Origin of the sequence: Salimicrobium humidisoli, from assembly GCF_002295105.1 — a bacterium.
GTDB lineage: Bacteria > Bacillota > Bacilli > Bacillales > Halobacillaceae > Salimicrobium > Salimicrobium humidisoli.
Genome location: NZ_NSGH01000009.1, coordinates 55,673 through 110,124 on the forward strand (window position 1 = coordinate 55,673; position 54,452 = coordinate 110,124).

General features: G+C 49.1%; 54 protein-coding genes, 2 tRNA genes, 1 rRNA gene, 1 other RNA gene and 1 other annotated feature (1 of these 59 cut by a window edge). Of the genes, 42 read left to right on the forward strand and 16 right to left on the reverse strand.

The window, feature by feature from the left end:
* Together CKW00_RS07160 and noc are read right to left on the reverse strand one after the other, a co-directional pair.
* Window positions 1-5 carry the 5' end (the start) of a ParA family protein gene (locus CKW00_RS07160; protein ID WP_095821996.1) on the reverse strand. It extends 769 nt beyond the left edge of the window, so 5 of the gene's 774 nt are visible here — the first part of the coding sequence; it begins with the start codon at window positions 3-5; its stop codon lies beyond the left edge, outside the window.
* Window positions 6-91: 86 nt separating this feature from the next.
* Window positions 92-973: a nucleoid occlusion protein gene (gene noc, locus CKW00_RS07165; RefSeq protein WP_095821997.1), complete on the reverse strand. Its 882-nt coding sequence runs from the start codon at window positions 971-973 to the stop codon at window positions 92-94.
* 190 nt (window positions 974-1,163) lie between these two features.
* On the opposite strand from noc, the gene CKW00_RS07170 reads away from it, so the two are divergent.
* The gene (locus CKW00_RS07170; RefSeq protein ID WP_095821998.1) at window positions 1,164-2,213 is read left to right on the forward strand and encodes a dipeptidase; all 1,050 of its coding nucleotides are present in this window, start codon (window positions 1,164-1,166) and stop codon (window positions 2,211-2,213) included.
* 48 nt (window positions 2,214-2,261) lie between these two features.
* On the opposite strand, the gene ddlA is transcribed toward CKW00_RS07170, so the two are convergent.
* Window positions 2,262-3,362 carry a D-alanine--D-alanine ligase gene (gene ddlA, locus CKW00_RS07175; protein ID WP_095821999.1) on the reverse strand — a complete coding sequence of 367 codons (1,101 nt, stop codon included), beginning with the start codon at window positions 3,360-3,362 and terminating at the stop codon, window positions 2,262-2,264.
* A gap of 190 nt (window positions 3,363-3,552) precedes the next feature.
* Here ddlA and aroD point away from each other — a divergent pair, with 190 nt between their 5' ends.
* Entirely contained in the window at window positions 3,553-4,287 is a 735-nt protein-coding gene (gene aroD, locus CKW00_RS07180) for a type I 3-dehydroquinate dehydratase (RefSeq protein WP_095822000.1), read from the forward strand.
* Window positions 4,288-4,304: 17 nt separating this feature from the next.
* Window positions 4,305-4,814, forward strand: coding sequence for a shikimate kinase (locus tag CKW00_RS07185; RefSeq protein WP_095822001.1), 510 nt, complete (start codon window positions 4,305-4,307; stop codon window positions 4,812-4,814).
* Between the two features lie 40 nt (window positions 4,815-4,854).
* Here the strand turns inward: CKW00_RS07185 and CKW00_RS07190 are convergent, their stop codons facing one another.
* Complete coding sequence (locus CKW00_RS07190; protein WP_095822002.1) at window positions 4,855-5,388, reverse strand: GNAT family N-acetyltransferase; 534 nt, start codon at window positions 5,386-5,388, stop codon at window positions 4,855-4,857.
* A gap of 163 nt (window positions 5,389-5,551) precedes the next feature.
* Between CKW00_RS07190 and CKW00_RS07195 the strand changes: the two genes are divergently transcribed.
* From CKW00_RS07195 to CKW00_RS07205, 3 genes are all read left to right on the forward strand, one after another.
* Entirely contained in the window at window positions 5,552-6,421 is an 870-nt protein-coding gene (locus CKW00_RS07195; protein WP_095822003.1) for an SDR family oxidoreductase, read from the forward strand.
* A 367-nt stretch (window positions 6,422-6,788) separates the two neighbouring features.
* Window positions 6,789-7,610, forward strand: coding sequence for an endonuclease VIII (gene nei / locus CKW00_RS07200; RefSeq protein ID WP_095822004.1), 822 nt, complete (start codon window positions 6,789-6,791; stop codon window positions 7,608-7,610).
* Window positions 7,611-7,700: 90 nt separating this feature from the next.
* Window positions 7,701-8,834, forward strand: a complete 1,134-nt coding sequence (locus CKW00_RS07205) for a zinc-dependent alcohol dehydrogenase (protein ID WP_095822005.1) — start codon at window positions 7,701-7,703, stop codon at window positions 8,832-8,834.
* Window positions 8,835-8,882: 48 nt separating this feature from the next.
* On the opposite strand, the gene rsmG is transcribed toward CKW00_RS07205, so the two are convergent.
* The 7 genes from rsmG to rpmH form a co-directional block, all read right to left on the reverse strand.
* Entirely contained in the window at window positions 8,883-9,599 is a 717-nt protein-coding gene (gene rsmG / locus CKW00_RS07210; protein WP_095822006.1) for a 16S rRNA (guanine(527)-N(7))-methyltransferase RsmG, read from the reverse strand.
* A gap of 15 nt (window positions 9,600-9,614) precedes the next feature.
* Window positions 9,615-11,501 carry a tRNA uridine-5-carboxymethylaminomethyl(34) synthesis enzyme MnmG gene (gene mnmG, locus CKW00_RS07215; protein WP_095822007.1) on the reverse strand — a complete coding sequence of 629 codons (1,887 nt, stop codon included), beginning with the start codon at window positions 11,499-11,501 and terminating at the stop codon, window positions 9,615-9,617.
* Between the two features lie 22 nt (window positions 11,502-11,523).
* Entirely contained in the window at window positions 11,524-12,900 is a 1,377-nt protein-coding gene (gene mnmE / locus CKW00_RS07220; protein WP_095822008.1) for a tRNA uridine-5-carboxymethylaminomethyl(34) synthesis GTPase MnmE, read from the reverse strand.
* Between the two features lie 385 nt (window positions 12,901-13,285).
* Window positions 13,286-13,903: an RNA-binding cell elongation regulator Jag/EloR gene (jag, locus tag CKW00_RS07225; RefSeq protein ID WP_095822009.1), complete on the reverse strand. Its 618-nt coding sequence runs from the start codon at window positions 13,901-13,903 to the stop codon at window positions 13,286-13,288.
* Window positions 13,900-14,667 carry a membrane protein insertase YidC gene (yidC, locus tag CKW00_RS07230; RefSeq protein WP_076572396.1) on the reverse strand — a complete coding sequence of 256 codons (768 nt, stop codon included), beginning with the start codon at window positions 14,665-14,667 and terminating at the stop codon, window positions 13,900-13,902. Before yidC ends, jag begins: the two co-directional genes overlap by 4 nt.
* A gap of 77 nt (window positions 14,668-14,744) precedes the next feature.
* The gene (gene rnpA, locus CKW00_RS07235; RefSeq protein ID WP_095822010.1) at window positions 14,745-15,092 is read right to left on the reverse strand and encodes a ribonuclease P protein component; all 348 of its coding nucleotides are present in this window, start codon (window positions 15,090-15,092) and stop codon (window positions 14,745-14,747) included.
* 128 nt (window positions 15,093-15,220) lie between these two features.
* Complete coding sequence (gene rpmH, locus CKW00_RS07240; protein WP_008590292.1) at window positions 15,221-15,355, reverse strand: 50S ribosomal protein L34; 135 nt, start codon at window positions 15,353-15,355, stop codon at window positions 15,221-15,223.
* Window positions 15,356-15,967: 612 nt separating this feature from the next.
* On the opposite strand from rpmH, the gene dnaA reads away from it, so the two are divergent.
* From dnaA to CKW00_RS07310, 14 genes are all read left to right on the forward strand, one after another.
* Window positions 15,968-17,311 carry a chromosomal replication initiator protein DnaA gene (gene dnaA, locus CKW00_RS07245; protein WP_095822011.1) on the forward strand — a complete coding sequence of 448 codons (1,344 nt, stop codon included), beginning with the start codon at window positions 15,968-15,970 and terminating at the stop codon, window positions 17,309-17,311.
* A gap of 175 nt (window positions 17,312-17,486) precedes the next feature.
* The gene (dnaN, locus tag CKW00_RS07250) at window positions 17,487-18,626 is read left to right on the forward strand and encodes a DNA polymerase III subunit beta (protein ID WP_095822012.1); all 1,140 of its coding nucleotides are present in this window, start codon (window positions 17,487-17,489) and stop codon (window positions 18,624-18,626) included.
* A 213-nt stretch (window positions 18,627-18,839) separates the two neighbouring features.
* The gene (yaaA, locus tag CKW00_RS07255) at window positions 18,840-19,061 is read left to right on the forward strand and encodes a S4 domain-containing protein YaaA (RefSeq protein ID WP_095822013.1); all 222 of its coding nucleotides are present in this window, start codon (window positions 18,840-18,842) and stop codon (window positions 19,059-19,061) included.
* A 16-nt stretch (window positions 19,062-19,077) separates the two neighbouring features.
* On the forward strand, window positions 19,078-20,190 hold the full coding sequence (gene recF / locus CKW00_RS07260) for a DNA replication/repair protein RecF (protein ID WP_095822014.1): 1,113 nt from the start codon (window positions 19,078-19,080) through the stop codon (window positions 20,188-20,190).
* A gap of 9 nt (window positions 20,191-20,199) precedes the next feature.
* The gene (gene remB, locus CKW00_RS07265; protein WP_095822015.1) at window positions 20,200-20,496 is read left to right on the forward strand and encodes an extracellular matrix regulator RemB; all 297 of its coding nucleotides are present in this window, start codon (window positions 20,200-20,202) and stop codon (window positions 20,494-20,496) included.
* A 30-nt stretch (window positions 20,497-20,526) separates the two neighbouring features.
* Window positions 20,527-22,458, forward strand: coding sequence for a DNA topoisomerase (ATP-hydrolyzing) subunit B (gene gyrB, locus CKW00_RS07270; RefSeq protein WP_095822043.1), 1,932 nt, complete (start codon window positions 20,527-20,529; stop codon window positions 22,456-22,458).
* Window positions 22,459-22,502: 44 nt separating this feature from the next.
* Window positions 22,503-24,998: a DNA gyrase subunit A gene (gene gyrA, locus CKW00_RS07275; protein WP_095822016.1), complete on the forward strand. Its 2,496-nt coding sequence runs from the start codon at window positions 22,503-22,505 to the stop codon at window positions 24,996-24,998.
* A 136-nt stretch (window positions 24,999-25,134) separates the two neighbouring features.
* Window positions 25,135-26,208, forward strand: coding sequence for an HD-GYP domain-containing protein (locus CKW00_RS07280; protein ID WP_158221293.1), 1,074 nt, complete (start codon window positions 25,135-25,137; stop codon window positions 26,206-26,208).
* A 101-nt stretch (window positions 26,209-26,309) separates the two neighbouring features.
* A complete protein-coding gene (gene guaB, locus CKW00_RS07285) occupies window positions 26,310-27,779 on the forward strand; it encodes an IMP dehydrogenase (RefSeq protein ID WP_008590274.1) in 1,470 nt (489 codons plus the stop codon).
* Between the two features lie 186 nt (window positions 27,780-27,965).
* Window positions 27,966-29,267 carry a serine hydrolase gene (locus CKW00_RS07290; protein WP_095822018.1) on the forward strand — a complete coding sequence of 434 codons (1,302 nt, stop codon included), beginning with the start codon at window positions 27,966-27,968 and terminating at the stop codon, window positions 29,265-29,267.
* 116 nt (window positions 29,268-29,383) lie between these two features.
* On the forward strand, window positions 29,384-30,262 hold the full coding sequence (gene pdxS / locus CKW00_RS07295) for a pyridoxal 5'-phosphate synthase lyase subunit PdxS (RefSeq protein WP_008590269.1): 879 nt from the start codon (window positions 29,384-29,386) through the stop codon (window positions 30,260-30,262).
* A gap of 18 nt (window positions 30,263-30,280) precedes the next feature.
* Complete coding sequence (pdxT, locus tag CKW00_RS07300) at window positions 30,281-30,871, forward strand: pyridoxal 5'-phosphate synthase glutaminase subunit PdxT (RefSeq protein ID WP_095822019.1); 591 nt, start codon at window positions 30,281-30,283, stop codon at window positions 30,869-30,871.
* A 35-nt stretch (window positions 30,872-30,906) separates the two neighbouring features.
* Window positions 30,907-31,115: a binding site (T-box leader), on the forward strand.
* Window positions 31,116-31,179: 64 nt separating this feature from the next.
* Entirely contained in the window at window positions 31,180-32,454 is a 1,275-nt protein-coding gene (gene serS / locus CKW00_RS07305; RefSeq protein ID WP_095822020.1) for a serine--tRNA ligase, read from the forward strand.
* Window positions 32,455-32,601: 147 nt separating this feature from the next.
* Window positions 32,602-32,694, forward strand: a tRNA-Ser gene (locus CKW00_RS07310).
* 171 nt (window positions 32,695-32,865) lie between these two features.
* Here the strand turns inward: CKW00_RS07310 and CKW00_RS07320 are convergent.
* Entirely contained in the window at window positions 32,866-33,678 is an 813-nt protein-coding gene (locus CKW00_RS07320; RefSeq protein ID WP_095822022.1) for an alpha/beta fold hydrolase, read from the reverse strand.
* Between the two features lie 92 nt (window positions 33,679-33,770).
* Here CKW00_RS07320 and CKW00_RS07325 point away from each other — a divergent pair, with 92 nt between their 5' ends.
* The 5 genes from CKW00_RS07325 (at window position 33,771) to CKW00_RS07345 (ending at window position 37,979) form a co-directional block, all read left to right on the forward strand.
* Window positions 33,771-34,214, forward strand: a complete 444-nt coding sequence (locus CKW00_RS07325; protein WP_095822023.1) for a MarR family winged helix-turn-helix transcriptional regulator — start codon at window positions 33,771-33,773, stop codon at window positions 34,212-34,214.
* A 140-nt stretch (window positions 34,215-34,354) separates the two neighbouring features.
* A complete protein-coding gene (locus tag CKW00_RS07330; protein ID WP_095822024.1) occupies window positions 34,355-35,308 on the forward strand; it encodes an ABC transporter permease in 954 nt (317 codons plus the stop codon).
* Entirely contained in the window at window positions 35,298-36,248 is a 951-nt protein-coding gene (locus CKW00_RS07335; RefSeq protein ID WP_095822025.1) for an iron chelate uptake ABC transporter family permease subunit, read from the forward strand. Before CKW00_RS07330 ends, CKW00_RS07335 begins: the two co-directional genes overlap by 11 nt.
* On the forward strand, window positions 36,242-37,000 hold the full coding sequence (locus CKW00_RS07340) for an iron ABC transporter ATP-binding protein (protein WP_095822026.1): 759 nt from the start codon (window positions 36,242-36,244) through the stop codon (window positions 36,998-37,000). Before CKW00_RS07335 ends, CKW00_RS07340 begins: the two co-directional genes overlap by 7 nt.
* Window positions 37,001-37,031: 31 nt before the next feature.
* Window positions 37,032-37,979 (forward strand): siderophore ABC transporter substrate-binding protein, encoded by a 948-nt coding sequence (locus CKW00_RS07345; RefSeq protein WP_095822027.1) that lies wholly within the window; start codon window positions 37,032-37,034, stop codon window positions 37,977-37,979.
* Between the two features lie 44 nt (window positions 37,980-38,023).
* Here CKW00_RS07345 and CKW00_RS07350 read toward each other — a convergent pair whose 3' ends face one another.
* Together CKW00_RS07350 and CKW00_RS07355 are read right to left on the reverse strand one after the other, a co-directional pair.
* On the reverse strand, window positions 38,024-38,716 hold the full coding sequence (locus tag CKW00_RS07350; protein WP_095822028.1) for a deoxynucleoside kinase: 693 nt from the start codon (window positions 38,714-38,716) through the stop codon (window positions 38,024-38,026).
* Window positions 38,713-39,354, reverse strand: a complete 642-nt coding sequence (locus CKW00_RS07355; RefSeq protein WP_095822029.1) for a deoxynucleoside kinase — start codon at window positions 39,352-39,354, stop codon at window positions 38,713-38,715. Before CKW00_RS07355 ends, CKW00_RS07350 begins: the two co-directional genes overlap by 4 nt.
* Before the next feature lie 133 nt (window positions 39,355-39,487).
* Here CKW00_RS07355 and CKW00_RS07360 point away from each other — a divergent pair.
* Window positions 39,488-39,560, forward strand: a tRNA-Arg gene (locus CKW00_RS07360).
* 183 nt (window positions 39,561-39,743) lie between these two features.
* Here CKW00_RS07360 and CKW00_RS07365 read toward each other — a convergent pair.
* Window positions 39,744-40,481: a DUF3862 domain-containing protein gene (locus CKW00_RS07365; protein ID WP_095822030.1), complete on the reverse strand. Its 738-nt coding sequence runs from the start codon at window positions 40,479-40,481 to the stop codon at window positions 39,744-39,746.
* A gap of 299 nt (window positions 40,482-40,780) precedes the next feature.
* Between CKW00_RS07365 and CKW00_RS07370 the strand changes: the two genes are divergently transcribed.
* From CKW00_RS07370 to CKW00_RS07390, 5 genes are all read left to right on the forward strand, one after another.
* Window positions 40,781-41,425, forward strand: a complete 645-nt coding sequence (locus CKW00_RS07370) for an alpha/beta hydrolase (RefSeq protein ID WP_095822031.1) — start codon at window positions 40,781-40,783, stop codon at window positions 41,423-41,425.
* Window positions 41,426-41,651: 226 nt separating this feature from the next.
* A complete protein-coding gene (locus CKW00_RS07375) occupies window positions 41,652-42,908 on the forward strand; it encodes a DNA polymerase IV (RefSeq protein WP_095822032.1) in 1,257 nt (418 codons plus the stop codon).
* A gap of 58 nt (window positions 42,909-42,966) precedes the next feature.
* Complete coding sequence (locus tag CKW00_RS07380; protein WP_095822033.1) at window positions 42,967-43,614, forward strand: M50 family metallopeptidase; 648 nt, start codon at window positions 42,967-42,969, stop codon at window positions 43,612-43,614.
* 91 nt (window positions 43,615-43,705) lie between these two features.
* The gene (locus CKW00_RS07385; RefSeq protein WP_008590233.1) at window positions 43,706-43,957 is read left to right on the forward strand and encodes a hypothetical protein; all 252 of its coding nucleotides are present in this window, start codon (window positions 43,706-43,708) and stop codon (window positions 43,955-43,957) included.
* Between the two features lie 125 nt (window positions 43,958-44,082).
* A complete protein-coding gene (locus CKW00_RS07390) occupies window positions 44,083-44,991 on the forward strand; it encodes a DMT family transporter (protein WP_095822034.1) in 909 nt (302 codons plus the stop codon).
* Here CKW00_RS07390 and CKW00_RS07395 read toward each other — a convergent pair.
* Window positions 44,976-45,170, reverse strand: coding sequence for a hypothetical protein (locus tag CKW00_RS07395; RefSeq protein WP_095822035.1), 195 nt, complete (start codon window positions 45,168-45,170; stop codon window positions 44,976-44,978). The genes CKW00_RS07390 and CKW00_RS07395 overlap by 16 nt on opposite strands.
* 215 nt (window positions 45,171-45,385) lie before the next feature.
* Here CKW00_RS07395 and acsA point away from each other — a divergent pair, with 215 nt between their 5' ends.
* The 11 genes from acsA to CKW00_RS07450 all read left to right on the forward strand — a co-directional run.
* On the forward strand, window positions 45,386-47,095 hold the full coding sequence (gene acsA / locus CKW00_RS07400) for an acetate--CoA ligase (protein WP_095822036.1): 1,710 nt from the start codon (window positions 45,386-45,388) through the stop codon (window positions 47,093-47,095).
* A gap of 313 nt (window positions 47,096-47,408) precedes the next feature.
* A complete protein-coding gene (locus CKW00_RS07405; RefSeq protein ID WP_095822044.1) occupies window positions 47,409-48,719 on the forward strand; it encodes a lysine N(6)-hydroxylase/L-ornithine N(5)-oxygenase family protein in 1,311 nt (436 codons plus the stop codon).
* Between the two features lie 61 nt (window positions 48,720-48,780).
* Window positions 48,781-49,296, forward strand: coding sequence for a type 1 glutamine amidotransferase domain-containing protein (locus CKW00_RS07410; protein ID WP_008590222.1), 516 nt, complete (start codon window positions 48,781-48,783; stop codon window positions 49,294-49,296).
* A 132-nt stretch (window positions 49,297-49,428) separates the two neighbouring features.
* Window positions 49,429-50,187 (forward strand): DUF3891 family protein, encoded by a 759-nt coding sequence (locus tag CKW00_RS07415; RefSeq protein ID WP_095822037.1) that lies wholly within the window; start codon window positions 49,429-49,431, stop codon window positions 50,185-50,187.
* Between the two features lie 12 nt (window positions 50,188-50,199).
* Window positions 50,200-50,667 (forward strand): tRNA adenosine(34) deaminase TadA, encoded by a 468-nt coding sequence (tadA, locus tag CKW00_RS07420; protein WP_095822038.1) that lies wholly within the window; start codon window positions 50,200-50,202, stop codon window positions 50,665-50,667.
* 44 nt (window positions 50,668-50,711) lie between these two features.
* Window positions 50,712-50,977: signal recognition particle sRNA large type (gene ffs, locus CKW00_RS07425), an RNA gene on the forward strand.
* A 159-nt stretch (window positions 50,978-51,136) separates the two neighbouring features.
* A complete protein-coding gene (dnaX, locus tag CKW00_RS07430) occupies window positions 51,137-52,828 on the forward strand; it encodes a DNA polymerase III subunit gamma/tau (protein WP_095822039.1) in 1,692 nt (563 codons plus the stop codon).
* 18 nt (window positions 52,829-52,846) lie between these two features.
* Window positions 52,847-53,167, forward strand: a complete 321-nt coding sequence (locus tag CKW00_RS07435; protein WP_008590213.1) for a YbaB/EbfC family nucleoid-associated protein — start codon at window positions 52,847-52,849, stop codon at window positions 53,165-53,167.
* Window positions 53,167-53,763 (forward strand): recombination mediator RecR, encoded by a 597-nt coding sequence (gene recR, locus CKW00_RS07440; protein ID WP_008590211.1) that lies wholly within the window; start codon window positions 53,167-53,169, stop codon window positions 53,761-53,763. Before CKW00_RS07435 ends, recR begins: the two co-directional genes overlap by 1 nt.
* A gap of 16 nt (window positions 53,764-53,779) precedes the next feature.
* Window positions 53,780-53,989, forward strand: a complete 210-nt coding sequence (locus tag CKW00_RS07445; protein ID WP_008590209.1) for a YaaL family protein — start codon at window positions 53,780-53,782, stop codon at window positions 53,987-53,989.
* Between the two features lie 360 nt (window positions 53,990-54,349).
* Window positions 54,350-54,452, forward strand: a 16S ribosomal RNA gene (locus CKW00_RS07450); the annotation flags it as partial.

Here is a 54,452-nt window from a genome sequence, read left to right on the forward strand (position 1 = left end):
CCCATTCCTTCAACACCTGCCATTTTCTAAAGAATACCACCGCTTTTTTGAAAACTACAGCTTTCGACGGGAAAGCATAGCTTGCGGAAAGTTATTGCTTATTTTTAGGAATTTTGATCGTCACCTGATAATAATCGTCATAATCCTCTTCGTCGGTTTCTACATCGAGACCTGTATCCTTCACCATATCCAGAGACTGGCGGATCGTATTCATGGCGATTCTCATATCTTTACTTACACCTTTGATTTTCGGTTTCTTTTTCTTCGGTGCAGGTTTTTTCTTTTCTTTCGGATCTTTCATTTCTGCAATCCGTTCTTCCGTCTGCTTCACATTCAGTCCTTCATCGATGATTTCCTGAAGCAGTTTTTCCATCTTGTCCGTATCCTTTAAAGCAATGAGAGCCCGGGCATGGCGCTCCGTAATATTTTTATCCAGTACGGCCTGCTGTACAGACTCCGGAAGTTTCAGCAGTCGAAGCTTGTTGGCGATGGCAGACTGACTCTTTCCGAGGCGCTGCGCCAGTGCTTCCTGAGTCAATTCGTGCATGTCGAGGAGCTTCCGGTAAGCCGTCGCCTCTTCGATGACCGAGAGTTCTTCCCTTTGCAGGTTCTCAATCAGAGCTACAGAAGCCGTCTGTGTATTCGTCATTTCGCGGATGATCGCAGGAATCGTTTCCCACCCCAAAGACTGGGAAGCGCGCCATCTCCGTTCCCCGGCAATCAGTTCATATTCTCCGTCTTCGGTCTCCCGTACAACGATGGGCTGTATCATTCCATGCGTATGTAACGTCTGAGCCAGTTCGGCTATTTTTTCCGCACTAAAAACCGTCCGGGGCTGAAAGCGGTTCGGATGGATTTTGGCAATCGGAATCTGAAGAACTTCATCGGGATTATATGATTCTTTCTCCTGCTCCCGGTTTTCGGGCTCCGGCTTATCACCTAAACCGAACAAGCGGCTGAAAGGATGTAACAAAATCAGACACCACCTTTTTACGATCGCACATACGATGTTTCACGTGAATCATTAGGTACGTGAACATTTTCAAGTATAATGAAACTGCGTATGTTTTAGAGTCTTCATTTATTTTATCATAATTCACCCGTGAAAAGTATGAATTAAACGGATTCTTTAACGGGAATGAATCTCAGAAGGAGGAGTTTTTATGAAAAAAAATATACCGATTTTTGACGGACACAACGACACGCTGCTGCATCTGCAGGATGGTCTCACCTCTTTTTTCCATGCTCTGGAGCATACACATATCGACTATGAACGCGCTGAAAAATCAGGGTTCGCGGGAGGATTTTTTGCGATGTACACTCCGAGTCCGGAAAGGGAAGAGAACCGGGAGGAGTTCATGAACGAAAACGGCTACAAATTCCCGCTCCCCGAGAAAATCACTCAGGCGGAAGCCCTGACTTTCACGCACAAGCTCGCTTCCCAGCTCTTTCGTACGGAATATGAGAATCCCGATGCATTCCGGGTCGTCCGGAACGTAAAAGAACTGAAAGATTCCATCGATCAGGGAAAAATGGCCGGAATTTTTCACATAGAGGGAGCGGAAGCGATCGATTTATCCTTCGACTCCCTCTATGTCCTGTACGAAGCAGGTCTTCGTTCCATCGGACCGGTGTGGAGCAGGAAAAACGACTTCGGGGAAGGAGTCCCTTTCTGTTATCCGTCTTCCCCCGATACGGGTGACGGTCTCACGGAGAAAGGGTTTGAACTGCTGCATCACTGTAATCATCTCGGGATTATGGTAGATACGAGTCATCTGACGGAAAAAGGTTTCTGGAATGTCGCCCATGCGACGGTGGCACCTGTCGTAGCCACGCATTCGAACGTCCACTCCCTCTGTCCGAATGCCCGGAACCTGACGGACGAACAGATCAGGAAAATCGCTGATTCCGGCGGTGTGATCGGTATCAATTTCGCCGTAAACATGCTGCGGGCGGACGGTAAGTTCGACACGGACGTATCGATGGAGGAGATTATCGGTCATTTCCGATATATCGCCGATTTCGTCGGCGTGGACCACGTGGCGTTCGGTTCGGACTTCGACGGTACTACAATCCCGGATGTGCTTCAGGATGTAACCGGGAGCAGAAAAGTGCTGGAAGCTCTGGAAGAGGACGGGTTCACTGAAGAAGAACTGGAGAAGATCGCCTGGAAAAACTGGGTGCGCGTCCTTGAAGAGACGTGGAAAGACTGAGTGAACAAAGGAAAAGCCCGGGCCATCACAAGCTGCCCGGGCTTTCCGCTATTCCACCGTATTTTTCAACTGATTGTCGCGTTCGTATCTTTGGATTCCGAGCTGCAGAAGCTCATCGATCAGCTTCGGATAAGGAATACCGCTTATATCCCAGAGTTTCGGATACATACTTATTTTCGTGAAGCCGGGGATCGTATTTATTTCATTGATGACGAGTTTCCCTTCTTCAGTAAGGAAGAAATCGACGCGGGCCATTCCTTCACACTCCAAAATTTCGAAAGCACGAACGGCAGCGGTACGGATTCTTTCTTTTTCGTTGTCCGTCAGTTGTGCCGGAAGCTGCAGGCCGGCTCCGCTTTCATCGATATATTTCGACTCATAGGAATAAAAGTCTCCGGCCGGGATAATTTCTCCGATCTGGGAGGCTTTCGGCTGTTCGTTACCGAGGATGGCACATTCAAGCTCTCTGCCGTCCACATTTTCTTCAATCAAAACTTTTTTATCGTACAGAAAGGCTTCCGACAAAGCTTTTTCAAACTCTTCTTCTGTTTTCACCTTACTTACTCCGACCGAGGAGCCCTGACTGGCAGGCTTAATGAAGAACGGCGTACCGAGAGTACGGGCGGCCTTGTTGAAAGTAACGTCTTCTCTGTGCTGTTTCCGGAGCGTCAGGGATTTTGCGACCTCAAGTCCCCCTTCGCGCAGCAGACGTTTGGCCACATCTTTGTCCATACATACGGCCGAGCCGAGAATGTCCGGACCGACATACGGGAGATTGGCGATTCTGAGCATTCCCTGGATGCTTCCGTCCTCCCCTAGTGTCCCGTGCAAAATCGGAAATACGACGTCCAGCTGCTCCAGCGCCTCCGATTTCGACACCTGAAGAACCTGACCTTCTTCCCGGCCCGGCACAAGCGCCACCGCTTCATCCGAATGGTGAAGGCGGATATTGGCAGGGTCGTCTTCATTTTCCAGATAATTGTTTACGTCATTCACGTGCCAGTTCCCCTGCTTATCGATACCGATCAGCGTTACGTCATACTTCTCTTTGTCGATGGCGTCCACGACGTTTTTCGCAGACTGCAGGGAGACTTCATGCTCGGCAGACTTTCCGCCGAATACGATTCCTACTCTTTGTTTATCACTCATACTTTAATCACTCCATCTGTTCGTTCATTCTGTACCAATTATACACATTTCTGCCGTTCTGTGACGAAAGTTTTCTTAAATTAACGTGTGCAGCAGCCGGCAGAATTTTAAATTTCTCCCCTTTTCCCTGTCGTTCCCCTCCCCTTTCAAGTAAAATAAAACACACATTACCAACGGGGAGGGTTTTTACATGCTGAAACAGAATGATGTGAATATCTGTACTCCCGTCACAGGACAGACGATGGAAGAAGTGACGGAAGAAGTGCGTGCCATTGTACCGAAGAATCCGGATCTTTTCGAATGGAGAGCCGATTACTTCCGGAATCTTGCAGATACGGAACACGTTCTCGAAACTCTTGAAACGATCGGAGAAGTGAAGAAGGATATCCCGCTTCTGTTCACCATCCGTGACCAGAAAGAAGGAGGAGACCAGACCGATATCGATCAGTCGCACAAAGTGGAACTGCTCGAACGTGTAGCTGCCAACTCCCACGTCTCTCTTCTCGATTTTGAACTCAGACAGCCCGGGGAGGATGTTGAACGTGTAAAAGAAGCGGCGTCTTCGAACAACAAGCAGCTTATTCTATCCTTCCACGATTTCGATTCCACCCCCTCCTCCGAAGAAATGCACGACATTCTTCGGGAGGCAGAGAAGAAAGGTGCAGATTACGCGAAACTGGCCGTCACTCCGGAGAATAAACAGGATGTTCTCCGTCTTCTTACCGTGACGGAAGGAGCAAAACGTTCCCTCGGCATACCGGTCATTACGATGGCGATGGGCGGACTCGGCACCGTGACCCGGATGTTTGCGTGGTATTTCGGTTCCGTCATCACGTACGCTGTAGGAGAACACGCCTCGGCGCCGGGCCAGATACCGATAGAAGAACTGGACAAAACGATTGCTCAGCTGCGCAAATATCAGTAGGCAGGGAGAGTTTCACTATGGAAAAAAGCATTGCCATCATCGGATTCATGGGAGTCGGTAAGACGACGGTCGGTTCCCTTCTCAGTGAAAAATTGAACCGCACGTTCATTGACGTCGATAAAGAAATCGAGCGGTATCACGATATGAAAATCCGCGACATATTCACGGCGTACGGGGAAAAAATGTTCCGCGATGAAGAAAAGAAATTCATCTCTTACTATGCAAAACAGCCCGGTACTATACTCTCTCTCGGAGGGGGCGCTTTTCTGCAGGAAGAGATCAAAGACGTGTGTATGGCACAATGTCACGTAGTATTTCTCGATATTTCCTGGGAAATATGGAAAAGCAGGATAGACGAACTGATGGAAGACCGTCCTGTCCTCCGTAATAAAACGACAGAAGAAATCCGTCAGCTGTTCGAGGAAAGAAAATCCGTGTATCGCGACCACCACGAACGGTTTCTTACGGACGGTTATACCGAAGAACAGGTCGCCGATGTCATTATCGAGCGATTATCCCTGACATGAAAAAAGCCGGTACGAGTTCAGAACTCGTACCGGCTTTTCCCTATTTATCGGAGCGGTCCGCCCAGATCATGCCGTACATGTAGGTATCCCTGAACTCTCCGTCATGGAGAACCTCATGACGTAACGCACCTTCATATCGGAGCCCGACTTTCTTCATTACCTGCTGGGAAGGGATATTATCCGCCATGGCCCTCCCCCACATACGTTCAAGTTCAAGCTCATCGAATCCGAAGTCCGCAATACGGCGGGCCGCTTCCGAAGCGTACCCTTTTCCCCAGAATGGCTGTCCCACCCAATAGGCGAGCTCGCCGTTTTTATGTTTCCGGTTCACCCTGAGCGTCATCGTACCTGTAAGCTCTCCGCTTTTCTTTTCGATTATTGCAAGAGGGTACGCCGTGCCTTCTTCTATCGCTTCTTCATGCGTGGCAATCCACGTTTCGGCGTGCTCCACCGTATATGGATGCGGCACGAAGGTCCTCCGGGCGATTTCCTCATCATTCGCCAGTTCAGCTGCCGGCTCTGCATCCGTCGCTCGGTATGGACGCAGAGTCAGTCGTGCGGATTCCAGTTGCATATCCTTCCCCCCTCTTATAAAAGTTACCGTTCATCTTATCGCACACGGACAAATTATGAAAGGGGAGTTTGATTTTTTTTACAGGTGGAATGGTGGAATAGAGAAAGCGTAACTGCGGACTATCACTATAAATCATTAACTTATATAGAAGGAGGATCTTAACATGGAACGTTTTGATCGACAGACAGAAGGACAGCCGAAGCAGGGACAATCGCATCAGCCCGGCGTGGAAGGGAAAATGGACCCGAAACCGCTCCACGCGGATGAAGATTACCGCAGCGGTGACAAACTGAAAGGTAAAGTCGCTCTTATTACAGGAGCCGACAGCGGCATCGGCCGCTCCGTAGCTATCGGTTATGCCAAAGAAGGTGCCGACGTAGCCATCTCTTATCTGGAAGAACACCAGGACGCCGAAGATACTGCAAAACTTATCGAAGCGGAAGGTCAAAAAGCACTTCTTCTTCCGGGAGACATCGGTGATGAAACGCACTGTAAAAATATCGTCGAAAAAACCGTCAGCGAGTTCGGAAAACTGGATGTGCTCGTAAACAATGCGGCGGAGCAGCATCCGACGGACGACCTGCTTAATATTTCGGCAGAACAGCTGGAGCAGACGTTCCGGACGAATATCTTCTCCATGTTCCATCTGACGAAAGCGGCCATCCCTCACCTGGAGAGAGGAAGCTCTATTATCAATACGGCTTCCATCAACCCGTATACAGGGAACCCTCAGCTCGTGGACTATACTTCTTCGAAAGGTGCCGTCGTAGCGTTCACCCGTTCCATGGCACAGCAGCTCGTGAGTAAAGGGATACGCGTAAACGGAGTAGCCCCGGGACCAATCTGGACACCGTTGATCCCTGCCACATTTGATGAGGATAAAGTGGAACAGTTCGGTACGAATACACCGATGGGACGTCCGGGTCAGCCGGTGGAACACGTCGGCAGCTATGTCCTGCTCGCATCCGACGATTCGACATACATGACCGGCCAGTTCATCCACATCAACGGCGGCCTCTTCATGTCCAGCTAAAAGTGGAAAAACTAAAAGTGGAGCTGACCGTTCAGAAACGAAGGCGCAGGCAGACGGACGGTCAAAAAGTGATTTTTCTTTTTGCCGGGCCGGGCTGCCTGGGTCCCAAGTTTCTGGTCAGCGAAACTGGATAAACTAAAAGTGGAGCCAGACGGGAGAAGCGGGGACATAAGCAGAATCACCCGGGGTCGGTGGTTTTTCCGAACCAGGTGAGACTGCTTATGGACGGAGCTTCTGGCTGGCGCAACTGGATAAAACTAAATGTGGAGCTGACCGTTTAGAAACAGAGGCGTAAGCAGGAAGAATTTTTGATCCGACTGCTTGCGTCCTTTTTGTTAAAAGATTTTTCGTTGAGAGGAGATCCGTGATGCCGGAAGGACCAGAAATACGGAAAGCCGCTGACGCGGTGGAGAAAGCCCTGAAAGACAGGGAAGTCCTCGATATCTCTTTCGCTTTTGAAACGCTTGAAGGATATGAGGATATTTTGACCGGGGCGACCGTAACCGGTGTAGATACGAAAGGAAAAGCGATGCTTACCCGCTTTGACAATGGGTACACCATCTATTCCCACAACCAGCTGTACGGGAAATGGATGATCAGGAATGCCTACAACTACCCGAAGACGAATCGTCAGCTCCGACTGGCGATTCATAACGAAAAAAAGTCCGCTCTTTTATACAGCGCTTCGGACATCGAAGTGTTGAGAGACGAAGAAGTACCTGATCATCCTTTCATAAGGAAAGTCGGACCGGACATTTTATCTGAGACTGTGACTAAGGAACAACTTAGAGAACGGTACACGAGCAGACGTTTCTTCAGAAGGAGATGGACCACCCTGCTTCTGGATCAGTCTTTCGTAGCCGGTATCGGAAACTACTTACGGAGTGAGATTCTTTTTCTCGCAGGTATCCACCCTTCCCTGAGACCCACGGACTCCACGCCACAGCAGATCGAAAAAGCGGCAGAGGCTACGATCACCCTTATGGAACAATCCTACCGCTACAAAGGGATAACCGTCGATCCAGATATTGCAGAACGGATGAAAGCGGAAGGAAAAGCACGGAACCAGTATCGGCACTGGGTATTCCGTCGTTCGTTTCAGCCGTGTCACATATGCCGGACGAAAATAGAAAAAATAGAAGCCGGCAACCGCCGACTGTACTACTGCCCTACGTGTCAGGCACTTTAATATTGAAAAGTTTCCCTCTTTCTTCATGTTTAACTTTGGAAGTTCAGGGATATATTGTCTCCAATACCAGAAAAGGAGTGAGATAACAACATGAGAGCAGTAACGTTCCAGGGTAAAGAAAACATGCAGGTAAAAGATGTAGCAGCTCCTTCCATACAAGAACCGAGTGATATGATCGTAAAAATAACAGCCAGCGGGGTATGCGGCTCCGACTTACACCTGTACAAAGGCGGAATTAAGCCTGAACAGGACTACGTCGTCGGTCACGAGCCGATGGGTATCGTAGAAGAAGTCGGCCCTGAAGTGAAAAACCTGAAAAAAGGCGATAGAGTCGTTATCCCGTTCAACATCGGGTGCGGAGAATGTTTCTTCTGTAAGAACCAGATGGAAAGCCAGTGTGACGAATCCAACCCGCACGGCGAACCGGGTGGCCTTTTCGGATTTACGGAAATGTTCGGGAATTTCCCCGGCGGCCAGGCGGAGTACCTTCGCGTTCCGTATGCTGATTTCACTTCCTTTAAAGTTCCGGAGAACAGCGAACTGGAAGATGAAAGCGTCCTCTTCCTCTCCGATGTAATGCCGACAGCTTACTGGAGTGTGGAAAACAGCGGAGTGAAAAAAGGAGATACCGTCATCATTCTCGGAAGCGGACCGATCGGCCTCATGGCTCAGAAGTTCGCCCGTTTGAAAGGGGCTTCACGCGTCATCGCCGTCGATCAGGTCGATCATCGACTCAGCCATGCCGAGAAGACGAATAATGTGGAAACGTACAATTTCTCCAACAACCCGGACATCGGTTCCCTCCTCCACGAAGACACCAAAGGCGGAGCTGACGTCGTCATCGACTGTGTCGGTATGGACGGAACGGTACCGAAAGGGGAAAAATTCGGCTCCGATGAAGATAATCAGTTCGGTACGATCCACCCGATTATCACAGCTTCCCAGGCTGTACGGAAATTCGGAGTCGTCCAGCTTACCGGCGTATACGGCACAGACGCCAACGCCTTCCCGCTTGGAGATTTCTTCAGCCGGAACGTTTCCCTGACAATGGGTCAGGCGCCTGTCATCCACCTGATGCCGAAGCTTTATGACATGGTCGAGAACAATGAACTGGACCCGACCGATATCATCACCCACAGCCTTCCTCTTGAAGATGCGGCCAAAGGGTATGACATTTTCGATAAAAAAGAAGACGGCAACATCAAAGTCGTTCTGAAACCATAACGAAAAAACCCCTCTTCCATCAGGAAGGGGGATTTTTTCGTCTGTTTTTCAGGAAAGCGGAACTTTGTTCGGAGTTCCCGCTTTTCTCGGATATTTGCCGGGGGTTTTCCGGCGTTTTTCAATGCGTATAATGCTTCTCTCCGCTCCGTCTTCCGGCAGCGTGAAGCTGTGCACATCCTTCGTCTCTCCGCCGAGGATAGAAATGGCGGATCCGGCTGTGTCCATCTCTTCCTGGGCGTTCGGCCCTTTCATGGCGATGAGGAACCCGCCTTTTTTTACAAGCGGCAGGCACAGTTCACTCAGCACAGACATCCGGGCGACAGCACGTCCGAGGACGAGATCATACTTTTCCCGGAATTTCCCGTTCTTGCCGAAATTCTCGGCGCGGTCGTGATAGAAAGCCACATCGTTCAGCTCAAGCTCCGTAGCTAAATGGTTCAGAAAGCCGATCCTCTTTTTCAGAGAATCGACGATCGTAACCTTCAGTTCCGGAAACACGATTTTCAGCGGAAGACTCGGAAAACCTGCCCCCGCCCCGACATCACAGATGCGGAGCGGGCCGGAGAAGTCATGATAAAAGGCGGCAGTCAGAGAATCATAGAAATGTTTCTCATACACTTCCCCTTTCTCCGTAATAGCGGTCAGGTTCATTTTTTCATTCCACTCGACAAGCATTTCCCAATATTTTTCGAACTGATCGAGCTGTTTCTCCGTAAGCTCGATCCCCTGTTCTTTCAATTTGTTTTGAAAAGTAGAAATATCCATATCCTACGTCCTTCCTCAGCCGGAAACCCGGGCTACATTTCCCTGCTCGATATACACAAGCAGAATCGATATATCGGCCGGATTCACGCCGGAAACCCTCGAGGCCTGACCGACAGAGAGCGGCTGTACGGCTTTGAGCCGGTCCGCCGCTTCGGAAGCGAGCCCCTGAATAGCATCGTAGTCGATGTAGTCCGGTATTTTTTTGGATTCCATATTTCTCATCTTCTCGATCTGCTCCAGTGATTTTTTGATATATCCGGAGTATTTGATCTGAATTTCAACCTGTTCTTTTTCATCCGCTGTCAGAGCGATATCGGATGGAGTGAGACGTTCGATATAGCTGTAGTCGATCTCGGGACGACGCAGAAGGTCGCTCGCCCGTACCGCTTCTTTCAGAGGCGTCGTACCCGATTCCTTCACGATGTCCTGCACGTCTTCCGTAGCCTTGACGATTTCATTTTCAAGACGTTTCTTCTCTTCTTCGATCTTCCGGCGTTTCTCTGTGAAACGGTTATAGCGCTCCTCCGGAATGAGGCCGAGCTCGTATCCTTTTTCCGTAAGGCGGAGGTCCGCGTTATCGTGACGAAGCATGAGACGGAACTCGGCACGGGATGTGAGAAGACGGTACGGTTCTCTTGTACCTTTCGTGACCAGATCGTCGATCATAACTCCGATATATCCTTCGGAGCGATCGAGAATCAACGGTTCCAGATCAAGCGTTTTGGCTGCAGCGTTGATTCCTGCCATCAGTCCCTGACCGGCCGCTTCTTCATACCCGGAAGTCCCGTTGATCTGACCGGCTGTAAATAGTCCGTCGATCTGTTTCGTTTCGAGGGTCGGCCACAGCTGTGTCGGCACGACGGAATCGTACTCGATCGCATAGCCGGCCCGCATAATTTCTGCATTTTCGAGTCCCGGTACTGTTTCCATCATCTGCTTCTGCACGTATTCCGGAAGAGAAGTGGACAGCCCCTGGACGTACACCTCTTCCGTGTCCCGGCCTTCCGGTTCCAGGAAGATCTGGTGACGTGGCTTGTCGTTGAAGCGCACTACTTTATCTTCAATGGATGGGCAGTAACGAGGTCCTGTACCTTTGATCATTCCGGAATACATCGGGGACAGACCAAGGTTTTCGTTAATGACTTCGTGCGTCGTTTCGTTCGTATACGTCAGCCAGCACGGAATCTGGTCGGTAATGAATTCGGTCGTTTCATAGGAGAACGAGCGCGGTTCCGTTTCCCCGGGCTGAATCTCCGTTTTCGAATAATCGATCGTATGGCTGTTTACGCGCATCGGCGTCCCGGTCTTGAACCGTACCATTTCGATACCCAGTTCTTCGAGCTGCTCGGAAAGCGTGACGGTCGGACGCTGGTTGTTCGGTCCACTTTCGTATGACAAATCACCGATGATGACGCGTCCCCGCATAAATGTACCGGTCGTCACGATGACGCTCGGAGCGTAGTATGCCGCTTTCGTTTCCGTTACGACTCCTTTTACCTGATCGTCCTCCACAAGAATCTTCTCTACCATCCCCTGACGGAGGGTGAGGTTCTCCTGATTTTCAAGCAGACGTTTCATCTCTTTCAGATAAAGAGGTTTATCCGCCTGGGCACGCAAGGCGCGTACGGCCGGGCCTTTTCTTGTGTTCAGAAGGCGCATCTGGATATGGGTCTTATCAATGACCCGGCCCATCAGACCTCCGAGAGCATCCACTTCACGTACAACTATTCCTTTGGCGGGACCGCCGATCGAAGGGTTACACGGCATGAACGCGATCATATCCAGATTCAGACTGAGCATGAGCGTCTTCGCTCCGCGCCGCGCGGAAGCTGCGGCCGCTTCGACTCCGGCATGACCAGCTCCTATAACAATAACGTCGTAATGACCTGCATCATAAGTCATTCGAGATCTCTCCTTTAAAATTTTATTTCCCTAAGCAGAACTGCGAGAATAATTCATCAATAAGACTTTCTCCGACAGTGTCACCGACAATTTCACCAAGCAGTTCCCACGTTCTCGTCACATCGATCTGAACGACGTCGATCGGCACTCCCATTTCCATACCTTCGCGCGCATCCTCCAGCGCCTGTTTGGACTGCTTCAACAGCTGAACGTGCCGCACGTTCGATACGTACGTCATATCCCCGCTGTCGATTTCCCCTTCAAAGAATGTGGAGGAGATCGCGTTCTCAAGCTGATCGATCCCCTCTTCCTGAATGAGGGAAGTGGAAATGACCGGGTTGTCCCCGGCTAATTCTTTCACACGTTCTATATCTATTTTCTGATCAAGATCCGTCTTATTCAGCAACACAATCATGTTCATATCGCGAGCCGCTTCAAAAAGCTTCACGTCTTCTTCCGTAAGCTCGTCTCCATAGTTTAACACAAGAAGAATGAGATCCGCTTCCGTCAGCACCTGACGCGAGCGCTCCACTCCGATCCGTTCGACGATGTCCTCGGTTTCCCGGATGCCGGCCGTATCCACGAGCCTGAGCGGCACTCCTCTCACGTTTACGTATTCTTCGATCACATCCCGCGTCGTCCCCGGCACTTCGGTGACGATCGCTTTGTTTTCATGGACGAGCGTGTTCATCAGTGATGACTTCCCGACGTTCGGACGGCCGATGATAGCCGTAGCCAGGCCTTCGCGCAGAATTTTCCCCTGCTTCGCCGTCTGCAGAAGATTTTCGATCTCATCGCGGACTTCCGCCGTTTTCTCCTGCATGATGTCGTTCGTCATTTCCTCGACGTCATCGTACTCCGGATAGTCGATATTCACTTCCACCTGGGCGAGTGTTTCCAGCAATTTCTGACGAAGATTCTGGATCAGTACGGACAGCCGGCCGTCCATCTGCTTCAGCGCTACATTCATCGCTCTGTCCGTTTTGGCGCGGATAAGGTCCATGACCGCTTCTGCCTGTGACAAATCGATTCGTCCGTTCAGAAAAGCACGTTTCGTGAATTCCCCGGGCTCGGCAAGTCGCGCCCCCTGGGCCAGGACGATCTCAAGGACCCGGTTCACGGACACGAGTCCGCCGTGACAGTTGATTTCCACGATATCTTCCCGGGTGAAGGTTTTCGGTGCACGCATGACCGACGCCATCACTTCTTCCGCTATTTCACCCGTCTCCGGGTCCAGTAATTTTCCATAGTGCATCGTATGAGAATCGACAGTCGTCAAATCTTTCCCCTGGAACAGTTCGTTTGCTCTGGAAACTGCATCGTCCCCGCTCAGGCGGACAATCGCAATCGCTCCTTCTCCTGTCGGGGTAGAAATAGCCGCAATCGTATCGGTATCCATACATCGCACCTCCTTCTTTATTGAAATATCCACATGTGGATAAGTTTATCGTTAATAACTAACAGTTAAGATTAGCATGGTTTGGGGATAAATATCAAGTTCCTGCTTCACAGCTGAAGAAGAATCTTCCGGGGCTGCAGGAGGAAACGGATTATCGTGACCTTCAGGGAAGTTTCCGGTCTTTCAACGTCACGATTCCCGCTTCATCGTTACCTTCAGGCTGTACTATGGTGTACAGACGTCACGTTTCCTGCGTAATCGTTACCTTCGGCCGGACTTCCAGGCTCCGAAAGTCACGAAAAAGCCGGACGGCATAAAAAAATCTCCTTTTCCGCATACAAAAACCCGCCAGGGACGCCTGGCGGGGAAAAGGGTTGCAGTTATTCTATTGCACAGGGCGGATAACGACGGAACGGTTCGGATCTTTCCCGGCCGAATCCGTCTCCACCCGTCTGTTTCTCTGGAGTGCCGCATGAATGATTTTCCGTTCGTAGGAAGGCATAGGTTCGAGCTTTACCTGCTGCTGTCTCACGAGTGCCTGTTCTGCCTTACGTTCGGCCAGCTGTTCCAGCGTCTCGCGGCGACGTTCCCGGTAACCTTCTGCATCAAGCATGACACTCATGACCTGTTCAGCAGAATTGTTCACCGCCACCTGAGTCAGGTACTGCAGGGCATTCAGTGTCTGCCCGCGCTTTCCGATCAGTCTGGCTATGTCTTCCCCGGAAATATCGGCATAGATATCCCGGTTCTTTCTTTTCGTATCGACGCTCACAGTAAGTCCCATTTGAGCTGCTACGTTCTGAATGTAGGCGGCTGTTTCTTCTTCCAGATCTTTTTTCTTCGTCACTTTGACTATGGACGGTTTTGCTCCGAATCCAAGAAAACCTTTTCTGCCTTCATCCAGTATTTCCACATCAACCCGGTCCTCTGTTGTCCGAAGTTCGGCCAGGGCAGAGTCGACCGCTTCTTTCACTGATGAGCCTGTAGCAGTCATTTGCTTCACTGATTTGCGCCTCCTGTCGATTTGTTCATCATCGGTTTACGTATGAATATCGTCTGTAAAATCATGAACACGTTACCCACGATCCAGTAGAGAGCAAGGGCGGACGGGAAGAAGAATGCGAATGTACCGATCATCAGCGGCATGATGTAAAGCATCATCTGCATCTGAGGGTTCGCTCCTGCTGCACCCGACATGCCTGCCATCATCAGCTTCTGCTGAAGGAACGTAGTGGCAGCTGTCAATATAGCGAGAAACGGATCCGGAGAACCGAGTTCGAGCCACATGAAGTTATGCGTCTGTATTTCGGGTGTTCTCATAATCGCGTGATAGAAACCGATCAGTATCGGCATCTGAACGATGATCGGCAGACACCCGGCCAGCGGGTTGACACCGTTCTGCTGGAAAAGATTCATCGTTTCCTGCTGCAGCTTCTGCTGCGTCTGAGCATCTTTCGAACTGTATTTCTGTCTTAATTCCTGCAGTTGAGGCTGAATATCCTGCATCGATTTCGAACTTTTCAGCTGTTTAACGTTCAACGGCAACAAGACCAGACGAATGATGATCGTCACCGTAATGATTGCCAATCCATAACTTCCGCTTAAGAAATCAGCGAAAAACAACAACGTCTGTGATAACGGCCAGACTACGAATTCATTCCAGAATCCGGTACTATCCGCAGAAACATCCTGATTGATCTGCGTACACCCGGAAAGGAATAGCAGTACTCCCGCCATTGCGAGCAATATGCTCAGCTTTTTACGCAACGTTCCTTCCTCCTTACTGAAACTTCATATTTCCTTTTTCATACTAGCACTTATTAAGGAATCATTCCATGAACATTTTATTTCAATTTCTTTTTCAGAACACCGGAACGCCTGCAGACGTGCTGAAGACTTTGCTTCAGTTCGTGGTACTCCATCGTGTTCACCGGTTTTCTGGCGATCACAACGTAGTCATATTCCTGATGAAGGTCCTCCTCCATCTCCTGAAAAGCCTGACGCAGGTACCTCTTCACTTTATTTCTCATTACAGCATTGCCTATCCGCTTACTCACGGATAGTCCAATCCGGAAATGAGGCTGATCTTTTTTTAAATAATATAGAACCAGCTGCCTGTTGGCAAAAGATTTCCCTTTTTTGAAGACCGTCTGAAATTCTTTGTTTTTTTTGATTCTGTATGCTTTCTGCACAGTTCTCACAACCTCTTATCTGCATTAAAAAAGTTCTGTCCCAAGGGCCGGAGAACACCAGGTGGCGATCATCACTCCGACACGAATGGCAGAACCTAGAAAAAAAACCACTGATTGCTTCAGTGGTCTTATGCGGATAACGTTTTTCTTCCTTTACGACGACGACGAGCAAGAACTTTTCTGCCGTTCTTCGTGCTCATACGTGTACGGAATCCGTGTACTTTTTTGCGCTTACGATTATTTGGTTGAAATGTACGTTTCATTATATACACACCTCCTGATGGGATTTACATGTTGTTTCTCATGTCATAGGCAGTCCTAATCATTATAATCATATTTAAAAAATGATGTCAATTACTAATTTAAGCAGAGATCTTTTTTCGGGGGTGTCTTACAACAGCATCTGTACTACAACAACCGGAAAATCCGCTGTCCACCTCCAGTGTGCACAACATTTTCATCTCCCGTTTCTATCCACAGCACTAATCTACAGGTTAACCACAAAATATGGTGGTGTGGATATGTTTTTTCCTCAAGCTGTAGAAATTGTGGATAAGTTCCTGTGATTCATTGCAAGACTGCGATTTATTTGATATTATATTTGTGTTTAACAGTGAAATTAATTCCTGCCCGATTTTACATTATCCACAGCTTGTGGGTAATATGTGGATAGTTTTTCACAGGGGTGTAGACATACTTATGCACAAAGGTGTGGATAATGGGTAAAAAGCGACTGAGTCCTTTATTCATACCCTATCGTACATCCACAACAGTTTAAAAGACATTTTTTATGTTAAAGCGAAAAATTATAGCTTTTTGTTATGTAAAACGAACAAAAAGCTTTTCTTTATTGCAACAGGAAAGGGGTGAAAGGGTTGGAAAATATCCATGAGTTATGGAATGCCACTCTGGAGCAGATGAAAGAGAAAATCAGCAAACCGAGCTTTGAGACCTGGCTGAAAGCGACGAAAGCTCACTCTCTCGACGAAGATACGCTCACCATCATAGCTCCGAATGAATTCGCGAGAGACTGGCTCGAGAACCAGTATCAGAAATTAATTAAAGAAACGCTGATCGAAGTGACGGGATCGGAACTGAAAACGAAATTCATCATCCCGGAAACGAAAGAGGAGTCTCTCGAAGACGTAAAACTCTCCTCCAAACCTCCGGATCTTAAAGACGGGGAAGAATCTCCGACGAGCATGCTGAATTCCAAATATACGTTCGATACGTTCGTCATCGGAAGCGGGAACCGGTTCGCTCACGCAGCATCTCTGGCCGTTGCAGAAGCTCCGGCAAGGGCTTATAACCCTCTTTTCATCTACGGGGGCGTCGGGCTCGGCAAGACTCACCTGATGCATGCGATCGGTCATTACGTCCTGGACCACAACCCGAATGCGAAAGTCGTATATATTACGTCCGAAAAATTCACGAATGAATTCATCAACTCGATCCGTGATAACAAAGCTGTGAACTTCCGAAACAAATATCGGAGCGTGGACGTTCTTCTTATAGATGACATCCAGTTCCTTGCAGGGAAAGAACAGACCCAGGAAGAGTTCTTCCATACATTCAATACTCTTCATGAAGAAAGCAAACAGATCGTCATTTCAAGCGACCGTCCCCCGAAAGAGATACCGACGCTCGAAGACAGGCTCCGCTCCCGCTTTGAGTGGGGGCTCATTACGGATATCACACCGCCGGATCTCGAGACGAGAATTGCGATCCTCAGGAAAAAAGCTAAAGCGGAAGGGCTCGAAATCCCGAATGAGGTCATGCTTTATATCGCCAACCAGATCGATACCAACATCCGTGAACTCGAAGGAGCACTGATCAGAGTGGTAGCCTACTCCTCCCTGATCAATCGGGATATCAACGCTTCCCTGGCGGCTGAAGCACTGAAGGACATTATTCCGAACAAGAAGCCGAAAGTCATTACGATCGGTGATATACAGGAAGTCGTCGCTGAGAAATTCAACATCCGCATGGAAGATTTTCCGGCGAAAAAACGGACGAAATCCGTAGCGTTTCCCCGTCAGATTGCCATGTATTTATCGAGGGAGCTCACTGACGCCTCCCTTCCTAAAATCGGCGAAGAATTCGGGGGACGCGATCATACGACAGTGATCCATGCCCATGAAAAGATTACGAATATGCTGAGCAATGACCAGCAGCTTCACAGGGAACTCGATGAGATTACAGAACAGTTGAAAACGTAGAGCCTGGGTATAGTGTGAATAACAGGTACACGTTCGCACACAGGTTATACACATGTGGATAATTATGTGTGTCATGAGGTAATTACAGTTATCCACAAATCCACACGCCCTATTACTATTACTACTATTTTTTTAATAATAATAATTAATATATTCACTTTAGGAGGACTCATGAATGAAATTCGCTATTCAGCGTGATCAACTGATGGAAAGTGTCCAGGATGTAATGAAAGCAATATCTTCCCGTACGGCAATTCCGATTCTTACAGGAATGAAACTGGAAGCTACGACAGAAGGAGTGAAACTTACGGGGAGTGACTCCGACATCTCCATCGAATCTTTCATACCGGCGGAGGAAGACGGAACGGTCTATATCGAAAACATTGAACCGGGAAGCATCGTTCTACAGGCAAAGTACTTTCCCGATATCGTACGCAAAGTTCCGGATAATACCGTGGAAATAGAAAGCGATCATACGAAAAACGTAACGATCCGTTCCGGCAGTGCGGAATTTCACCTGAATGGCCAGGACGCCGAAGAATATCCGTCTCTTCCGCAACTGCGTACGGAAAACAGTTTCGATATGCCTACGGATCTTCTGAAAAGACTGATCAAACAGACCGGGTTCGCCGTTTCCACTTCCGAAACCCGCCCGATTCTGACAGGAGTGCACGTGAGTACGGAAGAAGAGAATCTTCAGTTCGTAGCAACTGACAGCCACCGTCTCGCTTCAAGAAAAATCAGTCTGGAAACGGACGAAACGTTGAACCTTCCTTCCGTCGTCATTCCCGGGAAAAGTCTCAGTGAGCTGAACAAAATTCTCGACGATACGGGAGACTCGGTACAGATCAGCATTACGGATAATCAGATTCTCTTCCGGACAAAACATTTATACTTCCTGTCCCGTCTCCTCGAAGGTAACTATCCGGAGACATCACGCCTCATTCCGAACGAAAGCAAAACGACGGTACTTATCGATTCCAAAGAACTGCTTCAGTCCGTGGATCGTGCTTCTTTACTGGCTAAAGAGAACAGGAACAACGTCGTACGTCTGCTTACGAAAGAAAACAACCAGATCGAAATCCACGGAAATTCTCCGGAAGTCGGTAACGTAACGGAAGAAGTGACGGCTGACACAATCGACGGCGAAGAACTGAAAATATCATTCAGCGCCAAATACATGATGGATGCCCTGAGAGCGATCGATGCAACTCAGGTGAAAATATCTTTTACGGGAGCTATGCGGCCGTTCCTGATCACTCCTGTAGATGACGATTCCATACTTCAGCTCATCCTGCCGGTCCGTACGTATTAATTCCGTGTAACGTGAGAAAGAGTTATCCACTGTGGATAACTCTTTTTTTAGGTTTTGATCTGAAAGGGACTGCAACCGGTTGTGACGGGTTTCTTCACCCATCCGGAAACTTTTCCGTCCTCCCCGATAAAGTAAGGCCCTTTCCTTTTCATAACCCCTTATCTTTAGTAAAATAGATAAATAGATACTACTTAGAGAATAAAGGTGACGGAGATGAGCGAAAAAATTGAAATAACGACCGAACAGATCCAGCTTGGGCAGTTCCTCAAATTGGCGAACGTTGCAGAATCGGGCGGAATGGTGAAAATGCTTCTTTCCGAATTCGAAGTACTGGTAAACGGCGAACCCGAATCCAGACGGGGCCGGAAGCTCCGGATCGGTGACGTCGTTGAAATCGAGGAGTTCGGAGCATACGAAGTCGCCTCCGAACAGTAGATGGAGAAGCGATCTGATGCATATTAAAGACATAGCCCTGACTACTTACAGAAATTACGACAGACTTGCTCTCGAGTTCGACGACACGATCAACGTCATCATCGGAGAAAATGCTCAGGGGAAGACGAATCTGATGGAATCGATTTATTTACTCGCTTTCACGAAATCACATCGTACTCCGAGGGATAAAGAACTCATACAGTGGGACGCGGAGTATGCTAAAATAAAAGGTACGATTATAAAACGGAACAGCCGTTTTCCGATGGAAATCGTCCTCTCCAAAAAGGGGAAGAAAGCGAAACTGAATCATATCGAGCAGAGGCGGCTCAGTGATTACATCGGCGCCCTTAATGTCGTCATGTTCGCACCTGAGGATCTGAACCTCGTAAAGGGGAATCCGCAGGTGCGCCGCCGTTTCATAGACATGGAAATCGGACAGATCCAGCCGAGATATATTTATCACCTGGGTCAGTATCAGAAAGTTCTGAGACAGCGGAACCATCTTCTGAAAGATATGCAGCGCCGTCGCAATGAAGATGCGACCATGCTTCACGTACTTACCGAACAGCTTATCGAGCATGCGGCGATTATCGTGGAGCGGCGCTTCCAGTTTCTGAATCTTTTGAGAGAATGGGCAGCTCCGATCCACCGGGGCATCAGCCGGGAGCTGGAGAAGCTTGAGATTTTCTACAGACCGAGTCTTGATGTGTCGGAGGATATGGATCTTGACGCTATCAAAGAAAGTTATATAGCAAAATTCCACGGGATCGAAACGAAAGAGATTGAAAGAGGGACGACTCTCGCCGGACCTCACCGGGACGATCTCGTCTTTTATGTGAACGGCAGAGACGTCCAGACTTACGGCTCCCAGGGACAGCAGCGGACGACCGCCCTTTCCCTGAAACTGGCCGAAATAGAACTGATCAATAAAGAAACCGGAGAGTACCCGGTTCTGCTGCTTGATGATGTCCTCAGTGAACTGGATGACTACCGGCAGTCTCATCTGCTCCATACGATTCGTGGAAAAGTCCAGACGTTCGTCTCGACGACGAGTATCGACGGTATCGAACACGAAGCACTGCAGGAAGCGGAACTTTTTTATATCGAAGAAGGAATAAGAAAGAAATGAGGTGTCCTATTGTTCATTCATATAGGTGAAGGCAACATAGTGAAATCCGAAGAGGTCGTAGCCATCATCGACTGCGAACTGCTCCGTTCTTCCACCATTACCGAAGAGATGGTCTTCAACAGAAGAAAAGAAAAGCAGGTGGTGGAGACGGACGAATATGAACCGAAATCGATGGTTATTACGGAAGAGGTGCTCTATTTCAGTCCCCTTTCTGTAGCCACCCTGAAAAAGCGTGGAAAAATGCAGAACACCCTGGATAAACTGGATGACTATTCGGAAGAGATGGAAGAAGCGCTTGATAAATAATCAAAAGAAACAAGGACTGTGGGTGAAACTATGAGTGAAGAGATTCAAAGAGGTAAAGAACAGGCGTATGATGAGAATCAGATTCAGGTGCTCGAAGGTCTGGAAGCGGTACGTAAGCGTCCGGGTATGTATATAGGCTCGACGAACGAAAAGGGTCTCCATCACCTGGTGTGGGAAATAGTCGACAACAGTATTGATGAAGCGATGGCCGGCCACTGTGACCATATCCAGGTGGTTATCGAAGAAGATAACAGCATTACGGTTATGGATAACGGGCGCGGAATCCCCGTCGGTATCCAGGAAAAGACCGGACGTCCGGCTGTTGAGGTGATCATGACCGTTCTTCACGCCGGCGGTAAGTTCGGCGGCGGCGGTTACAAAGTCTCGGGCGGCCTGCACGGCGTCGGAGCTTCTGTAGTGAACGCTCTCTCCGATTATCTCGAAGTACACGTCTACCGGGACGGTAAACTGTATCATCAGGATTTCAGACACGGCGTCCCGCAAAAAGACGTCGAACAGGTCGGTACGACGGATAAGACCGGAACACAGATCCATTTCAAACCGGACCCTGAGATTTTCAAAGAGGGTCAGGAATATGATTTCGAAACGCTCACGACGCGTCTCAGAGAACTTGCATTTCTGAACCGCGGTCTGACTATTACGGTGGAAGACAAGCGTGAAGAGCACGGCAACGAGAAGAAGGAGTTTTACTACGAAGGCGGTATCATTTCGTACGTGGAACACTTGAACGGCAGCCGGGAAGTTCTTCATGAACCGATTTATGCCGAAGCGGAGCAGGATGGAATTTCCATCGAACTGGCGCTTCAGTACAACGACGGCTTCGCCAGTAATATTTATTCCTACGCCAACAATATTCACACCTACGAAGGCGGAACGCACGAATCCGGATTCAAGACGGGGCTGACCCGGGTCATCAACGACTATGCCCGGAAAAACAGCATGTTCCGGGAAAACGACCCGAACCTGACCGGGGATGACGTAAGAGAAGGACTGACCGTCATCATCTCGATCAAACATCCCAATCCTCAGTTCGAAGGTCAGACGAAGACGAAGCTTGGAAACAGTGAAGCCCGTACGGTTACGGATGCGCTGTTTTCCGAACACTTCAGTAAATTCCTGCTGGAAAACCCGAACGTCGCTAAAATCATCGTCGAAAAAGGTCTGATGGCTTCACGGGCAAGAATGGCAGCCAAGAAGGCGAGAGAGCTGACGAGAAGGAAGAGCGCTCTTGAGATCTCCAACCTTCCCGGGAAACTTTCCGACTGTGCTTCGAAAGATCCTTCCGAGTCTGAACTTTACATCGTGGAGGGGGACTCGGCCGGAGGATCGGCCAAACAGGGACGGGACCGTCACTTTCAGGCTATCCTTCCTCTGCGCGGTAAAATTCTGAACGTCGAGAAAGCACGTCTCGATAAAATCCTCTCCAACAACGAAGTGCGTACCATGATTACGGCACTCGGAAGCGGAGTGGGCGAAGAGTTCGATGTATCGAAGGCCCGCTACCACAAAGTCGTCATCATGACGGACGCAGACGTGGACGGGGCGCATATACGGACCCTTCTCCTTACGTTCTTTTACCGGTACATGAGACCGCTGCTTGAACACGGGTACGTCTATATCGCCCAGCCGCCGCTCTATCAGATCAAACAGAACAAAAAAGTGTACTACACGTTCTCCGACCAGGAACTGGAGGAGAAACTTGCTGAAATACCGGCTACTCCGAAACCGGTGATCCAGCGTTATAAAGGTCTCGGTGAAATGAATCCGGAGCAGCTGTGGGAGACTACGATGAACCCCGAAGGCCGTACGATGCTCCAGGTCACTCTCGAGGATGCCATCGGAGCGGATGAGACATTCAGCATGCTGATGGGGGATGCGGTCGAACCGAGAAGGAATTTTATACAGGAAAATGCTCATTACGTCCAGAATCTGGACGTATAAGACGAAGGAAAGATAAGAGTTCGTTTCTCTAGGAGGTTTACAAAATGGTGGATCAGCCAGACAGTTCGCGCGTACATGAAATAAATATAAGTAACGAGATGCGGACCTCATTTTTGGATTATGCCATGAGTGTCATCGTGGCGCGTGCCCTCCCGGACGTACGGGACGGTATGAAACCGGTACACAGACGTATTCTTTATGCCATGAACGATCTCGGCATTACGGCAGACAAAGCGTATAAGAAATCCGCCCGTATCGTCGGGGATGTCATCGGTAAGTATCACCCGCACGGGGATTCGGCCGTTTATGAAGCGATGGTACGTATGGCTCAGGATTTCAGCTTCCGTTATGAGCTCGTGGACGGACACGGAAACTTCGGATCCGTCGACGGGGATTCTGCAGCCGCCATGCGTTACACTGAGGCACGTATGTCCAAGATTTCCATGGAAATGCTGCGCGATATACAGAAAGATACGATCGATTACCAGGAAAACTATGATGGTACGGAGAAAGAACCGGCCGTGCTGCCCGCCCGTTTTCCGAACTTCCTCGTAAATGGCGGTGCAGGTATTGCCGTAGGTATGGCCACAAACGTCCCTCCGCACCATCTCGGGGAAGTCATCGACGGGGTTCTGGCGCTGAGCCGGGACCGGGATATCACAATCCAGGAACTGATGGAAAACTATATTTTCGGTCCGGACTTTCCGACATCAGGTCAAATTCTCGGACTGAGCGGGATACGTAAAGCCTACGAAACAGGGAAAGGCTCTATTTTGATACGTTCGAAGGTGGAGATTGAAGAAAAACCGAACGGCAAGAGCCAGATTATCGTTACCGAGCTCCCTTATCAGGTGAACAAAGCCCGGCTCGTTGAAAAGATTGCCGAGCTTGCCCGTGATAAGAAGATAGACGGTATTACGGACTTGCGCGACGAATCGGACCGGGACGGCATGCGGATCGTCATCGAACTCAGGAAAGACGTGAATGCCAACGTCCTGCTGAATAACCTTTACAAAATGACGGCTCTCCAGACGTCCTTCGGCATCAATATGCTGGCGCTGGTCGACGGAAGGCCTCAGGTGCTTAACCTGAAACAGGCACTGGAGCATTATCTGGAACACCAGAAAGTGGTCATCCGCAGACGGACGGCTTATGAGCTGAAGAAAGCTGAAGCGAGGGCCCACATTCTGGAAGGTCTTAAAGTGGCGCTCGATCACCTGGATGAAGTCATTACGCTTATAAGACAGTCGCAGACGACAGAGATTGCCCGTGAAGAACTGATGAGCCGTTTCGGGCTTTCCGAGAAGCAGGCCCAGGCTATTCTCGATATGCGTCTGCAGCGTTTGACAGGGCTTGAACGCGAGAAGATCGATTCCGAATACGATGATCTCGTGAAGAAAATCGAGGAATTAAAAGCGATTCTGGCTGACGAAGAACGCGTACTCGAAATCATCAGAGAAGAGCTCCTTGAACTGAAAGAGCGCTTCAGTGACGAACGCCGCACCGAAATTATTATGGGCGGCATGGAAATGATTGAAGATGAAGATCTTATTCCGGAAGAGACGCTTGTCGTCACTCTTACCAATCAGGGATACGTGAAGCGCCTCCCGGCCGACACGTACCGGGCTCAGCGCCGTGGCGGCCGTGGCGTTCAGGGGATGGGTACGAATGACGAGGACTTCGTGGAACATCTGCTTTCGACCTCCACCCACAGTACAGTACTCTTTTTCTCCAATAAAGGGAAAGTGTACAAGCTTAAAGGGTATGAGATTCCCGAATTCAGCAGAACGGCGAAAGGCCTTCCAATCATCAACCTTCTCAATATCGAAAATGATGAGTGGATCAACGACGTCATTGCCGTGGATGAATTCGAGGAAGACTGGTACTTCGTCTTTACTACGAGGCACGGAGTCACGAAACGGACCAGCCTTTCGAAATTTGCCAATATACGAAAAGGCGGTCTGATCGCCCTCAGCCTTCGTGAAAATGATGAACTTATTTCCGTACGTATGACGGACGGAGAGAAAGACATCATGATCGCCACCCAAAACGGGTACCTCATCCGGTTCCCTGAAACTCAGATACGCTCCATGGGCCGTACAGCAGCCGGAGTCAAAGGTATTTCCCTGCGTAATGACGACCGGGTCGTATCGATGGAACTTGTGGAAGATGACCGTGAAATCCTTACCGTTACGGATAAAGGGTTCGGGAAACGGACACCTGCTTCCGAATACCGGATAACGAACCGGGGTGGAAAAGGGATCCTTACCTGTAACCTCACCGAGCGGAACGGAAAAGTCGTTTCCACGAAAGCGGTCACGGGAGAAGAGGACCTCATGATTATGACAGCCAGCGGCGTTCTTATCCGTATGGCGGCTGGCAGTGTGTCGCGCACCGGGCGTAATACGCAGGGCGTGCGGCTCATTCGTCTGCAGGAAGGCGAAGAGGTGTCGACCGTAGCCCGTCTTGAAGCGATGAAAGAAGAGACAGAGGAAGAGACAGAAGGCCTCTCCGAAGATCCGACGGAGAGCCTGGAATAATACTTTCATCCCCCACCGTTATAAACGGACGGGGGTTTTTCTTTTGCAAACTGAAATAGCAGGAAAAGAAGTCGATAGTATAAGTAAAGGACCTTTCTGCAAAGTGGGCCGAATGTGGAGGAAGGCAGGGAAAAAGATGCAGGTAAACGTAAATGAACTGATGCCGGGATGTATTTTGATCAAAGAAGTGGAGGGGAAAACTTCGCGTCCGCTCATACCGGAGAATACGGTGCTTCATCCGGTACATATCAACGTTCTTCGTGCTTTCCGTATCCGGGAAGTCGAGATTTCTTCCAGGCTGTCGAGCGGGGAGACGTTCGAGGAAGCATCCGAACATTACGAACCGGAAGATGTGGAAGCGACGGTGAATGAGGAGTTCAGGGAAGAATACTTGAGCGCGGTCCATCATCACAGACGTATGTTCACAAAATGGAAGAACCGCTCGGGCATCGATCTTCCAGAAATAAGGGAGTGGTTCCTCCCTCTGCTGTTCAAAGCATCCGAAGCCCGTCAGGAAATTCTGAGACTTCACCACTATTCCAGTGAAAACGACTATATGCACCACCACAGTGTAGCGATGGGACTGATTGCAGGTTACCTCGGGCAGAGACTCGGTCTTGAGAAGGGGGAATGGATCCAGGTGGCTCTCGGCGGTCTGTTGAGTGATGCCGGTATGGCGCTTATTTCCCCGGAAATACTGAAGAAAAGCGGCTCTCTGAGCGCCGGGGAAATGGCTGAAGTCCGCCAGCACCCGGTGCATTCCTACCGGATGGTCGAGGATCTGACCGTTTTGAGCAAGAAAGTGAAATACGCGGTGCTCCAGCATCACGAGCGTCTGGACGGGACAGGGTATCCTCTTGCGGTCTCACAGAAAAAAATCCACTTCTACAGTCAGATTATTGCTGTAAGTGACGTTTACCATGCGATGACGTCGGAGCGCCCCTATCGTAAAAAACAGTCTCCTTTCAAAGTGATCGAAGAAATTCAGAAAGAACAGTTCGGCAAATACGATATGAGAGTGATCAAAATGCTCGTCGAAGATCTGGCGAGTATATCCGTGGGGACGACGGTGAAACTTTCCAACGAAGAACTTGCGACCATAGTGTTCGTCGACCCTTCGACCCCGGCTCACCCCATGGTGCGACTGCAGCGCAGCCAGGTGTTGCTGTCTTTAAAAGATGAAGGACTGCACGTGGAGGAAGTTTATTGACGTCTTTATAACTTTTCAGGTTGAAAAACGACGGCGGATGTCTTATTGTAAATAACAATATATAAGATAGCTTCCTTCGGGAGGGAAAAGGAGAGAGAGACGTGCGCACAGATAAATTTCAAAAAGAATCACTCACATTCGATGATGTATTGCTGATGCCGAGAAAGTCGGAAGTATTGCCGAGGGACGTATCCTTAAGCGTTGACCTGACTTCCAGGCTGAAGCTGAACATTCCTGTAGTAAGTGCCGGCATGGACACGGTGACCGAAGCTTCGATGGCTATCGCGATGGCCCGCCAGGGGGGCCTCGGAGTCGTTCACAAAAATATGTCCATTGAAGAACAGGCGGAACAGGTGGATATGGTCAAACGCTCGGAGCGCGGGGTCATCACCAACCCTTTCTTCCTTACTCCGGAAAATCAGGTGTACGATGCCGAACATCTGATGGGCAAATATAGAATATCGGGCGTCCCTATCGTGGACAACGACACTTCAAGAAAACTGGTCGGCATCATTACGAACCGGGATATGCGTTTTGTGGAAGACTACTCCCTGCGGATTTCCGAAGTGATGACCAGCGAAGATCTGATTACGGCTCCGGTAGGAACTACAATCGAAGAAGCGGGGCACATACTGCAGAAACATAAGATAGAAAAGCTCCCTCTTGTCGATGAAAACAACACGCTTAAAGGTCTGATCACTATTAAAGATATAGAAAAAGTGATTGAATTCCCGAATGCGGCAAAAGACGACCAGGGCCGCCTTCTTACCGCCGCCGCCGTCGGCGTAACGGCTGATGCGATGACGCGTATCGGAAAACTGGTGGAAGCAGGCGTGGACGCTCTCGTCGTCGACACCGCTCACGGACACTCGGAAGGCGTGATGGAACAGGTGAGAAGAATCCGTGCAGCTTATCCATCTGTCGATATCATCGCCGGTAACGTGGCTACAAAAGAAGCTACCCGCGATCTGATCGAAGCGGGCGTGGACGTCGTAAAAGTGGGTATCGGCCCCGGTTCCATCTGTACAACGCGGGTCGTCTCCGGTGTCGGGGTCCCTCAGATAACCGCTATCTACGACTGTGCTGAAGAAGCGGAGAAACACGGCGTGTCCATCATCGCCGACGGAGGGATCAAGTACTCCGGGGAAATCGTGAAAGCTCTTGCTGCCGGCGGTTCCGCCGTTATGCTCGGCAGTCTGCTGGCCGGGGTGAAAGAAAGCCCGGGCGATACGGAAATTTTCCAGGGCCGTCAGTTTAAAGTATATCGCGGTATGGGCTCGGTCGGAGCAATGGAAGCAGGATCGAAAGACCGCTATTTCCAGAGCGGAAGCGAAGCGAAGAAGCTCGTACCCGAAGGCATCGAAGGCCGTATTCCTTTTAAAGGCCCACTTGCCGACACTGTCCATCAGCTTCTCGGCGGTCTTCGTTCCGGTATGGGATACTGCGGCACGAAGACGATCCAGGAACTGCGAAACGATGCGTACTTCACGAGAATTACGGGTGCGGGTCTGCGCGAAAGCCACCCTCACGACGTTCAGATTACAAAAGAAGCACCGAACTACTCGGTGTAACTGCCGACACAGGCTATCACAGGAGAGACTCTTTGATTTTCAGAGAGTCTCTCTTTATTTATATGTAATTTTAATAATTTTTCATATTGTTACAGTCAGAGGGTACACCCGCGTCTATTTTTTTACAGGGGGGTGTGGTAAAATTGTAGAGCGTAAATTTATATACAGCGGAGGTCGAAAATAGTAATGCAAAGATGGAAAACAGCACTTATATTAACGTTACTCGTTATAGCATCAACCCTTCTTGCTCCCGCGGACATTATGGCACGGGAAGTGGAGACGGAAGCGGAATCAGCGATCCTTGTGGATGCTGATACGGGAGATATACTTTTTCAGAAAGAAGCAGAACAGGCTCTGCCGCCGGCAAGTATGACGAAAATGATGACGGAGTATCTTGTGATGGAGGCGATTGAGGACGGAAGTATCAGCTGGGACACCACCACCGAGATCTCCGACTACCCTTACAGTATTTCGGCAGATCCCTCCTTTTCCGGAGTGGGGATGACCCAGAACAAGGACTACACCGTCCGTTCGCTTTATGAAGCGATGGCGATCAACTCCGATAACGCAGCCTCCATTGCTCTCGCAGAACTTATTGCAGGTTCCGAAGGAGAGTTCGTCAAGATGATGAACGAAAAGGCGGAAGAGCTGGGGATGGAAGACTATAAATTCGTCAACAGCACCGGCCTCGCCAACAGTGACCTGGGTGACCACGTGCCGGAGGGGACGGGGGCCGATGAGAATAATCTCATGTCGGCGAAAGCGACCGCTACCCTTGCGTATCATCTCGTCAACGATTATCCGCAGGCACTCGAGATCTCCGGCACGCGTACGGCCGAGTTCGACGGTCAGACGATTCAGAACTGGAACTGGATGATTCCCGACATGCCTGGGTATCTTTCCGATTTCGGCTATGAAGGGGTCGACGGCCTGAAAACGGGCTATACGGAGAAAGCCGGCAACACCTTTACCGGTACAGCTAAACAGGAAGACCAGCGGCTTATTTCCGTCGTTATGAAAACGGACAGCCGGGAAGCCCGTTTCCGGGAAACAGCCAAGTTATTCGATTACGGTTTCGATCAGTTCGAGACGAAGGAACTGTTTGCAGCCGGTCATCAGAAGAAAGGCGAAAGTTCTGTTCCGGTATCAAAAGGAAAAGAGGATAATGTTTCCGTCGAAACGGGCGAAGCGCTCTCTGCGATGGTGAAACAGGGAGAGGAGGACTCCTATTCACTTGAATACTCCCTGAAGGAAGATGAACTTACGGCACCTGTCGAGTCCGGTCAGAAAGTCGGGGAAGCGAAACTGGTGTACGAAGGGGAAGGGAAGAAAGCCAACCTTATCGAAGGAGGCGCTCCCTCCGTGCCGCTTGTGACTACGACCGGAGTGGAGAAGTCGAACTGGTTCATGCTCACTCTCGGAAATGTCGGGAACTTCTTCGGTAACATGTTCACAGGAGCCGTCGATACGGTCAAAAGCTGGTTTTGATTAATTTTCTGATAACGATGGTTGATAATGGTAGGATTGACGGGAAAAATGCGTTAAAATAGTAAAGAAAATTGCAGTAATCGATTGATATAGATAAAGAACAGGGAGGAATCAACATGGCTCGAACAGGAACGAATGTTGTAAAAAGAGGTATGGCGGAAATGCAGAAAGGCGGCGTCATCATGGACGTTGTGAACGCGGAACAGGCGAAAATAGCCGAGGAGGCCGGAGCTGTTGCCGTTATGGCACTTGAACGCGTACCGTCCGACATCAGAGCGGCCGGAGGGGTTGCGAGAATGGCGGACCCTACGATCGTTGAAGAAGTGATGAACGCCGTTTCGATTCCTGTAATGGCAAAAGCGAGAATCGGTCACATCGCCGAGGCGCGTGTCCTCGAATCGATGGGTGTCGATTATATCGATGAAAGTGAAGTACTTACTCCTGCGGATGAAGTATTCCACATTAAAAAAGACGGCTATACGGTTCCATTCGTATGCGGCTGCCGTAATATCGGAGAAGCGACCCGCCGTATTGCGGAAGGTGCTTCCATGCTTCGTACGAAAGGGGAGCCGGGTACCGGGAACATCGTGGAAGCGGTCCGTCATATGCGTGAAGTGCAGAGCCAGATCCGCCGCCTTCAGTCGATGGACGAAGACGAAGTGATGGTTTATGCAAAAGAGAACGGTGCACCTTACGATCTTCTGCTTGAGATCCGGGAAGAAGGCCGTCTTCCGGTCGTAAACTTCGCAGCAGGCGGTATCGCCACCCCTGCAGACGCAGCTCTTATGATGCAGCTTGGTGCGGACGGCGTATTCGTCGGATCCGGTATTTTCAAATCCGACCGTCCTAAAGAGTTCGCCCGGGCCATCGTGGAAGCGACGACTCATTACGACGACTACAAGCTGATTGCGGAGATTTCCAAAGGTCTCGGTACTGCGATGAAAGGCGAAGAGATGAACGAAACGACCGACCGCATGCAGGAGCGCAGTGAATAAGTAAAGGAGAAATGCCTCATGACTACTATCGGTGTACTTGCTCTGCAGGGAGCCTTCCGGGAGCATATCCGCTCCGTGGAGGCTTCCGGAGCGACAGCGGTAATCATAAAACGTAAAGAACAGCTTGAGACGATCGATGGTCTCATCATCCCGGGCGGGGAGAGTACGACGATGCGCCGCCTCATCGATCAATACGGATTTCTTGAGCCGATCCGCGCTTTTGCAAATGCGGGAAAGCCTGTATTCGGCACCTGTGCCGGTCTGATTTTACTTGCCGGGGAAATTGACGGTTCCCATGACGCTCATCTCGGTCTTATGGACATGAGTGTCCGCCGAAACGCTTTCGGAAGACAGCGGGACAGCTTCGAAACCGATCTTGATATCAAAGGCGTGGCGGACGGTTACAATGCCGTCTTCATACGGGCGCCCTACATTGAACGGGTCGGGGAGAATACGGAAGTTCTGGCCACTTATGACGATCACATCGTCGTAGCGCAGGAAGGCCACCTTCTCGCCTGTTCTTTCCATCCGGAGCTTACGAAAGACCACCGTCTTACTGCTCATTTCGTGAGTATGGTGGAAAATTCTAAGCGCACGCTTGCATCCTGAGCGGGAATGAGCTAATCTGTATAATAAGTAAATAGAAAAACGCTATGAACGGAATAAGTATCATCAGCTTTTCTTCAAAGAGAGTCAGTGCCCGGTGAAAACTGACAGAAAACTGATGAGAATCCATCCCGGAGCGTCTGGTGATGAGCCAGGACGGATCCTCCCCGTTACGGAGGTCGAGCCGGAAGAGCAGCTGCTCTTCAACCGGGGTGGTATCGCGGGAAGTCAGACTCTCGTCCCTTTTTTACAAAGGGATGGGAGTCTTTTTTAATGACTGATGTTATATATTAAACAGAGGAGGATGACGTATGCTCGATTTAAAATATGTAAGACAGAATTTCGGGGAAGTGAAAGAGAAATTGCGGGAGCGGGGGGAAGACCTCTCGGAACTCGATTCCTTTGAGGAACTGGATACGAGACGAAGAGAACTGATCAGGGAAAGTGAAGAGCTGAAAGCGAAGCGGAACGAGGTGTCCAAAGAAATTTCCCAGCTGAAAAAAGAAAAGCAGGATGCCGATGACAAAATAAAAGAAATGCAGGAAGTCGGGGAACGCATCAAAACACTCGACGGAGAGCTTAAGGAAACAGAAGAGAGGCTGCAGACGATCCTTCTGTCCATCCCGAACATTCCGCACGAAAGTACGCCGGTCGGAAGTGATGAGGATGATAACGTTCTGACCCGTTCCTGGGGAGATATTACATCTTTCGGTTTCGAACCGAAAGCACACTGGGACCTGGCAGGAAACCTTGGTATTTTGGATTTCGAACGCGCCGCCAAAGTGACGGGGAGCCGCTTCGTTTTCTATAAAGGGGCAGGAGCAAGACTGGAGCGGGCCCTGCTGAACTTCATGATGGATCATCACGCGGATACGCACGGGTATGAGGAAATGCTTCCTCCTCAAATCGTAAACCGTGATTCGATGACGGGTACAGGTCAGCTTCCGAAATTCGAAGAAGACGCGTTTAAACTGGAGGGCTGGGACTACTTCCTGATCCCTACCGCCGAAGTCCCGGTTACGAACTATCATCGTGACGAGATTCTGCCGGTCGACGACCTTCCGAAAAAACTGGTCGCCTTCAGTACGAATTTCCGTTCCGAAGCCGGTTCTGCCGGACGGGACACCCGCGGGCTTGTCCGTCAGCATCAGTTCAACAAAGTGGAACTCGTACAGCTGTCGAAACCGGAAGAATCCTATGAGCGGCTGGAGGAACTGACCGGACATGCGGAAAAGATTCTGCAGATGCTTGAACTGCCGTACCGGGTAATGAGCATGTGTACGGGAGACCTAGGGTTCACGGCTGCGAAAAAGTACGATATCGAAGTCTGGATTCCGAGCTATGAAACGTACCGGGAAATCAGTTCCTGTTCGAACTTTGAAGCATTTCAGGCCCGCCGTGCCGGCATACGTTTCCGCCGGGAGAAGAACGGCAAACCTGAATTTGTGCATACGCTGAATGGTTCGGGGCTCGCTATCGGTCGTACGGTGGCAGCGATTCTCGAAAATTATCAGCAGGAAGACGGCACAGTCGTCGTTCCGGAAGTTCTTCGTCCGTATATGGGCGGCAAAGAAATCATCAAGTAACAGGTTGTGCATACGGCCGCCTTTTCCTTTCTGCAGCACGGGCTCGTGTTCAGGGGAGAAGGCGGTTTTTCATTTTCGGCGGGGAATTGCCGAAATTTTATTGACGCCTGCCTGGAGGCGTGGTATATTACTAATTGTCGGTCACACGGAGGAGTACCCAAGTCCGGCTGAAGGGAGCGGTCTTGAAAACCGCCAGGGGCTTTACGGCCCGCGGGGGTTCGAATCCCTCCTCCTCCGCCATATTTTAAAACAAACGCGCATATATATTCGGAGAAGTCCGGAAGTAATCGTTACTGTATACAGTAACGATTTTTTTGACAGGAATTTTCCGGTTTTTCCCGAATACGTATGTATAAACGAAAGACAGGCCCTTCTCGCAGTACCGGGCCTGTCTTCTCCGTAACGTATCAATCAGCTGCTTTTCCACAGTCTCTGTTCGATGTAGTCCATGATCAAAGCGGTCACTTCCTGAGGGTGACTGAGGTGAGGAGCATGCCCCTTGGCATCCAGCACGACGGATTCGCTGTAAGGAAGATGTTCCCTTAAATATTCACCGGCTGCAGGCGGGACGAGGGAGTCCTCTTTTGACTGAAGAAGCAGGGAAGGCACGGTGTTTTCCTTCAGTTCCTCCCGCATGTCCAGCGTGAACGCCACTTCGGCAAAAGAACGGGTGATCTCCGGAGACTGATCAGCCAGCATCTCCTCCAGTTCTTCTTTCATTTTCGGTGCGTCCATCTCCTCAAGAAAAAGCTCAGCCATGTATCTCGCCCATTTCCGGTAATCGCTCTCCATCAGCTGGAGAAGCTTCTCCAGCTCTTCTTCTTCCAGCCCCCCCTGATATCCGTCTTCATTAAGAAAACGGGGAGAAGCGCCGAGCATGATATTCGAGCGCAGGAGTTCGGGGCGTTCAAGCGCGATCTTCAGGCCGACCATGCCGCTGAAAGAGTGACCGACGAAAATCGCATCCGTGAGTGCCATCTCTTCCATAATGCCGATGACATCTTTTGCATAGCCGTCGATGGAACTGTAGCGTTCTTCGGAGTAGGAGCCTGCACTGGAGTTCCCGGACCCTGCGTAATCAAACAGAATAACCTGATATGTGTCGAAAAAACCGGGGATGACGTATTCCCATATATGCTGGTCACACCCGAACCCGTGGGCAAAAATGATCGGGGTCGTACCGTTTCCGTATATCTGAACATTGTTGCGTTTTCTCATTTTCATGTTCCTATCATCCTTTGCTGTAAGAGAAATACTGTCTTTATTGTCATTCTATCACAACGGACGACTATTACTTAACGGAGGGAGTGCGGATCATGAATCGGAAATATGTAATGGACGAATCGCCGGGATATCAGCTTTTTCAGGCCTCCCGGGTAATGAACGCAAAACTGAATGAGAATTTCAAAAAAATCGGGCACACGTTGACGTATGAACAGTGGCAGATAATGAGCCGTCTGTACGGGAAAGAAGGACAGACGCAGCGGATGATTGCCGTCTCCATTGAAAGAGACGAAGCCGGAACATCGAGACTGCTTGGAAGGATGGAGAAGGCCGGGTACATTTACCGTTACGTAAACCCGGAAGATAAGCGGAGGAATTACATTTATCCGACGGAATGGGCGAGACAGGAAGAAGAGAAGCTGAATCGGACGGCCCTGGATACGATTGACGAAGCCTGTGCAGGAATGACAGAGGAAGAAAAGCGCAGCGGACAGCTTTTCCTTGAAAAAATTCGAAATAATCTCGGAAGCAGTTGACACCCTCATTGAGAATTGATATCATTTACTTGTCATTGAGAATGATTATCATTTTTACAACTGCTTCTTTTTTTGTACTTATATTTGTCTAGACAAGGATTTTTTTGTAAATAGAAGCGGGTCAGTTAGGAAGAATGGATATGAAATGGTGGATTACGGGTTTTCTTTTAATATTTTTCTCGATTCTTTCCCTTTTTATCGGGGTGTCTGATTTATCGATCACTGATCTTTTTTCCTTAAGCGCCGAACAGCAGGAAGTCCTGTTCGTCAGCCGGATTCCGAGGCTTATCAGTCTTCTTATCGCCGGGATGAGCATGAGTATCGCCGGGCTGATTATGCAGCAGCTCAGCCAGAACAAGTTCGTCTCCCCGACGACAGCCGGTACGATGGACTCGGCAAGACTGGGGATTCTCGTCGGTATGCTGTTGTTCCCTTCGGCATCGATGATGGAGAAAATGCTGCTGGCTTTCCTTTTCGCTTTGGCCGGTACGTTCGTTTTCATGAAAATCCTCGATAAGATCAGATACAGAGACGCGGTCTTCATCCCTCTGGTCGGACTGATGTTCGGGAATATCATCGGTTCCGTCACGACGTTTCTCGCCTATCGTTTTGACCTCGTCCAAAGCATAGGGACGTGGCTTCACGGGGATTTTTCCATGCTGATCGAGGGCCGCTATGAACTTCTTTACTTAAGCCTTCCGGTAGTGATTCTCGCTTACATATTTGCACATCACTTCACTATCGCCGGAATGGGGGAAGACTTCGCTTCCAACCTGGGACTCAGCTATCAGAAGGTTCTGTATCTCGGACTCGGGCTCGTAGCTCTGATTACGGCCTCCGTCGTACTGACAGCCGGGATGCTGCCGTTTCTCGGGCTCATCGTTCCGAATATCGTGACGATTTATCAGGGAGATCATTTAAGAAGCAGTATATGGCAGACAGCGGTGCTCGGTGCTCTGTTCGTACTCGTCTGCGACATTCTCGGGCGGGTCATCATCTATCCTTATGAAATATCCATCGGCCTCACGGTCGGCGTTCTCGGCAGCGGCATCTTCCTTTATCTACTGTTAAGGAGACGGGCATATGGGCTATAACAAAAAAATGATCATATTACTGTCTCTGTCGGTTGCGAGCGTTCTTCTGTTCGTTTTCTGGGATGTCGGAGGAGAGTGGGATTACGTCCTCCCGAGACGCCTCGAAAAAGTGGCCGCAATTACGATGACCGGAGCGGCCATTGCAACGTCCACGGTCATCTTTCAGACCATTACGAATAACCGTATTCTCACGCCGAGCCTGATCGGATTCGATTCTCTTTACGTGCTCCTGCAGACGGCGATCGTTTTCCTGTTCGGGGGCGGGACGCTCGTGATGATGAACAGTCATTTTCACTTTCTGCTGTCTGTCGGTCTTATGGTAGTATTCGCCCTTCTTCTGTTTCTGTTCATCTTCAAAAAAGAAGGGAAAAACATTTACTTCCTGCTGCTCATCGGTATTATTCTCGGAACATTTTTCAGCAGTATTTCGGAGTTCCTCCAGGTACTGATCGATCCGAATGAATTCCTTGTCGTGCAGGATAAGATGTTCGCAAGCTTCAACAATGCCAACACGGAACTGCTGCTTGTGGGAGGGGTTCTGCTTCTCGCGGCTACATTGTACTTGTTCAGGTATGTGAAGTATCTGGATGTGATCTCTCTCGGACAGGAGGAGGCGGTGAATCTCGGCGTCAATTACGACGCGGTGGTAAAACGGCTCCTCGGTGTAATCGCCGTGTACGTATCTGTCGCAACGGCACTTGTCGGACCGATTACTTTTCTCGGACTGATTGTGGCCAATGTCGCCCATGAAGTGTTCCGGACGTATCGTCATAAGTATCTTATACCGGGAGCGATATTCGTAAGCATCTTCAGTCTGCTGATCGGGCAGTGGTTCGTGGAACACGTCTTCACTTTTTCCACTACGATCAGTGTCATTGTGAACTTCATCGGCGGTATTTATTTCATCTATCTGTTAGTAAAGGAGAATGATGTATGGTAGACGTAACGAATGTATCCAAGGCTTATAAAGAAGTGAAAGTGGTCGATGACGTATCCGTCCATATAAAAAAAGGGACAATCACCTCCTTTATCGGGGCGAACGGAGCCGGAAAAAGTACGCTTCTGTCGATGGTGAGCCGGCTCATTCCGAAAGACGAGGGTTCCGTACTTCTCGACGGCGAGGAAATCACTTCCTATGACAACAAAGAGCTGGCCAAGCGGCTTTCCGTTCTGAAGCAGTCGAATAATATCAAAGTGCGGATCACTGTCCGGGAACTGGTAAGCTTCGGACGGTTCCCGTACTCGCAGGGAAAGCTGAAAAAAGAAGATGAGAAACTGATCGATGAAGCGATCGAATACATGCAGCTCGAAGATTTCGAAGGCCGGTTTCTCGATGAACTGAGCGGGGGACAGAAACAGCGGGCTTACATAGCGATGGTCATCGCCCAGGATACCGAATATATCCTTCTGGATGAACCGCTCAATAATCTGGATATGAAACATTCCAAACAGATCATGAAAGCGCTCCGGCGCATGGTGGATGATCTTGGGAAGACGGTTGTAATCGTCATTCACGATATCAATTTTGCGTCCTGTTATTCCGATCACATCGTAGCGCTGAAAGACGGAAAGTGTGTATATGAGGGACATCCGGAAGAGATGATCACGAATAACGTGCTCCGCGAAGTGTACGATATGGAATTTAACGTGTGCAACATAGACGGCAACCGCATATGTGTATTTTTTACCTGAATAATAAAAAAAAGAATAAAGGAGAATGAATATGAAGAAATTGATGATGACTCTCAGTGTGCTGGTTATGATGGTACTTGCGGCCTGCGGAAGTTCGGAAGGAGAAGCCGGGGCCTCTTCCGGTGACGGGGAAGACAAAGAGAAGAGTAAAGAAACCGTAACGGTGGATCACGAACTCGGAACGACGGAAGTGGAGAAGAACCCGGAGGACGTGGTCGTATTTGACTTCGGAGCGCTCGATACGCTGGATGAACTCGGTATAGAAGCGAAGGGAGTCGCGAAATCAAGCACTCTTCCCGATTATCTGTCGAAGTACGAAAAAGACGATTATGAAAACGTGGGAAGTCTGAAAGAGCCTGACTTCGAAAAAATCAATAGTATGGACCCGGGTCTGATTGTTATTTCCGGTCGTCAGTCGGGGGCGTATGAGGACCTTAGTGATATCGCTCCTACTGTTTATGTAGGTATGGACAACGAAAATTATATGGAGTCATTCGAGAAGAATACCCGGACTCTTGCCGAAATTTTCGGTAAGACAGAAGAAGCTGACGAAGAGATTTCGGCACTGAAAGAGAAGATCGACAAAATGAAAGAAGATATGCCTGAGGATAAGACCGGTCTTGTTACGCTTGCGACCGGTGGAAAAGTCAGCGCTTACGGGCCCGGCTCACGTTTTGGACTTGTCCATGAAGTGTTCGGAGTACCGGCGGCTGATAACGAAATCGAAGCTTCCGATCACGGCATGAGCATCTCGTTCGAGTATATTGCGGAGCAGAACCCGGACTATCTCTTCATTATCGACCGCGATAAAGTAGTGAGCGGAGAAGGTCAGGCGAAGGAACTGTACGATAACGATCTGGTCAACCAGGCAGACGTCAAGAAGGTTTACCTGGATCCGGCAGTATGGTATCTGTCCGGAGGCGGTCTGAGGTCTTTTGAAAAAATGGCTGAGGAAGTATCGGCCGGTATCAGTGAATAATTGAAAATGCCCATCAGCAACAGTTGCTGATGGGCATTTTCATTTTATAGTCCGTCGACCGGGAGATGGCTCGATCTCCATTTACGGGCCTGCTGAATAAAGTGACCGATTTTTTCGAGAATCGGTTCAACGCTTTTCTCGTCATTCAGAAGATCATAGTCGGCTATATTCAGACGTAATACCGGACAGGCATTGAAATTGTCGATCCAGTCTTCATAACGGTTGTACATTTCTTCCCAGTAAGCAGTCGGCGTCTCCTGTTCCATCGGCCGGCCGCGTTCTCTGATGCGTTCGATGACATCATCGAATGACCCTTCCAAATAGATGAGCAGATCCGGATGCGGGAAGTAGGGGGTCATGACCATGGCATCAAACAGGTTGGTGTACGTTTCGTAATCGGTAGGGGACATGGTGCCTTGGTCGTAATGCATTCTCGCGAAGATACCGGTATCTTCATAAATGGAGCGGTCCTGAACGAAGCCGCCACCATATTCGAAGATTTTTTTCTGTTCTTTGAACCGCTCTGCGAGAAAGTAGATCTGCAGGTGGAAACTCCACCGTTCGAAGTCTTTATAGAAGCTGTTCAGATAAGGGTTCTTCTCCACTTTTTCAAACGACGTACGGAAGTTCAGGACCTGGGCCAGAGACGTCGTGAGCGTCGACTTCCCGACACCTACTGTACCGGCTACGGTAATCACACTGTCGTGCGGGATCCCGTATTTTTCACGTGCGTTCATTTGATCACTTCTCCTTTGCTCAGGTAGCTTCCGACTTTTTCAAGTATATAGTCAAGGTCACGCTGATGTTTGATGAAATCAAGACGGTCCCCGTCCAGGCGTATGACCGGAATATCGGGGTGGGTTTCTTCGAACTGATCCATGAATGTCTCATAATCATCGGACAGCTGCTGCAGATACTCGGGCTGTATATTCGCTTCCACGTCCCGGTTCCGCCTCCGTATACGCTCGAATAATGTATCGAGCCCCGCATGGACATAAATGACCATGTTAGGGCGCGGCATATCTCCCGTCAGTATATCAAAGATGCGGGAATATTTGCGGAAATGTTCTTCTTTGAGTGTACGCTTTGCAAAAATCATGTTTTTGAAGATATGATAATCCGCGACGACGGGCTTACCTTCCCTCAAAAATTTATGTTCTATATCTTCAAGCTGCTTGTGCCGGTTACAGAGGAAAAACATCTCTGTCTGAAAGCTCCATTCTTCGATATTGTCGTAGAACTTACCGAGGAAAGGATTTTCTTCCACGATTTCTTCCAACAATTGAAATTCGAAATGAGCAGCTATCTTTTTGGACAGAGAGGTCTTTCCCACTCCAATCGGACCTTCCACAGCTATAAAAGGCAGTTGAGTCATTACTGTCTTCCTCCTTCCTGTACATCCGTTCGAACAGACAAAGTATATTTTATCACACACCGGTCAGGGAAGGCACGAGGGGGAAGAATTTTATCTTTGCATAAAAGAAAAATGGTAGTATAATAACGTTTGTGCCCCCGTAGCTCAGGGGATAGAGCATTGGTTTCCTAAACCATGTGTCGCAGGTTCGAATCCTGCCGGGGGCGTTTTGCAGTTTGTAAGCGGTGATTCCACCGATAAAAACGTGAGTAAAGTTTTATACCAAAAGTGGTACGTGCACCTTCTTCCGTTTCGTAATCTGTATTCGGAAGGAGGTTTTCTATTGCCTTTTGCACAAAAGGACGTAAACCATTCATTAAGCTTTGAAAAGCAGAAATGTCGTTCCGGTTTTATTCCAGTCCGAACTGTGACTTAGAGGACAGTTTTCCGCCCTGGAACATTAGAGTAGCGTTGGACCCCAGGCCGGCTTCCCCACTATAAGTGTAGCTTACCGTGTAAAATTGACTTCCCGGTTCTCCACTCTCAGAAGTAATTTCTCCTTCTCCTCCAATAATTTCAAATACTTCATCAGAACTCATTCCATTTTCAATCTGATTGAATTCTTCCGAAGTGATCGTTACGTCTGAAGAACGGCCGTCTCCCACTCCGGCTTGTGATTTACTTTGTAGTTTCTCGTTTTGGAAAGTAAGCATTGCGTTAGAACCGAACCCTGACTCTCCGTCCCACGAGTAAATAACTGTGTGAAACTGAGTCCCTTTTTCACCCGTCTCAGATTGAAGACTGCCTTCACTTCCTATAATTTCTACAACTTTCTCATAGCTCATACCGTTAGAAATCTGATCAAATTCCTCTGCACTTATAGTTTCGTCGTTTTTAGAGGATGTATTTTCAGAAGTAGAATTACCAGAAGACTGTTCGGTATTTTCTTCACTCTGATTTTCATTTTCTTGATTTTGGCTTTCGCCGTCATTTTCCTGACTTTGTTTTTCACTAGTTGTTTCTGTCTGGTTTTCTTCATTCGAGGATGTATTCTCAGTTGAATCTCCTCCACCTAAAGCAGCGATCACAGTACCAAGAATTATGATTCCTATGATCCCTAAACAACCGAACTTGAAAAACTTTTTCATAACTATGTACCTCCCTGAATGGATATTTGTAACGCTGCAGGTATCATTATAAACATATGTAGTAAAAAATAACTACAGTAGAAATGGTTATCCTTCCCGGTATCCCTGAATTTCTACATTTTTTTGTTGTTCCTTTCACCTCTCTGTTGACTTATGAGCAACTTTTTGGAATACACGCACCTCTTTTTACCCAATACTACGTGTTTACCATTTTGAAAAAGACGTTTGAAGGGTACAGGACAAATGGAGGCCTGAACAGATCCGGGCCCGGAAATTATGAAATACGGGAGGGATCGAAAGTGAGATGGATGTATACGGTACTTCTTTTTGTTGCAGTACTATTCTCTCTTGCCGCCTGCCAGGGAGACGACCCGGGCAGTCAGAGTCCGGAGAAAGAAGATGAAAACAGCAGTGAAATATCCGAAGAAAGTAATATAGAAGGTATATTGTGGAAAGGGGATGGAGACCTTGCCGTCGTCCTCTCTCACGGTGCCGTCTACAATGCGGAAAGTTGGGACGACCAGGGCAAAAAATTAGCAGATAACGGTATCACCGCTTTTGCGACGGAAGACACGTCCCCGCGGACACTCAAAAAGGCGGCTGCTATGCTTAAAGAAGAGCACGGAGCCGAAGAGGTAGCTCTGATGGGGGCGAGTGCCGGCGGTTCTTCTGCTATTGAAGCTGTGACGGAAGGGGACTTTGATTTTCAAAAAGTGGTTCTTCTCTCACCGGGAGGCGATCCCATGAAAATCAGTGATATTCCGGTATTGACCGTTTACAGCGAAGAGGAAGGTTACAGGGAACTTGAAGAAAATGCGGGAGAATCGATGGAAAGGATGGAGATTTCGGGCGGTGCCCACGCTCAGGAAATATTCAAAGGTGAAAAAAGCGAAGAAGTTATAAACAAAATCATTCAGTTTCTGAAGGAGGAAAACACTTCCTGACAGCTAAAAGCGCCTCATAGGTCAGCAGGATATCGCTGACTTATGAGGTGTTTTTCGTTGCCGTTTTAAAATAACCTGACCGGTAACCAAAATTACGGACTTGGAGATGTGAAAACCGGAGGTGCTGTTTACAAAAGAACAGTTCGGGGGTATGATAAGAACAAATGTTCGTATTTTATGTAATGTTATTCCCATAATATATTTCCCGGGAAATGAGGTGATAGTGATGACGGAGTATCCTTATCCCAGGCACGACGTTCTATGTCTCGATATGAGGTCTTTTTATGCCAGTGTCGAATGTATGAAAAGAGGACTGGATCCGGCAAAGGCGCTTCTCGCTGTAGTCGGCGACCCGGAACGCAGCGGGAGTATCGTGCTCGCAGCCTCTCCTGCTCTTAAGCAGCGGCACGGCACAGGGAACGTCTCCCGCTTTTTCGAGCTTCCCGATGACCCGGAAATCATTATCGCCAAAGCATGCATGCAGGATTATCTGGATGTTTCCGTAGAGATTACGAGGCTCGTTCATCAGTATGCGCCGCGGGAAGCCATCCACGTTTATTCCGTCGATGAGCTCTGGGTGACGGTGGACGGGCTGGAGAAGCTCTATGGTCCTCCACGTGAAATCGCTGAACTTTTCCGGAAAAGAATTGCCGAACAGTTCGGGATCGAGTGTGCTGTCGGTATAGGAGATAATAAGTTTCTGGCTAAAGTCGTTCTGGACATCCATGCGAAAAAGAGCGCAGACGGAATCGCCGTCTGTCGTTACGAAGATGTGGAAAGGCTTCTGTGGCCGGTGCCGGTGGAAGAGATATGGGGCATAGGGAAACGTATGAAGCGGCGTTTGAACAATATGGGAATCATAAAGCTCGGAGATCTGGCTGCGCATCCGCTCCGCTTTCTTAAAAAACGTTTCGGTATAATGGGAGAACAGCTCTACTGGCATGCAAAAGGCGTGGACTTAAGTCCGGTATTCGGGAACTTCACAGGCTCCGTACAGAAGAGTTATGGGCACGGTATAACGTTACTCGAGGATTATGAGGAAAAGGATATTTATCCCTGTCTCCTGGATTTATGTGAGGAGGTGTGCCGCAGGGCGAGAGAATTCCATCACGTCGGCCGGACCGTCCATTTAGGTATCGGGTACACGAAGGGGACAGGCGGAGGGTTCTCCCGTTCGCTCACCCTCCATACTCCGACGAACCTGACGATGGATATGTACAAAGCGATCCTCTCTTTATTCCGGAAACATTACGACTCCGGCCTCGCCATTCGCCGGGTTTACGTTTCTCTCACTAACCTGGAGAATGATGAGAGTCTGCAGATGACCTTTTTCGATCGAAAAGAAAAGGAACGTGACCTGGCTGTCACTATGGATGACATACGGGCCAGGCACGGCTCCACCTCTCTGCTGCGGGCCAGCAGCTATGAGCCGGGCGGCATTACGATCGAGAGAAGTAAAAAGGTCGGTGGTCACTATGCATGAAACGTTTCCGTCCGTGAAAACGTAAAGAAGAAAGCAGATGAGGAATGGAGAGGTACCGATGAAAACACAAATTATTATAAGTCTTATAGTTGCTCTTTTACTGACGCAGATGCCTATCATAGGAAAATACTTTGCTATGCTGAATACGATGGTACACGAAACCGGCCACTCTCTGATGGCTCTTTTGAGTGGCGGGGAAGTGAGGAACATCTCCCTCTTTCCCAACACGTCCGGTGTAACCATGACCGGGCACACCTCATGGTTCAGCCACGTGCTCACCAGCCTGTCGGGCTATATTTTCGCGTCAACGTTCGCATTTTTTCTTTTTTACCTTCTCTCCAGAGGAAAATACACGATGATCGTTATTCTGTTACTCGGATTACTCTCCGTGAACCTGTTATTCTGGGTACGCAATCCGTACGGGGTATTCTGGATTATCACGTTTGCAGCTCTCTTCGTCTGGCTGCTTCGTTCCGGTCACCAGACGCTCATCGTTTATGCTTTGACGTTTATTGCCGCGCTCATACTGGTGCAGTCGGTCATCAGCGCTTTTAATATCATGTGGCTCAGCCTCACCTCTCCTTCCGGGGCCGGGGATGCGACGAACCTCGCACGTGCTACGAAAATACCGGCGGTCGTCTGGGGTACAGGCTTTTTCCTCCAGGCATTCTACTTCGGTGTTCAGGCATGGAAACGATTTTTTTAATTTCCCCGGGACAATCGGCCCGTCCCTGTTTTTATGTGGAAAAGATAGGGTAAGAAATATAGTACACACTGAGATAGGAAGGAGGCGGGTTATGGAATTGAAAGATCGTTTAATTACGTACGGATTCGATACGGTCGATATTTTCCTGATCGACGACGAAAAGAATCAGGAGACGGTATCGAACGTTAAACTTCATAAAGTCACTAATCTTGAATATAAGCTGTATCTGGATCCGGAATCTATCGAATATCATCTTGATCATGAAGATCCTTATTTCAAAGCGGTTCAACAGGAACCCGATCAAAAGCCGATAGGGGTGAAAGGATATATCCTGGAATGGTGAGAAGAACCTCTTTATAGACGAGAGGCTCTTTTTTACTGAGGGGAAATGAGGAAGAAGAAAAATCCCTGGCTTTTAGAAAAAGAGATACCCGAGTACATTCGTTATTCAGGAAAGGGGGAGTCGGGATGAGAGCGTATGCTCTTGTAATGGTAACTATATTTTTGTTTGCAGGAAACTACATTGTGGGGAAAGTGGCGGCTGATGCCGTCCCTCCTTTGACCCTGACGTGGCTGAGAACGCTCATCGGGGTGATTCTTGTCACGACATTTTACTGGAAGAAGATAAGGATGGTGAGGAGACAGCTCATCGACGGATGGCGCCCTCTGGTCGGCATGGCAGCTACGGGAATAGTAATGTTTCCGGCTTTTTCATACCTGGCTCTTCATTACACTACCACTATAAACGCCTCTATTATGGAATCGCTTACTCCGGCAGTGACTATTTTTATCGGAGCCGTATTTCTGAAGGAGAAATATGGACTGAGTCAGCTGATAGGCGTGGGGATATCCCTGACCGGTGTCGCCTATATTATAAGTAAGGGGTCTTTTGCGAGGCTGCTGAGTCTCGAGTTCAACAGTGGAGATCTGATTATGATAGGGGCGGTCATCAGCTGGGCCATTTACTCTACGCTCGTGAACATTTACGGTTACAGGCTGCCTTTGTTCGGAAGTCTGTTCGGTATCCTGGTGATCGGGAATGTTATGGTGATGATAGCGGCTTTTCTGTTTGAATGGTCCCAGGGCCGGTTCATAACCGACTGGTCCATGCCGATCATCACGAGCATCCTTTACACCGGACTGTTTCCGTCTTTTCTTGCGCTGCTGTCATGGAATATGGCCGTTGCGGAAATAGGACCGGCGAAGGCAACGATATTCATCAATCTGCTGCCGTTCGCCACTGCGATCCTTTCCCTTCTGTTTCTGCAGGAAAAAATTACGGTTGATCAGGTCATCGGAGGCGCAATCGTTCTTACGGGAATTTATTTTACTACGAGAGTAAAAGGTGGAAGAAAACCCGGTTACAAGCCGCGCTGACGGCGCCGGTTTTTCTCTTTCCGATCCGCGATCCCTCCAATGATAAGGAATACCCCTGAGGAGAAAAGCATCAGGGAAATCATGGTGTTGTTGATGGCCACAAGCAGTATAAGGGAAACGATAATGTTGGCTATCCCTATAACTCCGAGGATCCAAAACATTTTATTTTCTTTAGTCATAATCTCTCACCTTTCTACCGTATATTATATAAAGACAAAAGGCGGGAAGCAAACGTGCCCGACTGCGGCGGTCAAAAGGGAAAATATGTGTTTTACTTTAAATATTTTTTGAAATCGCATACAATACAATTAACGGAATTTTCCGAAATACACGTACATAGCTTCCCCGACATGTGAAATGGGGGAGTAATTTTGCCAAGGAGTGTGAGACAATTATGGATATGAAATCAATTCCGGCACAAACGGGTAATTACAATCTCGAAAACTACGAAGAAATGTACAAAACGTTTGATTGGGAAGAAGCCAAAAAGAATTTCACCTGGAATGAAACAGGAAAGGTGAATATGGCTTACGAAGCGATAGATAAGCATGCGGAAGATCCGGACAAGAAAGATCAGCCCGCTCTCGTCTATTCGGCTCCCGGTCGGGAGGAAACACTCACATTCAGTGATCTGAAGCGGGAAAGTGACAAATTCGCAAACGTACTTAAGAAGCATAATATCGAAAAAGGGGACCGGGTCTTCATGTTCCTTCCGAGAAGCCCGGAATTTTATGCCGCTTTTCTCGGTATATTGAAAACCGGGGCTATTGCGGGGCCTCTGTTTGAAGCGTTTATGGAACAGGCCGTCCGCGACCGCCTGGAAGACAGCGGGGCTAAAATGCTCATAACGACTCCTGAGCTTCTCGAACGCGTACCGGAAAAAGAACTTCCGGACCTGAAGCAGGTCGTGCTCGTAGGAGGAGAAGGTTCCGGCGACTACATCAGTTTTGAAGAGGAGATGAAAGACGCTTCTCAGGATTTCGATATAGAATGGGTGGACCTCGAAGACGGAATGCTGCTTCACTACACCTCGGGCTCAACGGGTAAACCGAAAGGCGTCTATCACGTACACAACGCCATGATCCAGCATTATCAGACGGGTAAATGGGTGCTCGATCTGAAAGAGGGCGATATTTACTGGTGTACTGCCGACCCGGGCTGGGTTACGGGTACGAGCTACGGTATTTTCGCCCCTTGGCTGAACGGAGTGACGAACGTGGTCAAAGGCGGCCGCTTCAGCGCCGATGACTGGTATTCTCTGATCGCAGAGAAAGAGATCAGCGTCTGGTACTCGGCGCCTACCGCTTTCCGTAAGCTGATGAGTGCGGGAGCGGAGGTTGCGAAGAAACATGATATGACTTCCCTCCGTCACGTACTGAGTGTAGGGGAGCCGCTTAACCCGGAAGTCGTTACGTGGGGGCTGAAGGCGTTCGACCTTCGTATCCACGATACATGGTGGATGACGGAGACGGGAGCCCAGCTGATCTGTAACTTCCCTGCTATGGAAATCCGTCCCGGTTCCATGGGTAAACCGATTCCGGGGATAGAAGCTTCCATCGTAGATAACGAAGGGAACGAACTTCCACCGAACCAGATGGGGAACCTGGCCATCAAAGAAGGATGGCCTGCCCAGATGCGCGCCATCTGGAACAACCCCGGTAAATTTGAAAGCTACTTCGTCAACGGCTGGTACGTCTCCGGCGACAGTGCCTATCAGGATGAAGACGGGTACTTCTGGTTCCAGGGACGTCTCGATGATGTCATCAACACTTCCGGAGAGCGGGTAGGCCCGTTTGAAGTGGAGAGTAAGCTGATTGAGCATGAAGCCGTAGCGGAAGCAGGGGTTATCGGTAAACCGGACCCTGAGCGCGGAGAAATCATCAAAGCTTTCATTATGCTTAACGATGGCTACGAAGAATCGGATGAACTTCTGGAAGACATCCGTCAGTTCGTGAAAAAAGGTCTGAGTGCTCACGCAGCACCACGTGAAATGGAAGTGAAAGACTCCATTCCTAAAACGAGAAGTGGTAAGATTATGCGTCGCCTGCTGAAGTCCTGGGAACTTGGACTTCCGACAGGAGATACGTCCACACTTGAAGAATAAATATTTCCGGTACCCGGGGCAAAACGAACGGTAAAGATACAGCACCCGGACAATCGAATCCATGAATTCTATACGAAAAGTACGTCAACTTCCGCAGAACCGGTACGGGCTGAAGACCCGCGTGATCAAACGGATTTTCTGATCGCGTCAGCTGAGGCTGTGCCCGCGGAAAGCGACGTGCTTTTCGTTTTGCTTTTCGGCAGAAGTTCCACGTGAAACATACATAATAGATGAACGTACCCGAAAAAACCCCGGAGATTAAGAAGGAGGAAAGTTGGGAATAGCCTCTTACGAAGAAAAAGGGGGAAACAGTATGTACGACGTAATTGGTATTGGAATCGGACCTTACAATCTCGGGATGGCCGGGCTCATAGATCAGACGAATGAAGTGGAGGGGATCTTTTTTGATGACACTCCGAAGTTCGAATGGCACCCCGGCATGCTCGTGGAAAAGATGGATTTACAGGTTCCGTTCATGGCGGATCTGGCTACATTCGCTGACCCTAAAAGCCCTTATACGTTCATGAACTATCTGTATGAAAACAACAGATTATTTCCTTTTTACCTGTATCAGAATTTCAAAATCCCCCGTCAGGAATACAACGATTATTTGCAATGGGCGGCCGATCGCCTCGATAACCTGTATTTTGGGCACGTGGTAGTTGATGTTCTGGATCACGAGGAGGAAGAGTATTACACCGTTCAGGTGGAGGATAAAATGACGGGTGAACTCAAGAAATATGAGACGAAACACGTTTTAATGGGGACGGGAACGAAGCCGCTCGCATTCAAGGGGACGGAAGAACTCCCGCGGGAAGACGTCCTTCATTCCAGCCGTTATCTGTTTGAAAAAGATCAGCTTCTCCGCTCCCAGGACGTGACGGTGATCGGCTCGGGGCAGAGTGCTCTCGAAATCTTCCTCGACCTGTTGGAGGAACAGGAGCGGCAGGATATGCGGATAACGCTTCTTACAAGGTCCGGGGGTCTATTCCAGCTCGATCAGGCGAAATTTGCCCAGGAGATGTTCACCCCCGAATACATCGATTACTTCCATAGTTTAAGTGAAGAGAAACGTCTGGAAGCCCTCGATACTCTTAAACCTCTGCGTAAGGGCATCGACCCCGACACCCTCATCCGCCTGTATACGAAACTGTATCACCGGACTGCAGGAGGAGGGGAGAGCGGTATCTTCATTCAGCCGATGACGGAAGTGAACAATATCACTTACGACAACGGAAGGTATCATCTCGACTGTTATCAGTGGCAGGAAGAAGAACAATACGTGCATTCGACGAAAAAAGTCGTGCTCGCGACCGGGTATGAACCTCATTTTCCCAAGTGGTTCATGCAGAATTTCAAAGATAAAATCGAGTGGGAAGGCGAGATGCAGTACAAAGTGACGAGAGACTATAAACTCGTCTTCAATGAAGAACGATCTCACCACTTCTTCACAGCTACCGGCCTTACCCATTCCCATGGAACCGGAGCGACCAACCTTGGACTCGCCGTGCACAGAAATATACACATTTTGAATGCCATAGCAGGCAAGGAAATCTATAGAAACCAGGAGAATCCGGCTTTTCAGACGTTTTCCGTGAAAGAACGGAAGCGGGGTCAGGTTTAATATCGTGTGTACCGGGAAACATTAACAGTGGAAACAATCTTACAAAGGAGATGAAAACACAATGAGTAAAATAGCATGTGTAATCACCGATATGTTTGAAGATGTAGAGTTCACTCAGCCGGTCAACGCTTTGAAAAAAGAAGGCCACGAAGTGACGAATATAGAATGGGAAGCCGGAAAAGAAGTGACAGGAAAACAGGGAGAGGCGAAAGTTGCAATAGATAAATCCATTGATGAAGTGAACCCCGGCGATTTCGATGCGCTGTTCATTCCGGGAGGTTTCTCTCCGGATCAGCTCCGTGCGGACGATAATTTCGTGAAGTTCGCCAAGTATTTCATGGATAATGAGAAGCCGGTCTTTGCAATATGCCACGGACCACAGCTTCTGATCACTGCGAAAAGTCTGGAAGGACGTCACGCGACAGGCTTCAAATCCATTCAGGTGGATATGGAGTACGCCGGTGCGACCGTTCAGGACAAGGAAGTAGTCGTATGCCAGGATCAGCTGGTGACGAGCCGTCAGCCTGATGATATCCCGGCATTCAATAAAGAAATGACCCGCATCCTCAGTAAATAAAAGGACAGAAGCCCCCGCTTTCATAAGCGGGGGTTTTCTTTCGGGAAAACGTCCGAAAGCCCGTGCTTTTAATATTTTCAAAAAATTGCTATGATTAGTAGTACGAAAAAGCGAGGAAGTGGAGGGGTGAAAATGATTGTCCGGGAATATAAGGAAGGGTTTGTTATGATTCGTCAGCATGATCATGCGCTTATCTCAGGAGAGATGGCACGTCAGTGGAAAAATGATTTCCTGCTGACTTCAAGAATCCGATCGGAAGCGGACTGGGCGGTAGAGGTCCATGACAGGGCGTGGATCCCTCTTGATGAGAAGCCGCTGTGGAACAAAGAGAAGGGGCGGCCTTTCACCTTCGTCGATTACCCTCTGGAAGAGAAACTGGCGGCCTATCGAAGCGGCATCGAGAAGACAGCGGAGCAATCTCCGTATGCCGGAGTGCTGACGAGTATGCATTACCAGTCCTTCTTCGAAAATGACCGGGACGACCCCCACACCGTCGAATTTTATAAAGAGCAGAAGGAAGTACAGGAAAAACTGCTCAATGAAATGAAAGTGGAAGTGCCGGCGGAATTACGTCATCTTCATTTTGAAAGGCTTCAGTTTTGCGATAATCTCTCTCTGTATATATGTATGAATGAGCCGGGGGCCTCCAAAGAAAATGAAGTGCCATGGTTCAGAGACGGTTTCCCGCAGAAGTTCGACATCGCTCCGGGCGGGATTTATCCGGAGTGGAAGAATGAAGCTGCCGTTCTTCTTACCCCTTTTCCTTTCGCGGAGGAATGGACCGTTTCCGTACCGTACCGTTTCGTAACGAAGGAGAAAATCGATGAGGCGGGTCTTGAGAAAGCTTATCATGAAGCGGAAGAAAAGAACTATTTCGTAACTTTCGATTAAGGACGTGGACGTATGGAAAGCGACCGGTATTATATGAAGAAAGCCATCGAGGAAGCGGAGAAAGCAGAGGCGCTCGGAGAGGTTCCGATAGGAGCTGTCCTCGTCCACGAAGGTGAAGTGATAGCCCGGGGACATAACTTGAGAGAAACTACACAAAAAACGTCCTCTCACGCCGAGTGTATTACGATCGATCGCGCCAATGATTTTATAGGAAGCTGGAGACTCGAGGAGTGCACGCTGTACGTAACACTCGAACCATGTCCGATGTGTGCCGGAGCGATTCTCCAGTCCCGCATTCCTGTACTCGTGTACGGGGCTTACGACCGGAAAGCAGGATGTGCCGGGACGCTTATGAACCTTCTGGACGACGATCGTTTTAACCACCGTACAGCCATCCGTGCCGGAGTGATGGAAGAGGAGTGCGGAGAGATGCTTTCCTCTTTTTTCAGAAGGATAAGGAAAAAAAGAAAAGACAAATAGCTATCTGTTGCAATTTCGGAGATGAGGTTATATAATTACGATTGTCGTGCTAAGCGGGGAGGTAGCGGTGCCCTGCACTCGCAAGCCGCTAGAGCGAGGCTGAATTCCTGCTCGAGGTGACAAAGTTTCAAGGTCTGCCTCACAAAAGCAGTGTTGACATCCAGGTCCTGCGCAATGAGAAGCAGTGAACCCTGTCAGGTCCGGAAGGAAGCAGCAGTAAGCTGTGCCTCTCGTGTGCCGCGGGAGTGCCTGGATCGAGCTGTGATTGTGAGTAACGCTTGGGGTTCTGTCATCGACAGCAGGTGCACGGCATTACATAAAACAGAAAGTCGTTATGGCGAAGAGCCATAGCGGCTTTTTTTCTCTCAGGGGTTTTAAAGTTTTTGCAGAGAGACAGAGGTGGAACTTCACAGGGAGGGTCCGTTTTCGCTATAATAAGAAGTAAGACTAACAAAGGGGAACATCGACTATGAGCTATCAGGCCCTATATCGGGTGTGGCGCCCTACCCTGTTCAGGGATGTGGTGGGACAGACACACATTACACGTACTTTGCAAAACGCAATCGCCCAGCAGAAATTTTCACACGCCTATCTGTTCTCCGGCCCTCGTGGTACCGGGAAGACGAGTGCTGCGAAAATTTTCGCAAAAACGGTCAACTGTGAACAGGGACCGACGAAAGAACCCTGTAACGCCTGCAGCGCATGTCTCGGTATCCAGGACGGTTCCATATCGGACGTTATCGAAATAGACGCAGCTTCAAACAATGGAGTGGAGCAGATCCGTGATATCAGGGATAAAGTCAAATACGCTCCCACTTCCGTCTCCTACAAAGTCTACATTATCGATGAGGTGCACATGCTTTCCATCGGGGCTTTCAACGCCCTTTTGAAGACGCTTGAGGAACCTCCTTCACACGTAGTTTTCATTCTGGCGACGACGGAGCCTCACAAAATACCTCTGACGATCATATCCCGCTGTCAGCGTTTCGATTTTAAACGTATTTCGCAGACAGTTATGGTGGAGCGGATGGCTTCCATTACGGAAGAAGAGGATCTTGCAGTGGACAGGGAAGCTCTCGAAATCGTAGCTTTGAGTGCAGAGGGCGGAATGAGGGATGCTCTCAGTCTGCTGGACCAGGCGGTTTCCTACAGTGAAGAGACCGTAGGTACGGAAGATGTACTGGCCGTTACCGGATCCATCTCCCAGCAGCAGCTGGCTGCTCTTTTGCGTTACGTACATGCAGGGGAAGTAAAGGAAGCACTCGAAACGGTGGATGCACTTATTCAGGAAGGGAAAGATCCGGGGCGTTTCGTTTTCGATCTGATCTATTATCTCCGGGATCTGCTTATGTACAAGAGTGCGCCGGGACTTGAACAGCATCTGGAGAGAGCGGTGCCGGATGAAGGCTTCCGGACTCTCTCCGGGGAGCTTCAGCCGGAATGGATTCAGGGTGCAATCCGCTCTTTGAACCAGTGTCAGCAGGAGATGAAGTGGACGACGAGCCCTAAGGTGTTCATAGAGATCGCTCTTTTGAATATTGCAGACCAGAAATCGGGAGCTCCCGCAGGGGGAGATACGGAGATGGTGGATAAACTCTCCCGCAAAATCGATATGCTGGAGAAGAAACTCATGAAGATGGAAGAAAATCCACCTGCGGTCGCAGCTTCCCAGCAGGCGCCGGCCCCGGAAAAGCGGACGCCCTCCAGGGGAGCCAAAAACAATTATCAGGTTCCTTATGAGAAGATAAACCGTACGCTCCATGAAGCTTCCAAAGAAGCGATTACCGGTGTGAAGGAAGTGTGGGGCGAGTTCATGGAAGCATTGAAGAAGAGAAATGCGCCCGCTCATGCGACACTGTTGAACAGTAAACCGAGGGCCGCTTCCGGAAGCTCACTCGTTCTCGCTTTCCGTTACGATATCCATTGTTCCTTAGCGCTCGATCATAAAGCGACTATCGAGCCTCTGCTTGAGGAATTCACCGGGAAACCGCTGGTGATTATCCCCGTGCCGGAACCGAAGTGGCAGCAACTGCGTGAGGAGTACGTACAGAAACAGAGAGACGAAGCTCCGGAAGAAGAGAAAAATGCAGATACAGAAGACGATTTCATCTCAGAAGCGAAAAAATTAGCCGGTGATGATATAATTGAAATTCACGATTAAACTTTAGGAGGAATTCATATGCGTGGTGGCGGAAACATGAATAATATGATGAAACAGATGCAGAAAATGCAGAAGAAAATGATGAAAGCACAGGAAGAACTTTATGAAATGACGTTCGAAGCTACAGCGGGCGGCGGAATGATTAAAGTGGAAGCGAACGGGAAAAAGGAAATCACCAATGTGGAAATAGATGAAGAAGCAGTCGATCCGGATGATGTGGAAATGCTTCAGGATCTGATCATCGCAGCTACGAACGACGTATTGAAACAGGTGGACGATAAGACGAATGATACGATGGGTGAGTTTACGAAAGGCATGCCTGGTGGAGGAATGTTTTAGTGTATTATCCAGAACCGATTTCAAAGCTGATCGACAGCTTTACTAAATTGCCAGGGATCGGTCCTAAAACGGCGGTCCGTCTGGCTTTTTATGTTTTAGAGATGGAAGAGGACGACGTCCTGGAGTTCGGTAAAGCGCTTGTGAATGCGAAAAGGGAACTGACCCACTGTACCAATTGCGGACACATTACGGATCAGGATCCCTGTTCCATCTGCCAGGACGAGTCGAGAGACAGTACGCTTATCTGCGTAGTCCAGGACCCGAAAGACGTCATTGCTATGGAAAAGATGAAAGAGTTCAGTGGAAAGTATCACGTGCTCCATGGTGCCATCTCCCCGATGGACGGGATAGGTCCTGAAGATATCAACGTTGAAAGCTTAATTAAGCGTCTGAAAGATGAAGGTGTGGAAGAACTCATCATTGCCACCAACCCGAACGTGGAAGGGGAGGCTACGGCTATGTACATTTCACGTCTCGTGAAGCCGGCCGGAATCCGGACGACCCGTATAGCCCATGGGCTGCCGGTCGGCGGGGACCTCGAATACGCGGACGAAGTTACTCTTTCCAAAGCGATGGAAGGAAGACGGGAGCTCTGAGAGTGAGGGGTGCCTTATGTTTAATAGGAAGAGAAAGAGAAAACGGGAAGAGAAACGGTTAATTGAGAGTATTGGACGTGCCCACAGGGAATGGAGCGAACTTGCCCGTCTGATGGAGCACAACTTTCATGCGAGTGAGGAAGAATATCGTCAGATCACCGTGGCGAAAGCTAAATATTTCTATTTACTCAGGGAGGCACGGGAGAGAGAGATCAATGTTCTTTGAACTGTGAAGTCCGTGCTGCTTCAAAAGATCTCCTCCCCGGCTGTATCTTGTAGAAGAGAAACGGCCATCCCTCTTTTAAAAAACTGCGATTTCTGCGGTTTTTTTATTTTTTTCAACATAACTCTTGTAATGTTAGAAACAAGGTGTTATATTATTACCTGTCGCATTAAGAAAGCCGGAAACGGCAAGCAGTGCGAAATTAAAAAATATATAAAGTTGTTGACGGGAAACCCTCAGCATGATATATTAATTAAGTCGCTGTTTTGAGGCGACGTTGTAATGGATCTTTGAAAACTGAACAATGTTTTATGCCATGCGTCAATTTTTTTGAACGAATTATGATTGAGCTAATCAATCTCTTTTATGGAGAGTTTGATCCTGGCTCAGGACGAACGCTGGCGGCGTGCCTAATACATGCAAGTCGAGCGCGGGAAGCGAGCTGAAGCCCTTCGGGGCGGACGCT

Bases quoted from the DNA above. Each gene is read 5' to 3' on its own strand.
- CKW00_RS07170 (WP_095821998.1), top strand. From the start codon at position 1,164: ATGAAAAAAAATATACCGATTTTTGACGGACACAACGACACGCTGCTG.
- ddlA (WP_095821999.1), bottom strand. From the start codon at position 3,362: ATGAGTGATAAACAAAGAGTAGGAATCGTATTCGGCGGAAAGTCTGCC.
- aroD (WP_095822000.1), top strand. From the start codon at position 3,553: ATGCTGAAACAGAATGATGTGAATATCTGTACTCCCGTCACAGGACAG.
- CKW00_RS07185 (WP_095822001.1), top strand. From the start codon at position 4,305: ATGGAAAAAAGCATTGCCATCATCGGATTCATGGGAGTCGGTAAGACG.
- CKW00_RS07190 (WP_095822002.1), bottom strand. From the start codon at position 5,388: ATGCAACTGGAATCCGCACGACTGACTCTGCGTCCATACCGAGCGACG.
- CKW00_RS07195 (WP_095822003.1), top strand. From the start codon at position 5,552: ATGGAACGTTTTGATCGACAGACAGAAGGACAGCCGAAGCAGGGACAA.
- nei (WP_095822004.1), top strand. From the start codon at position 6,789: ATGCCGGAAGGACCAGAAATACGGAAAGCCGCTGACGCGGTGGAGAAA.
- CKW00_RS07205 (WP_095822005.1), top strand. From the start codon at position 7,701: ATGAGAGCAGTAACGTTCCAGGGTAAAGAAAACATGCAGGTAAAAGAT.
- rsmG (WP_095822006.1), bottom strand. From the start codon at position 9,599: ATGGATATTTCTACTTTTCAAAACAAATTGAAAGAACAGGGGATCGAG.
- mnmG (WP_095822007.1), bottom strand. From the start codon at position 11,501: ATGACTTATGATGCAGGTCATTACGACGTTATTGTTATAGGAGCTGGT.
- mnmE (WP_095822008.1), bottom strand. From the start codon at position 12,900: ATGGATACCGATACGATTGCGGCTATTTCTACCCCGACAGGAGAAGGA.
- rpmH (WP_008590292.1), bottom strand. From the start codon at position 15,355: ATGAAACGTACATTTCAACCAAATAATCGTAAGCGCAAAAAAGTACAC.
- dnaN (WP_095822012.1), top strand. From the start codon at position 17,487: ATGAAATTCGCTATTCAGCGTGATCAACTGATGGAAAGTGTCCAGGAT.
- yaaA (WP_095822013.1), top strand. From the start codon at position 18,840: ATGAGCGAAAAAATTGAAATAACGACCGAACAGATCCAGCTTGGGCAG.
- recF (WP_095822014.1), top strand. From the start codon at position 19,078: ATGCATATTAAAGACATAGCCCTGACTACTTACAGAAATTACGACAGA.
- gyrB (WP_095822043.1), top strand. From the start codon at position 20,527: ATGAGTGAAGAGATTCAAAGAGGTAAAGAACAGGCGTATGATGAGAAT.
- gyrA (WP_095822016.1), top strand. From the start codon at position 22,503: ATGGTGGATCAGCCAGACAGTTCGCGCGTACATGAAATAAATATAAGT.
- CKW00_RS07280 (WP_158221293.1), top strand. From the start codon at position 25,135: ATGCAGGTAAACGTAAATGAACTGATGCCGGGATGTATTTTGATCAAA.
- CKW00_RS07290 (WP_095822018.1), top strand. From the start codon at position 27,966: ATGCAAAGATGGAAAACAGCACTTATATTAACGTTACTCGTTATAGCA.
- pdxS (WP_008590269.1), top strand. From the start codon at position 29,384: ATGGCTCGAACAGGAACGAATGTTGTAAAAAGAGGTATGGCGGAAATG.
- pdxT (WP_095822019.1), top strand. From the start codon at position 30,281: ATGACTACTATCGGTGTACTTGCTCTGCAGGGAGCCTTCCGGGAGCAT.
- serS (WP_095822020.1), top strand. From the start codon at position 31,180: ATGCTCGATTTAAAATATGTAAGACAGAATTTCGGGGAAGTGAAAGAG.
- CKW00_RS07320 (WP_095822022.1), bottom strand. From the start codon at position 33,678: ATGAAAATGAGAAAACGCAACAATGTTCAGATATACGGAAACGGTACG.
- CKW00_RS07325 (WP_095822023.1), top strand. From the start codon at position 33,771: ATGAATCGGAAATATGTAATGGACGAATCGCCGGGATATCAGCTTTTT.
- CKW00_RS07330 (WP_095822024.1), top strand. From the start codon at position 34,355: ATGAAATGGTGGATTACGGGTTTTCTTTTAATATTTTTCTCGATTCTT.
- CKW00_RS07335 (WP_095822025.1), top strand. From the start codon at position 35,298: ATGGGCTATAACAAAAAAATGATCATATTACTGTCTCTGTCGGTTGCG.
- CKW00_RS07340 (WP_095822026.1), top strand. From the start codon at position 36,242: ATGGTAGACGTAACGAATGTATCCAAGGCTTATAAAGAAGTGAAAGTG.
- CKW00_RS07345 (WP_095822027.1), top strand. From the start codon at position 37,032: ATGAAGAAATTGATGATGACTCTCAGTGTGCTGGTTATGATGGTACTT.
- CKW00_RS07350 (WP_095822028.1), bottom strand. From the start codon at position 38,716: ATGAACGCACGTGAAAAATACGGGATCCCGCACGACAGTGTGATTACC.
- CKW00_RS07355 (WP_095822029.1), bottom strand. From the start codon at position 39,354: ATGACTCAACTGCCTTTTATAGCTGTGGAAGGTCCGATTGGAGTGGGA.
- CKW00_RS07365 (WP_095822030.1), bottom strand. From the start codon at position 40,481: ATGAAAAAGTTTTTCAAGTTCGGTTGTTTAGGGATCATAGGAATCATA.
- CKW00_RS07375 (WP_095822032.1), top strand. From the start codon at position 41,652: ATGACGGAGTATCCTTATCCCAGGCACGACGTTCTATGTCTCGATATG.
- CKW00_RS07380 (WP_095822033.1), top strand. From the start codon at position 42,967: ATGAAAACACAAATTATTATAAGTCTTATAGTTGCTCTTTTACTGACG.
- CKW00_RS07385 (WP_008590233.1), top strand. From the start codon at position 43,706: ATGGAATTGAAAGATCGTTTAATTACGTACGGATTCGATACGGTCGAT.
- CKW00_RS07390 (WP_095822034.1), top strand. From the start codon at position 44,083: ATGAGAGCGTATGCTCTTGTAATGGTAACTATATTTTTGTTTGCAGGA.
- CKW00_RS07395 (WP_095822035.1), bottom strand. From the start codon at position 45,170: ATGACTAAAGAAAATAAAATGTTTTGGATCCTCGGAGTTATAGGGATA.
- acsA (WP_095822036.1), top strand. From the start codon at position 45,386: ATGGATATGAAATCAATTCCGGCACAAACGGGTAATTACAATCTCGAA.
- CKW00_RS07405 (WP_095822044.1), top strand. From the start codon at position 47,409: ATGTACGACGTAATTGGTATTGGAATCGGACCTTACAATCTCGGGATG.
- CKW00_RS07410 (WP_008590222.1), top strand. From the start codon at position 48,781: ATGAGTAAAATAGCATGTGTAATCACCGATATGTTTGAAGATGTAGAG.
- CKW00_RS07415 (WP_095822037.1), top strand. From the start codon at position 49,429: ATGATTGTCCGGGAATATAAGGAAGGGTTTGTTATGATTCGTCAGCAT.
- tadA (WP_095822038.1), top strand. From the start codon at position 50,200: ATGGAAAGCGACCGGTATTATATGAAGAAAGCCATCGAGGAAGCGGAG.
- dnaX (WP_095822039.1), top strand. From the start codon at position 51,137: ATGAGCTATCAGGCCCTATATCGGGTGTGGCGCCCTACCCTGTTCAGG.
- CKW00_RS07435 (WP_008590213.1), top strand. From the start codon at position 52,847: ATGCGTGGTGGCGGAAACATGAATAATATGATGAAACAGATGCAGAAA.
- CKW00_RS07445 (WP_008590209.1), top strand. From the start codon at position 53,780: ATGTTTAATAGGAAGAGAAAGAGAAAACGGGAAGAGAAACGGTTAATT.